We start from the raw sequence: 57,671 nt of genomic DNA on the forward strand, positions 1-57,671 counted from the left end.
ATCCTTTCTCATTAAAGTTAGAAAATTTATAAATCCATCGGTAAATACTAACACAAGGTATGTTGTGCAACATCGATAGTTGGCTAGCACTATACTTACCGGATTCAAAATCTTCGACGATCTGACGCTTAAAACTCTCAGAATAAACACGCCTCTTTTGGATGATTTGTACGTTGGATTTCATTGTTAATCACGTTTAAGTGGTCAACCTATATCAGGGACGTACATACTCTAAAATCTTACATCTAACGTCTAACCGCTCCCATCTCCAATCTTACATCATCAATCTGTGCACTTGCCCCAGCTTTTCCTTGAGCATAAATCCCTATTGTGACTTTTCCATCCCGCACGTTTACCGATTCTAGAGTCACGGGAGTCCATTCCGGGTGTTCGGTATTTAAATGGATTTCAAAAGTTTGCCCCCCGCTACTGGCGTAAAGCTTTAGCTGTTCAAATCTGGAATTGTTCTTGATTTTTGCAGAAAGACTGTAATTCCCGTCAGGTAAGTCCACAAATTCTGTGGAGCTTATTTCCTGGGTAATCCTGCGCTCAAAAGGGATATCGTCACTAATATTCAGGCTCTTTTCGCCCACAACCTGTTTGCGATCTTCGCGGGTGTTGAAGTAATTCAAAACCGGCGAAGAGGGGTCATTTGTAGCGATTTTGTTGCCTTTGATAATTTCGGTATGCCAGCCCAAAAGCTGTTCCTGCACCGGTTTGTTGTTGCTGGGAATGTGGCGACGGTCAGCTTCAAAACTGCCGTTTTTGACGTAATTGTTGGTTTTGGCGACGGTCCAGTTTCCGGTTTGCTCGTCGAGATTCCAGGCGTGCAGCGAATTGAAGTGCGGCACATCCTCTTTAAAAGACAGGGGCACCCACTGGTTATAGCCTAATCCGTTACCGGCAAACTCGGCCCAGCGGTCTCCGCAAAACAAAACGGTTTCTTCTTCGCTTCCTTTTAGGGTATAAAAAAATCCGGTCTGCGAGACGTGGGCATAATCCTGCTCGCTGCCGGGCATAATCAGCATTTCATTGGTGGGTTTATAGGGTCCGCGAACGTCATCGGCAACCAGGTAATAGACCAAAGAGCCGTCCCAGCCGTAGATATTAGACGCCGCCATATAATACTTGTCCTTGTATTTAAACATACAATTGCCCTCGCGACTGGCGCCTCTAAAGATTTCAGTAAGATCGAGCAAATCAACTTTGCCATCGCGTACGCCAATTTCTGAGACATAAATCTTGTTGCGCCCCTGCCCGTACGAGTACACCAGGTAAGATTTGTCCGTATCGGGATCGGTGAAAACGGTTTGATCCCCGGTATTGGGAGTGCCTATGCGGCCGGTCATATCGATATGCCGGTGGACTTTGAAATCGCCTAAGGGTGAATCGGCCAGGGCGATCATCACGTTCTTCCCGTGTTGAATAAACAAGGCATATTGATCGATTTCGGCTACGTATGCAACGCCCATCCGCCCCAGCCAGGTAGGGTTACTATCATAGTCTACCGCTTCCGGGGTGAGTACGTGTTTTTCGAAAGTCCAGTTTACCAGATCGGTTGAGGTATAACAGGTGACGCCTTTAAAATGGTTGCGTTCCAAAGTAACCGAAGGATCATCCCGATAGGTTTCGGCTTCGGCATAATGCACCCCATACCAGTAGTATTTTAGACTTCCGCTTTGCGAATCTCTGAACTGAAAAATCCCCCCGCCCTGAGAATAGATGGGTTGGCCCTCGACGGTTTCCCAAAAGCTGTCGTTGGTAATGGTTTGGTTTTGGGCATAGCCTGAGCTAAACAGAAAAAGACCTATAAAAAGGATTACTTTTTCTAAACGAAAGCAATAAAGTTTAAGCATAGTTGAGAATATAAAACTCAATTTACAGCCTGAACGCATAAATCTTATCCTGCACCGTCCTGATTAACCGGAAGTCTTATAGCTAAAAAATAAGCTCTAAATCGATAGCGTCCTAAACGTTTTTTGATAACTCAAGTGAACACCCGTAAATACTAATGTCTTCAATTAAATTTGAATCGAGGGGTTAATTTTCTTCTTTGGCCTTCTTTTTCTTCAGCATGGTTAAAAGTATCCGTTGTCCTCATCCCCAACCCTTCTCCCCTGGACAAGTGGGGGCTGATTTTACCTCAAATTAATGCTGAGCTCTATTCATACCCGAAGGATTAAACGAATACCCTCCCTCGGTTAAAAATAGTCCCGTAGCTCTACAAATCCGTATAGAGAGATTTGCGGGTACCGAACTGTAGAAGTGAGCTTTTTACTTCTATTCTTGTTCCTGTTCTTTTGTCTTGATACAAAAGAACCAAAAGATCAAGGCTCACAAGACTGTATCTAAATTTATCATTCGCTGCACTGCATGCGCTTAACTCGGCCGCTCTAGCGGCCTCAAACAGAACCGCCTGCTACGTTCCGCTCATTTCAAATTTTACGATACCTTCTTGTAGGCCGTTTCTAAGATCAAAACTAAGAATACTATTCTTTAGTCCTCTTTTTTCTTCAGCATAGCAATGGGTTCCCGTTATCCTATCCCCAGCCCTTCTCCTCCCGAAGCGTCGGGAGAAAAGGGAGTCAGATTTTAACTCAGATGAAAGCTTTGATATAATCGAACCCGAAGGGCTAAATAACTTACAATTTTCCAATAACCGGCAAATAATCTGATGTTCTCGGGTTATTCTTCTTTACACTTCTCTTTCTTCAGTATAGCAATGAGTTCCCGTTAAAAATTTTCGAAGCCTTGGAGAAAATTTAGGGGACTTATTGCGGTTTTGCCCCTAAGTGCAAAAATACCTAAGAAAAAGGCTCTTTTCTTTTGGTTCGTTTTCTTTGGAGAAGCAAAGAAAATGAACAGAACATGATTTAGAAGTAGAGAATTCGCAAACCGACGATAGGAGGTTCACGAGCTCCACAATCAATCATAAATAGCATGAAAAAGAAAGAACCATTTAGATAGATGAATCTTTATTTACAAAATGATTGGCTCTGAATAATGTATTTTTACACCACTTTTTAAAAGGCTATGCAAACACCTCCCGAAATACGCCATGTAAATGTCACCCGTTACATCACACCCTTGCGGGAAGGCGGTTCGTTGCCCGCTGTTGCCGATGCTGATGACGGCTTTAAATATGTGGTAAAATTCAGAGGGGCGGGTCACGGTCCCAAGGCGCTCATTGCCGAATTACTAGGTTGTGAGATTGGCCGTATTCTGGGGTTTAAAGTGCCCGAAGTGGTTTTTGCGCATCTGGATGAAGCTTTTGGCCGTACCGAAGCCGATGAGGAAATTCAGGATTTGCTGAAGTTTTCGCAGGGACTGAATATCGGTTTGCACTTTTTATCGGGAGCCATCAATTTTGATCCGGTGGTGACCACGGTTGATGCGCAACTGTCTTCGGAAATCGTATGGTTTGACGCCTTTATGACCAATATTGACCGTACGTTTCGCAATACCAATATGCTGATGTGGCATCGCGAGCTCTGGCTTATTGACCATGGCGCGACGTTGTATTTCCACCACAGTTTTACCAACTGGGAAAAAAGCGCGGCCACGCCTTTTGCTTTGATTAAAGATCATGTGTTGCTACCGCAAGCCTCTCAATTGGAGAATGCCAATACCAAACTGAAATCCCTGCTTACCGAACAGGTGCTTCAAAACGTGGTAAACCTCATCCCGGATGAATGGCTGCATTGGGAAGGCACTGAGGAAAATCCCGATGACCTACGCGACATCTACTTTCAGTTTTTAAAAACCCGACTGACCCATTCTGATGTATTCACCAAAACCGCAAACGATGCACGACAGGCACTTGTATGAGTATGCGGTGATTCGCATCGTTCCTCAGGTAGAACGTGAGGAGTTCTTCAACGTAGGCGTGGTGCTCTACTGTAAACGCCCGCGTTTTATCGGGATGGAATTTAAGCTGGATGCAAAAAAGCTGGAAGCCTTTTGCCCCGAACTCGATGTGGAACAGGTTGAAAAAAACCTTAACGCCTTTAAAGCCATCAGCAACGGTGAAAAACACGGCGGCCCTATCGCCAGGCTCGAGCCTGCAGAGCGCTTTCGGTGGTTAACCGCGACACGGAGTTCAGTCATTCAAACTTCTAAAACCCATCCGGGATTTAGTGAAAATCTGGAAGTGACTTTAAAATGTTTGTTTGAAGATTTAGTACTCTAAAATCAATCTTGTCACATCGAGCGTGTCACACTGAGCGCAGTCGAAGTGCATTGATATTGGTTTCATGATTAGCAAATTAAAGATTCCAGGTCAAAATCAACTGTACTTGTTAATCTCCTAACAGGATTATTTTAATTTCTATTTTAAATAAAATCCTATTCTTTTTTGCATCGCCCAAAAAAGAATCAAAAAAGTCTAGGCTTAAGAAAACGACTCTAAATTTATCATTCGACTTCTAAATTTCCTTAACTCCCCTGCGGGTCAAACAGAAGGAAATTTTACGAAGATCTCATTTCAAATTTTACGAGTCCTTTTCTATACGCCGTTTTCTAAAATCTAAAAAACAATTCAAGGCTATAAACCTGTTCTTTAGCTTTGGTTTTCTTTCGAGAAGTGAACAAAATAAGTTAATTCTCAAACTCCACTTTAAATAAAGCCACACCCTGTCTGGGTAGATCCAGATTTAGGATGAGTTTCCCCTCTTTCACATCCATATATTGCGGAGAAGTAAAAAGCTGTAACTGACCGGCCTGCTCCAGTAGGTCTATTTGTTCGGGAGTTGGATTCTGCGGAGATCCCATAGCTTTGTATGCTGTGTACGAATTGCTGAACTGCTCATCAACCCGATACTGGGAAACCAAAACTTTATTGGAAGGTAAAGCCTCCAGATTCAAGGTTACAGGTGTAGGTTTTACCTGAATATCATTCCGGTCATGATAATTAAAAATCATGACGGTGACGGCATCCTCCCCACGAGACGCCAAAGCATTCACATCAGGATTATCACGCACACTGGCATCGCTTATTTTCTTATAATCGTAATCCAAATCGCCTTCCACCTTAAGGCGGTTAAATTCCATCATCCCAAACATGCGGAATACATTAAGCACCGGTTTATCGACTCCGTTTGTGGCCATATCCCGAAATCCGGCATACCATGGCTGGTTTTCAAACTCAAAACCCCAGGTCACCGCACCGGCCAGATTGATATCGTAGGCTTTGGCCAAATCGTACTTTCGGGCAAAAGAAGCAGCGGTATAACTGCTGTACATGGTGCCGTTGCGATAGGCATTTTCGGGATAATCGTCCTCAGAGCAGGCGGCACAACCTTCGGGATCAGACTCGCCAATAATCACCGGCAAATACCGCAAATCGGGATAGGAAGCTACCACTTCAAAACCCTTACGGATGTCGTTAAGCTGTGCGCCCATATTCATCACGACCGTTCCGTCAACCAGTTTGGGACTTCCCTTGGCGTGAAACGTAATAAAATCAAGCGGAGCACCGGTTTCGCCGGTCGCATAGTTTTTTCCGGAAGCCACGTGATCTAAAAAGGTACGCAGAAAGGCTTCGGCTTTGTCCCAGCCCGGCCCCGTTGTTTCGGGGCCGCCTATTTTCGCCGTAGGCAAAGCACGCTTCACCGCATCAGCCGTAAAGTCATAAAGTTTGATGTATTCTTCAGTCGTACCGCGCCAGTAGCCGATGTTGGGTTCATTCCACAGTTCCCAGTACCAACTTTCGACCTCCTCTTTTCCATAGCGATCAACCGAATGTTTAACCCACTGATAAACCAGTTCTGCCCACTTGTCATAATCCTTAGGGGGGTATGCCCACCCTGTAAAAATTTCATCGTATTGAGCACCGGGTTTCCAATAGTGCCGGTAAGGTTGGGGTTTAGACGATAAAGCTTCGGGCATAAAACCAATTTGCGCCAGCGGTTTCATTCCTAAATCGATATACGTATCAAAAATTTTATCGATTATAGTCCAGTCGTAGATGGGGTTTCCGTTTTCATCTTCGGTATAGGCATTGGTTGAACCCCATTTAAGTGCTGCTTCGCCGTCACCGGTAACCAGCAGGCTGTGTGCCCTAAAAAACACAGGTACCGGACTCAGTTCAGAGATTTCCCTGATTAACTTTTTACCGTCTTTCATGTAGGTATAGTTGGGCTCATCATAGCCCCACCAGGCCCAGATGGGCTGTAACTGACCGTCTTCGTGAGTTAAATTAACCGTCATTTCAACGGGCTGCACGTTATCGTACTGCGCAAATACGCTAGCGCTTAAAAGCATCAGTCCCAAAACCGATAAAAAAGAAGCTGTAAATCGTTTCATAAGAGTAAAAGGAATTGAGCTCAATAAGTTACGTTAAAATGTTTAAAGTACACTTATCAAAAACGATTTCCCTGTCTGGTTTTCACCGGATGTGATTAACAGGGTTTGTTGACAACATCCCATCCCGGCCTTTCCTTCAAAGGGAAGGAGCTTATGCTCAATTTTAAACTGAAATGCATTTACGTTTTAAAGATTTAAGGTTCAAAACCCAACCTTGAATTTTGAACCTTAAACTTTAAATCTTATTCCTGAAACAACAGCGGTACGAAGTCTGAAAGATAAACACGCCAGTTTCTCCAGATGTGGCCGCCTTTGGTTTCTACATATTCGTAAGGCATTCCCATCTCGTCCAGCGTAGCGCGGTAGTCTTTATTGGCTTCGTAAAGAAAATCGGTTTTGCCGATTGCGATCCAGTAGCGTTCATAACCATTATCCATCTGGGTTTTTAAGGTTTCCTTGAAGTTGGAATATACACCTTCCCCGCTTTCATCGCCTCTTGCCATAATCGCCGCCGAAAACAAACCTACGTAATCAAAGGTATCGGGGTAGTAGCGCGAAATGTGCAAAGCGTGATAGCCTCCCATCGAGAGTCCGGCGATTGCCCGGTTTTCCTTATTGGCCTTCACGCGGTAGTTGTCTTCAACAAAACGGATGATTTCGTCAAAATTGGCTTCATACATCCCGTTCATCGTTTTGGGCACCATAAAATTTGGCGTGTAATACCCGGCGCTACCTGCTCCCGGTGCGGCATCCTGAATCACATTTCCATTAGGCATCACTACAAGCATAGGTTGGGCTTTGCCCTGCGCGATCAGGTTGTCCATAATTTGTGAAGTACGTCCCAAAGTCAACCAGGCTTCTTCATCACCACCCGCGCCGTGTAAAAGGTACAGCACAGGGTATTTTTTGGTTTCCTGCTCATATCCCGGCGGGGTGTAAATGCTTATTTTACGATCCATCCCCAAACCTTCTGAATCATACCAGCGGCTGGCAACGGTACCGTGCGGCACATCCTGCACGCGGTACAAATCGGCCTGCTCCCCGGGAACGATAAAAATATTCATCACCGAAGCCACATCGCGAATCAAAAACGGATTGGCGGGATCGGTGGTTTTAAAACCGTCTATGATAAAGGCGTAATTGTACAATTCAGGGGCCAGGGCTTCTGTGGTATAGGTCCAGACTCCTTTTTCATCTTTGGTTAATAGAGCTTTGCCGGGGCCGTCCATTTCGCCATACGGACTTTGAACTTTTACACTGGGCAGAAAATCGCCGGTCACATAAACTGAATCTGCCTGTGGTGCATTCAGGCGAAAAGTAACGGATTTGTCGGGGTGAATTTCAGGCGAACTCACCTGTTGCCCGTTAAACAGGGATTCCTGTGCTGATAAAATCCCGAAGCTAAGGGCGAATACGAGAACGATATAGTTTTTCATTGGAAGTATATTAATTTTTAAAAAATAAGGAGGCTTTTCGCCCGTAAGGTTAAAGATACACATTTGATAAAGCTCTTAAATTGACAATTGTCAAAAATCTTGTGGCTACAATCGGTTTAAAAGGCTTAAAAAAATCCGGCAACAACTTAATCGCTGTTGCCGGATTCCTAAACTAAAATCGCCTGATCGTTCAGCTTAAAACGTATAAGTAAGCTTCCCTCTGAGGTAAAACGGAGTTCCCGGCGTAAAATGAATTTCCTCTACCGGGGCGGGTTCGTTAAAGAGTCGGCTTTCGGTGGCAAATTGGGTTTCATTCCAGTCTACGTCAAACAGGTTTTCTACAATGATTCCTAGCGTCCAGTTTTTAATGGAATAATTCAGGTTGAAGTCGGTCACAAAATAGCCTTCGGCTACGATGGAATTGTCCTCGTTAGCAGCGCGATCGCCCAGCCATCGGTAGCCCAAAGACCCCGAAAACCCAGAAAGATTATCAACACTCAATCCACCGGCTGAGGTAAACTTTGGCGCCAGCGGAATATAATCCTGTCCTTCCGGCTCTTCGGTGCTTCGGGCGTAGGTATAATTGGCATCGCTGTAGAGGTACAACCAGTCGAGCACCTGATAGCGCGCACCCACTTCAAGGCCCATTCTGCGGGTCTTTCCGCTGGGCTCTACAATTCCGGCATCGCCTACATATACAAATTCCTGATCCAGAAAAAGCGTCCATAACGTGGCATTTAATGCTAACCTGTCTATAGGCTTTACCAGCGTTCCCAGGTCCAGATTGTAAGCCGCCGGAAGAATTTCTTCCCCGTTATTGGCTACTACCACGCGACTGTCATTAGAATGAAAACCAATTCCTGTCTTCAGAAACAGCTGCCAGTTCTTAGAAGCCGAAAAAATAGTGTTGAACTTGGGGCTGAAAGCTACTTTAGATTCGCTTTGATTGTCATAGGTTTCAGTAAGCTTATTGTAGTAATCAAACTTGAAATAATCCAGACGCACCGCAGGCTTGAAGCTGAACTTACCTGTTTTGAATTCGGTATTGATAAAACCAAAAGCATTGAGCTCGTCTACATCGCCCAGAGCAAGACGCTCCAGAATGGTCTGTCGGTTAAGCGTTCGCGATAAACTCACCTCATCTACATTGTCGTATCTAAAACCCACACCGGCATCGTAGTTAAAAGTACCTTCTCCCAACGGCAGATAATGACGCGAATACACGCTTTGCAAACCGGCCAAAAAGCGATCTTCCTGCTGTTTGATCTGATCGCCATTTACGGGATCTTCCAAAAAGAATGTGAAATTGGAATACAGTTCAAAATCGTAGTGGGACACATAGGCATTGGTTTTCAGGACCGCATCGTGTTCCAGATTTTTAAGGTGCTGAAGGCTGAGATTGGTGCGGCTGGTCTGGCCGCCTTCAGTGTAGTCAATTGCCCCGAAGCGCCCTATTAATCCCTGATCTACGGTGCGCTGTGGAATTTGACCGGAAGCATCCCACTTGCTTTGAAAATGCGAAGCCGTCAGCGTGATTTTATCGGCATTTAGATTGGTGTAGGTATACCTTCCCAATACGTTAAAACGGTTGAAATTCTGCGGACTGTCAAAAGGACCATCGGTTAGATACATTTCAGAGGCCACATAAGCGGAATGCCTGTCGTCATCTGTCAGGTTAAACATACCTGTAAGCCGCGAGGTGTTGAACTGACCTGCTTCCAGCGAAATGCTGCTGGCATCCAGGCTTTCTTTTAAACGCAGGTCTACGTAACCGGCGGTGTTGAAATTTCCTTTATCGGCATAATAGGCTCCTTTGCCAAAATCGATGTTTTCAATAGTTTCTGGAATCACAAAGTGTAAATCGGCGTAGCCCTGCCCGTGGGCGTGAGACACCATATTTACGGGCATGCCATCGACGCTGATGGCCACATCGGTACCGTGATCTACATCAAAGCCCCTTAGAAAAATCTGTTCGGCTTTACCTCCCCCGGCATGCTGACCGATAAAAAGTCCGGGGACTTTACGCAGGATTTCCTGCGAAGATTTTACAGGATTCAGCCGCAGGTCAACCGCTACCACTTGACTCAGGCTATTGACTTCTGAAGTAAGCACCACCTGGTCTAAAGAGGTACTGCTTTCAATCAGGGCGATTTGTATGGGTGCATTAAGCCAGGATGCGTCAACGCTGCGGGTAAGCGTACTAAAACCCAGTCGCGAAAAAGCAATAGAATCCCGAAGCTTTACGCCCGGCAGATTAAAGACGCCTTTTGCATTGGTGTGGGTATGCTTCCCGCTGGTATGGTTGTAAATATTGACATTTTCAAGAGGTTTTCCGGCCTCGTTGGTCACAGTTCCTGTAAGGTTTTGGGCACTTAATTGCGCGCAAACCAACAGAAACACGATTATATGATATTTCATAAGTGTGTTTAAGAATAATAAAAGAATGTACTGGCCCGGGCACGCGAAAACGTCTGGACGTTTTGCATGAAGCCGGCACAGCAGGATAGATGAGGCTGTCTAAAAAATAATCCTGAGTTGTTGAACTGCCCCGATGTTTCTCGGATCGAAGTTTTTAAAATACTGATAACCAAATAGTCTTCGACAGGCTCAGACTGACAATCCAATGCAGAACAACTTTTTAGACAAGCTCGTGAGTAAACTACCTTGGGGTAGTTTACCCTTTGGCGGGGCCATTAAAACAAACTTATACCTGAGGCGGGGGAACCGGAATACGCAATGCGAGTAACTTTTTTTCAAGAAAGAAAAAAGAATATTCCGCTTTGGAAATGATTATGTGTGGAGCAAAAGCCGGATGAGCTTTTTCAGCTTGCAGGTGCTTGTCCATCTTAAACGAGACGGTCTTTTTATCCTGCTCCTTTTGAAGGTCGTCTTCAAAAGGTTCCAAAACCTGCTTGATGTATTCTAAAGTGCGGTGGTCGTGACCGGCTTCGGCTAGGAGTTGATCTGCCGATAAAAAACCGTGCTCGTGGGAGCTAGAGGTGATGTGGTAGAACTCGTGTTCCCACTGGTGCGCCCATTCTAAAACATGCTGTTGCACCGGAGCCAGGATATAAATCAAGGAAAGCCAAGCCGCACCGGCCGCTGCTAGTAGTGATTTAAAACGAGTAAGCCCCATAGGTTTGTGCTTCGATTTCGCAAAACTACAGCGGCTGACTGAAATAGGTGACTGTTTTGGGCTATTTTTTAAAGGAGCCTATGTGCCAAAGGATTCCGGAAGGGTCGTGTACAAAAAACTCGCTTCCCCACTGCTGATGCACCAGTTCTGAGACGCGAACTCCGGCGTATTTTTCGGGAAGCTGAAGGCTTTTGATGTGATCTAAATGCTGCTGCACGTTTTCCACTTCCAAAAAAACCATGGTGTTATCTACCCAATCTTTGACGTAGGCGTCCTGCAGGTAAAAACCGAAATCTCCCTTTTTAAACAAAGCCATTTTGGGTGGAAGCACTACTTCTTCAAAACCCAAGTCCCGGTAAAAAGCGCGGGAAGTATTGAAATCTTTACAACCTAAAAATGGGCGGATGGATTTTATGTGCATAGATCATTCTTTTAAAGCTTCAATAACCCGCTCCGGATAATCGGTGATAATGCCGTCTACCTTGAGCGCAATGACTTCTTTGATCGCTTCGGGTTCGTTGACCGTCCAGGGAATTATTTTTAAGCCGTCTTTTCTGATTGCCGAAACTTCGGTTGAATCAAGCAGTTTGTAGTGCGGACTGTAAATTTCAGGCTTAAAACTCAGGATGTTTTTGTTCTCCTCATAGGTGTTTTCGCCTACTAAAAAGGCCAGCTCAATTTCAGGATACTTGGTATGTACTGCCTCCAAAATCGCCGGGTCAAAAGATTGAAGGTTTACACGCTTTTCCATCTGCTTTTCCTGAACGACTTCCATTACCAAATCTACAAAAGCTTCGGGTTGCGGTTGAAAAACGTCGTATTCCTCAGGCACCGATTTGATTTCGATATTATACTTCACAGGCTTTAAACCTTCCGCTTTGATCGTTGCTTCAACCGTATCAATAACTTCGCTGAGCAGGGGTTTGTAGGTTTTTAGCTTTTGCTGCTGCGGAAAGCGTACATTCCCTTTTGAACCACCGTCATATTGTTTAATTTCAGCATAATCCATTTGGTACAGATTGTACTCTTTTTCTTTATCCTGCGGAATCGAATCACCGTTTGGTGCGGTCATATACAAGGCCAGCATCCAGGGCTCGTGACTTACCACGACCTGACTGTCTTTTGAAATCACCACATCGAGCTCTAGCACGTCAACGCCCTTTTTGAGCGCACTTATAAATGCGGGAATGGAGTTTTCGGGCAGGTTGCCCCGCTCGCCGCGATGGCCCTGTACCTGTATTTCAGATTTTGTATTCATAGTGGGTTCCTGAGACTCTTCGGTATTCGATTTACATCCTGCCAAAACACTTATTAGCAGAATTGCCTGTATAAATTTAGTCTTCATATTCTTATTATTGGTTTTGTAAAAATAAAAAAAGCCTGCCCATCTGAATCCTCAGAAAAAGCAGGCTTAACAAACAAGCATTTACTTAACAGGTTCTTCCAGACGATAGGAGGCTGTACCCAGATGGGTTTTGCCATACCGGTCTGTTGCTTTTACTTCAATAGTATGCGTGCCCAAATCTAGCTTTGTCGGAATCTTACCCCACCACAGGTGTGTGCTTTTAACGGGGTTGCTGCCGCGCTTCCCTGCCATCAAAACCTCTGCGGTATCCCACTCATAAATGGTGGCTTCGTACGAAGGATCCTGCTCATTGATATAATCCATCGGTTTCCATTCGCCCCCATCAACGCGGTACTCAACCGTATCGCCTTCAGCTCCCATAAAAAAGTTGGTATAGATACCCGCTTTAGTACCCTTACCCTGCGCCAGAACTTTAGGTGCAAAAATTTCCATTTGATAGGCTGCGGGTTTTCCGGCAACTTTATAATCGGTTTTATAGGTATTTCCGTCGAAATGAATAAACGCATATCCCTTGGGCGTACCATCACGCATGGTCGAAACAGGTACACCCTGCTCATTAAATGTACCCGAATACCAGTCGCCTGAAGTGGTGCCTACATTATACTCGTGATGCGGTTTTTTACCCTGCCAGCCCTGTACTTTCGTAAAATAATCCTGGCGTTGAATGTGGGTGTGGGCTGAAAGCGAAAGGGTATTTTCAAAAGGCTGAAGCGCTTTAAACAAACGCTCGCGATCTGCATCCCTAAACGGATCACCTTCGGGTTCGCTAAGCGGAATATGAAAAGCTACCACAACTAAATGATCTTTAGGTACCAGAGCCAGGTCGTTTTCTATAAACCGTAACTGATCTTCACGGAAACCTCCCCAGTAACCTTTACCTTCCCTGGGATGGGGATACAAAATATCATCAAGAACCAGAAAATGCACCTTACCGTAGTTAAAAGCATAGTTGGCAGGGCCAAAATAAGACTCATACGTTTCATCGGAAAGGTCATCGCTGGGTGCGTCAAAATTCATATCGTGATTGCCCATCAGGTTAAACCAGGGGATTCCTACGCGCTGTACAGCTGTGATATAGGGGCTGAACAGATCAAGGTCATTACCCACCAGATCGCCCAGACTTAGCCCAAAGACTACATCTTGTATTCCTTCAACCTCGGCCACAATGCCTTTGGCAAAATACGCTACTTCCTGCTCGGTATACGGCTGAGGATCGCCAAAGATCAACGCGGTAAAGCGGTCTTCTTCCTGAGCAGGCAACAGCGCAAAGTCCACCGATTTTGGTAATTTCCCGGTAGGTGCGATGCCTTTAAAATCAGACTTCGGGGAACCTTCAGGCCGGTAACTGTAGTAAAACTGAGGCAGGTTTTGCGCATTAACCGGCAGACTGTAACCCGCAGGTTTTATGACCGCAAGCGATTGCCCTTCTTTTAATGAAAGCTCGTAGCTACCTTTGGCATCGGTGGCGATTACATCTTCCCCATTAGTAACCGACACCCCAGCAATACCTTTCTCGTTACGGTCTTTCTTTCCGTTTCTGTTTTCATCTTCAAAGACATAACCCGTTGCTTTTTGCTGTGCGTTTACGGCCAGCGAAATCATACAGCTCAGGACGGCCCATTTTATTGTTTTCATAATGTTGTTTTAATTCGTTTTTACAAAAATGATTGGCTTATTTATCCCACCAAACCTTGATGTTAATCTCATCTCCTCCCATACGTTCAACAGCCGCTTTATAATTTTGATTGTTGCGGTCTGCTTCATCAATAGGATAGTACAAGCGCGAAGGCATCTCCTGATTGTTTTTCATGTCTGAAGACACAGGCAATTGAGGCAATCCTGTTCTACGATGTTCAAACCACGCCTGATAATCGGTGAAAAATAAGGCGAAGTACTTCTGAAGCATGATACACTCAAGTGTGCCATCATAAGCAGTAGCAGTGTTATCAAAGTAGTTAGCAGGTGCGGAAACACTCCACATCGTTAAGGCTGCTTCCACCCCATTTTCATAGTGTTCCTGCGCACTGGTGATAAGTCCGCGCTGCGCAAGTTCTGCTTTTATAAATTCTACTTCCGCGTAGCTCATTAAGGGTACACTAAGCGGTGCGATTGCCAGCTGTTGCCGGGGACCTGAAACCGTAGCAATTGAATCTGCGACCGGATCATTTCTATAATCTATAGGCAAACCAATATACCCATAGCGCTCATTGTTGAGTCCCATCGCTTCGGTTGCAAAAACCGGAAGTCTGGGATCTTCAAATTCTTTGAGATGATCAATAAAAAAGGCGTTATACACCCTAAACGTATTGAAATCCTGAGGTCTGCTCCATGGTGAAAGCAAGGGGGCTTCCCCGGAAATTTTTAAAACTGCGTGATCGTCATTGCTCGTGAAAACAGGGTAGGTCGCCGGGTTATTTGCTATAGCAGCCAACTCAGTATAAGCTGATGCATTGCGATTTGCAGTACGCAAAAGCAAACGCATATGCAGTGAGTTGGTAAACTTTTGCCATTTGGCCACATCATTCTGAAACAGAATATCACTCACATAGGGCATTGCCTGATCGGTATCGTATAAACTGTTTGCACGTTCCAGATCTTCCAGGATTTGGGTATAAATCGTTTCCTGCTCTGTAAATTCGGGAAACCAGACTCCCTCTTCGGCACTACCGGCTTCAAGCATAGGTACATCTCCAAAACAATCTGTAAGTATCGAAAAAGCATAGGCCTTTAGTGTAAGCGCAATTGCCTCGTAATTAGGCAGCTCATCACGCACAGCTGCCTTCCCCATCTCTTTGATATTCGTGAGCTCAGAATAGTAGGTATTCCAGGTAGATCCTCCAATATTCTGTACAAAATCGTAGTAAAACACCGCGTTGGTATTATCCTCATTTGGGATAAACATCTGCATAAGCTGCGCACCTATATTGCGATGTTGCAGCGCGTTATGTGTAGTCAACTCATACAGGATGGGGTTAAGGGCACTTCCTGCCGTTATTTCTTCGAGATTGTTAGGGTCTGTGTTTATCTCTTCAAAGTTGGTTGAACAGGAAGAAAGCACACACACTAAAAATCCGGTTATTAAGAATTTTAAAGTTTTCATATCTGTATTTATTTAAAAGCCTACTTTAACATTAATACCAAATTCTGAAGGCGATGGCATCTGCCCTACTTCAGCACCGGGATGAAAATTGGTGCCACCGGCAAGCCCCGCCACTTCAGGATCATAGATGGGGAAGTCTGAAATCACTGCCAGGTTTCTACCATACAGCGACACTGCCGCTTCACTTAAAAAAGTACTGGCCAGCAATTTTTTACTGAAGTTATACTCCAGAGTAACCTCGCGCAGTTTTACAAACGAAGCATCAAATGAATTGGCTTCGGTATTGGCAAGGGGATACATCTCATTATAATAATCTGCAATTGGGATTGCTGTGGTATTGGGACTATAACTGCCATCTTCATTTAGAACCACACCTTCACCCACACGTACCCCTTCTTCACGACCGATGAGGGTATGCTTCAATTTACCCTGCTGGGTAAGTTTGTGATGCGTATGCGAGTAAATCACCCCGCCATACTTACCATCAATAACCACATTTAACCGTAAATTTTTATACTGAAACGAGTTGATAAAGCCCGCTACCCACTTGGGTTGGGTGTCGCCTATAAAAATGATATCATCAGTCATAAGCGGGAATCCGTCCGCATCAAAAATGATTTCGCCCTGTGGATTTCTTTCATATCCTCTGCCAAAAAGCGCTGCCGGTGAACCTCCTTCAACAGCCACCAGACGTGCCCCAGATGAACTCAACATCTCAAACCTGCCTTCTTCGGCATTTTCGTGAAGCGACAATACCTTCCCTTCATTTTTAGACCAGTTGAGTGTGCTATTCCAGCTGAAAGACGGTGTGTTTATCACTTTAGCATTAAGTAACAGCTCAATCCCGCGGTTACGCACAGAACCGGCGTTGATTAAAGCGCTGCTGTACCCTGAAGAGTTGGGTAATGGCGAACTAAAAATCTGGTTTTTTGAGGTGGTTTGATAAACAGCGGCATCCAGTTTCAACCTGCTCTTAAACATGCGTAAATCAAATCCCAGTTCGGTACTGGTTGTGATTTCCGGTTTAAAATCGGTATTGTAAAGCGAATGTGGTGAAACCGCCGAACCGGGGAAGTCACTACGGCTAAAGTACTTGCTGGTACTATAGCGGTTATCATACTGTCCTGCACCTCCTACCTGCGCCACAGAACCTCTAAGCTTGAGAAAATCTATAGATTTAGGCAAATCTGCAAGTTCGCTTACCACAAACGACGCACTTGCTGAAGGAAAGAAGTAAGACATATTCTGTTTAGGAAGCATACTGTTCCAGTCGTTACGCCCGGTTAAGTCTACAAATAAGAAATCTTTAAGTCCCAGAGAAACCAGACTGTACAGACTGTTTACTTTATTATAGCCTTCAAACTTGCTGGTAAAAAGCTGAGAGCCGTTTACCAGGTTATACACCCCGGGAATCTCGAGACCTTCAGTCCAGGAATCCTGTCTTAAATATTCGTAATCCAGACTGTTTCCGCCCACATTTGCAGTAAGGTCGAGATCCCCGAATTTATTGGTATAGGTTAACAGGAAATCGGTATTGATTTCATTTTTAAACACATTGGTCTTGCGGTAATAACCCCGTGCATACCGGTTGATGTCATAGGGTCTGCGCTGATCCATATTTTTGTTGTACATATTCAGCGCCCCGCGAAGCATCAGGCTCAGGTTGGTATGCAACTCGATATCTATCTGAAAATTACCGGTTATTGCGTGTTGATTGAGGCTGTTCTCAATTTCATAAGCCATCGCATAGGGGTTGTCAATAAAACTGCTATACGGGCGTATCATATCTATCTGTTCCTGCCCCTCTTTCCAGATAGGACGGTACCAGTCGAGGTCCACATTGGGGTTTTGAAAAATCATAAAATAAGCAATGGAGTGGTTGTTGTAACCCTGACCCGGCAGGTTATCACTCATTCTTTTGGAATAGTTTACGATAGACGACAGGTTTATTCTTTTAGAAATCTGATGTTTGGCATTAACAGAAAGTGACATTTGCTCAAAACCGGTGTTTGGCATAATCCACTCATTCTTGGTGTGAGTAACCGAAGCACGCATCGATCCTTTTTCGCTTCCACCCTGAAGAGCGATGTTGTTTGTGAGCGTAAGTCCTTTACGCCAAAAACCTTTGCGATTGTCTTTATAAGGTCTCCAAAGCTGGCGTTCTGCCGATTGTCCTTCAAGCTCCGGATCGTACTGAAAATAAAACTGCCCGTTAAAACGAGGTCCGAAGGCGCTGCTGCTTCCGGCAGTGCTCCTACCGTCTTCTGAAGCGCCATAGGTATAATACAACCGGTCTTCGTAAGCTACCGGGTTGCCTTCAGAATCTGTGGCAGGCTTTAAGTAACTGCCCCTGCCACTACCCTGACCGTACTCGTATTGCCAGTCTGGCCAGCGGGTAATGACATCCATCTTAGCGTTTGAAGTAATGGTAACCCCCAGACCGGTCTGTTTTTGGCCTTTTTTGGTCGTAATCAAAATAGCACCGTTTGCAGCCTGATATCCATAAAGTGCAGATGCCGCAGGACCTTTTAATACTGAAATACTCTCAATATCCTCTGGATTTAAATTGGCGATCGCATTACCAAAATCTACCGGCGTGTCTGTACTGGAAGCACCTCCCATATAGGCATTAGAAGCACCTGAACCCGGAAATTCATTTTGAACAGGGATCCCGTCAATAACGATAAGTGCCCCATTATTACCGGGATCAAGAGAGCTGTTACCTCTCAGTATTATTTGCTGGGAACCAATGGGACCTCCCAAGCCATTAATGGTAAGCCCCGGTACTTTACCGCGTAAGGCTTCAGACCAGTTATTGGGACGGGCATTTAAAAGCTCTTCGGAAGATACGGTCTGCTGGGCATAACCCAGTTTTTTCTCTTCCCGCTTAATCCCCAGAGCGGTCACTACCACCTCGTTTAAGGCATTCACATTTTCTTCCAGTGTAATGCTGAGGTCTTCTCCCGGTGATGCATTTACAGTTTTTGTGGTAAAGCCCAGATAAGAAACTTCCAGAACTACCGCACTGCCCGCATTGATGGTAAATACCCCATCAAAATCTGTGGTCACTCCGGTTGATGAACCCTGAATTTTTACCGTAGCACCGGGTAGCGGAAGACCATCCTTATCAAAAACCCGCCCTTTAATTTGCTGCTGGATTTCGTTACGTACTACCGTAATGGTGTTATTAATCTGGGTGAAAGAAAGACGGGTCTGTGCAGCGATCTTGTTGAGAACAAGGTCAAGGCTTTCGTTACGTACATTAAGATTTACCGCTTTGGTAGTCTCCAGAAGTTTGCTGTCAAAAACAAAGGTGAATTTGGTTTGTTTTTCAAGATTGGCAAAAACATCGGCCAGTTGCGTATCCTTAAAATTTGTGGTTACATGTACAGATTTCAGATTTTGATTAGGGTTGGCCGAAGCCTTTAAAGTCACTATGGAAAAAAGGACAAGCGTCAAATACCTCAATTTCCAAAGGGTAAACGTTTGTAAAATTTGTAGTTTAGTTTTCATGTTGATAATGGCTATAATTTCAGTTGTAGTCTTATTTATTCCGGCCCACTTGTGTTGCAGCAGAAGTGGGTCTCTTTTGTTTTAGGGGGCGTTTTTTCGAATCATAAAGTGGTTTTGAGAGAGGGTATCTATTTTTAAGTGATTTATAAGCGCTATACTTTGAAGGGCCGTTTCTAAAGGTTCATCGTGAAATTTCCCTGTTATGCGGAGCTCCTTTATTGAAGGATCGGCAAAATCAATTGTTACGTCATACCAGTTTTCTAAAACTGTGGCTGTTTTGAGCAGACTTGTATTTTCTAGAACAATTGTTTTTTGCATCCACAGCATGGTATCCTGAAGATTTCCGGTAGTTGTCACCGGACTATTTGCATTTTCAAAAACCAGCTCCTGATTTTTAACCAGATACACTTTCTCGCCGGTGTTTGTATGCTCTACCTTAACCTTTCCACTGCGGACGCTGACCACGGGACTGGCCGGGTCATACGAGTTGATGTTAAAGCTGGTTCCCAATACGGTGGTTCGCACCGCTCCGGTTTTAATAGTAAAGGGGTGCTGCTCGTCACGGAAGACTTCAAAAAAGGCTTCACCGGTTAATTGAAGGTTTCGGTTTTCATTAAAATTTTCAGGATAGGTAAGGCTGGAATTGGCATTTAACCAAATTTTTGAACCGTCACTCATAACCAGACTGCGCTGTTCGCCCTTGCATGTGGCAACACTTATATATTCAACTGAAAAATACTGGAAGGCAAAAAAGCTTATACAAAGCACAGCGGCTATACCCGAAACATAGGCAAGCACCTTGCTATTCACCAGACGCCGTTGAGGCGTATGCGCATCAATAGCCTGATCAATTTTTTTACGAATACGCTTTTTGTGATCATCGCCCGGATCAATACGTCTGTGCTTCTGGTTTTGCTGAAGTCTGTTTACAAATTCTTCAAGCAGGTTTTCTTCGGCTTTGTTGAGTGATCCCTGCCGTTGTTTTTCCAGTAATTTCTGAAATTCTTTCTGTGTCAAAATTGAACCCTTTTACAGGTAAGTCACAGAAAGCCGGGTTTACACGTAGCGCATTTTGCGCATTTAATGATTTGTTTAAATACGGGGAATGGTGTTTACATTACTGTAACAATAAGGTAATAATCAGGGACAATTCACCTACCGGGAGCGAAGTTCTGAGGTGTTTTAAGGCATCGCTAATGTGTTTCTCAACCGTGCGTATAGAAATATTGAGTTGCTGTGCAATTTCTGCATTGGGCACATCCTCAAAGCGGCTCAAAACAAACACCCTTTTGCATTTAGGCGGAAGTTTATCAATCTCATAATGAATTAAAGCTTCTACATCATCGCAAACCAGAAACTGATCTGCCTTTGCAGGAACACAGAGCTCATTTAAAACCTCCTGATGCTCACGGGTAAATTTTAAGTCCCGCAAGTGATTGATAACTTTAAATTTTACAGCCCTTAGTAAATAGGCCTCGAGGTTGAAGATTTTCTGCGTTTTTGATTTTTCCCAGAGACTGATAAAAACTTCCTGAACAATGTCTTCGCAAATACGGTCCTCAGCATAAATAGTATTGGCATAACGGTAGAGTCGCTTCCAGTAACGCTCAAAAATCAGATCAAAGCCCAGCTTTTGATGCTTATCTAAAAGCGCCAATAATTCCTGATCTGAATAATTCATAGGGATATTTGTTTACTCACGTACTTCGCAAATAAACCAAATAGCCTCTATTCCTGCCTTATTCCGGGTTTATGTTTTGGTTAAGAAAAGGTTTTGTAATGAACACAAAGCGCTAAAAGTCTATTCAGAAAGCCTGATTTCGACTACGGTTGCCGGTTGCCCATGGCCTTCATTAGAAATAAACAACCTGCCATCAGGGCTAAAGGTTATACCTTCAGGTTGGGGAAAGTGTTTTTCGTCCAGATCAATAACCCGCTTAATGTCACCTGTTGTGTTTAAAATAAGCAGTTTGGGATGCACGCCTTCCAAAACATAAAAAGCTCCGGTTTGCGGATGCACCGCTAAATCTGAAGGTCTGAATGTACGTTGGGTCTTCTTTTCTTTATAGTCTTTGAGCACAGGGTCAAGCATATCAATTTTAAAAAGCTGCTCAGCCTGCATTTTATGGGTATCGAGATCAAAACTGTAAATGCCTTTGACCTGGTCATCGTTGGGATCTTCGTCTTTGGGAGCAAAAAGCAGTTGGTGATTTTGTTTGTCTATCGCAAGGGTTTCTACATTGTTTTTGTGGGAAAGTGTAGACCGGTAGTTTTTTACTTTCGGGTTTTCGTCTAAATACTGCTGAATTTCAAACAGCATGCCGTCACTGCGCATCGCAAATGCGGTGCTTCCGTCCAAAGCAACACCTTCAAAATCGCCGTTTTCGCCAAAAGAAATCTCTTTTTCCAGTTTTTCAGCTTCCAAATCATAGAGGTAAAGCGTTGCGTGCTCATCTTCAACCATCAGAATCTGGTCATTTCCCGCCCAGCTTAGACCGGATACTTCATCCAAAACTCCCGGCAAATCCCAGGTTTTGACAATGGCATAGGGCTTCGGCTTTTCGGCTACAGGTTTAAATGACAGCATTATGCCCGCAAGGATTAGTATCATAAGGATTGAAGTGTCTTGTATTCGTTTCATAGCTTATTATTTTGGTCCGAATCTTTTACCGGAAATCTTGTTATAAACGGGTGATAAAAGGAGCAAAACCTATGCCCTACGAAGCACTAAACCTCTAAAGTTTCTTTAAAATAAAGTCCTAAAGCCGCTATTCGTAGAATCACACCGCATCTCTAAGGCCCCAACATGGTTAATACTCCGCGCCAAAGTGACTCAAACCGGTTCGGGTTTAGTACTTTTACGCTCCAGAAAAAGTCCGTTTTGAAGAACCTACTTCTCTTTCTCAAAAACCATTTTAAATCTGCGAGTTTTGGCTGGGTACTTACCTTTTTATCCAGTTTTGGGCAGACGTTTTTAATCTCGCTTTACGTGCCCGAAGTGCTTAAAACCTTCCGTATTTCTGAAGGTACTTTTGGCAGTATTTATGCTTTGGGAACCGTTATTGCCTCAGTAATTCTGTTAACGGTAGGCCACACCATAGATCATAAACCGCTTAAAAAAGTGGTGTTTTTCAACATTTTGGGACTTATACTTTCGTGCCTTTTACTCAGCTTTTCTCCCTACCACATCAGCCTGCTGATTTTGGCAATGATTGGGCTACGGCTTACCGGACAGGGAATGATGAGTCACATCAGCCAGACCGTGATGTCAAGGTATTTTGGAGAAAACCGGGGTAAAGCCCTGAGTATTGCGGCTCTGGGCTTCCCGATGGGTGAGGCTATTTTTCCCATAATTATTACTTCCATCATACTCGCTTACGGCTTTGAGGTTGCAGCCCAGGCCAGCGCCGGGATGTTATTGATTTATCTGGGATTCCTGTGGTTTAAAGACCTCAGTTATTTTGACCGGAAAGAACAGGTATCCAAACGACCTTCTTTTAAAGTATTGGCTAAGGATTTTGGCGGAATTCTTAAAGACAAACGCTTTATGGTCCTGATGCCTTCTACCTTTGCCCTGGCATTTACCTCAACAGCAATTTTCTTTTATCAATACGTTTTCGTCGAAGAAAAGGGCTGGTCTGTTTCACTCTACGCGGCTTTTTTTACCGGCTATGCCGCAACCCGGTTTTTGATGTCTATTGTAGGTGGAATCTGGGTCGACCGGTTTACTGCCAAACGCCTGTATCGGTATTTTCTGATCCCTCAGGCGCTGGGGCTTCTGCCCTTGGCTTTTATGGACGGCATTGCCGGCGCACTTATTTTTCTCATTCTCACCGGAGTGACTACCGGCCTCGCCGGAACGGTGAAATCTGCCGTACTCGCCGAAGTCTACGGCACCGAAAAACTGGGCGCCGTGAACAGCCTGTTCTCGATGTCTATGATCCTGAGCACCGCTTTGGCACCTTTGCTTATAGGCTATCTCATCGATCAGGGTGTGGCCTTCACGTATCTGATTTTGGTTCTTTTTGGCGTTGTGGTACTGGCAACCTTAAATGCGCAGCGGTTGGGGCAGATTTCACCTACAGCTGTAAAAGATTCAGATTAGTTCTTTAACAGCATTTAAGAACCTAAATCTACTAGACCAACTTGCTTTCCTGTAATTTTACGGTTGAAACGTGCAAAAGCATTAATTACCTTTCCATATGCTGTTAAAACATAAAATATATTGGGTATGCTGCTTTTTTTTGGCCTTAACCACAATGGGTTATGGTCAGAATTTCTTTCCACCGGTAACCAATTACAGTACCCGCGATTATAATGCCGCAAGTCAAAACTGGGGCCTTAGCGCTAATGAAGATGGTGTGTTGTTTGTCGCTAACAATGAAGGTTTACTGCGTTTTGACGGTCAGCGTTGGGAAGTCTTTACGCTGCCTAACCACACCACCATACGCTCTGTTTTTTGCCACGGCGATCGCATCTATACCGGTTCTTATGAAGAGTTTGGGTATTGGACCACCACAGAAACCGGCGATTTACACTATACGTCACTTACTCATCTTATAAACGCGACATTTCAAAATGAAGAATTCTGGCAAATAGGCTCAATTGGCGATACGGTCTACTTCAGGTCTTTTGGAAAATTCTATGTTTTTAACGGTGAAAAAATTGAAGCACACGAGCCCGGTTTTGTCATTACCGCAATGGAGCAGCACGATAATGACTTGTATTTGGGTTCTAATGGGGGTAAGTTATACCGCTTCAGAAATAACAAAATAGACACCTTAACCACAGCAAGGGTTAACCAAAGTGCGATTATAGAACTCAGCAATTTTGATGGAAAAATCCTTGCCGGTACCCGTAGAACCGGAATTTTCGTTTTTGAAAACAATGGCTTGAAGCCCTGGGGAAATGCTGCGCTCACGCAGTTTCTGGAGATCAACGAGCTCAATAAAATACAACCGGTAAATGATGAGCTTTTGATCTTAGGCACTGTAAAGGGAGGTATCGCCTATTACAACACCCGAACTGGAAATCTAAAGAATCATTTCAGACAAAATGGACTGCAAAACAATACCGTGCTCTCGTTACACAAAGCCGGTTCTAAGATCTGGATAGGCCTTGACAATGGTATAGACCTGGTTCTCCCCGATACTGCAGTGCAGTACTTTCTTGATAATACGGGTGAGCTGGGTGCTGTTTACGATCTGGTTTTCTTTAATGGGGCTACCTATGCCGGTACAAATACGGGCGTTCATAAAATTACCGATGCAGGCATCAGTTTCATTCCCGGCTCTCAGGGTCAGGTGTGGAAGTTTACGATTATAAACAACAGGCTTTTTATCAATCACAACCTGGGCTTATTTGAACTTAAAAATGACAAGCTTGATCTGGTTACGGGTAGCTCCGGAAGTTACGGCCTTGTACAAATCCCGCAATCCGGTCAATTCCTTAATTATACCTATAACGGTCTGCGACGGTTTCATTTTGAGAAAAATGAGTTTAAAATGCTTCCTCTGGATGAAAGCAAACCAGGACCGGTAGAAAAAGTATTATTTGAAAACAATCAAAACCTTTGGGCAGCACATCCCTATAAGGGTTTTTACAGGGCAGAGCTTGATTTACCCCGGCAAAAAATATCAAATGTAGAATCTTACTACGATCTGGGGGGACTTTCGGCCTATAAAACACATATTCATCAGATAGAAGGTCAAATCGCCTTTTACAACGCAGGAGAGTGGTATCGTTATAACCGTATAAACGATACACTTGAGAACTTTAAAGAACTCAAAAACTACCATTCCTATGCTTTGATCAATGACCGGGATAGCTTCTACTGGTTCAAAAACCGAAAAGGCAATGGCCTGATTTATACCGATTTTAAACAGGACAGCCTGTATATTGTAGAGCCCTTACTGGAAAGCCGTATTGTAAAAAACTATGAGACAATTATTCAACACAACGACAGTATTTTTTACATCACCCTAAATGAAGGCTTTGGCCGCATCAATCTTGCGAGTCTAAAGGCAGATCACGATCAGAGCAGCGTGCAGGCCCCACTGCTTACCGGCCTTCAAACCGCAGATGAAACTCGGAAAATCACATCAAAAACATTTGAAATCCCATACAAGGAGGCCGCAAACCTCACCGTATTTATCGCTGCGCCTTCCCTGCACGACCCTACTTTTGTTTATGATCTGTCTAACGGTATGAAAGGCCAGTTTAGCAAAGCCCTTTCTTTTCAGAATCTTACTGCAGGAGATTACACCCTCAACATCTGGTCGTTTAATAAGGGAGCAAAAAGTGACCAACCTCTTACCTTAAGTTTTACCGTATTACGACCCTGGTATTTGTCAAACCTGATGCTCTGTATCTATGTCATGTTGCTCCTGGGCGTGGTTGTTCTCATCGCGTATATAAACAGACAAAAACTCAATAAACACCGCAGGGAGTTAGAGCTTAGGCTCATAAAAGAGCAAGATCGTAAAAATCAAATCGCAGAGCGTAATAAGCTGTTGCAGGAAATTAACGCAAAGCGGAAAGAACTTGCGAATACCACCTACCTGGCTGCAAAACGTAACAGCAGCCTCATCGATATAAAAAACGAACTCGAAGAAGTAAAAGAAAAAGGCAGCAATCCCAAAAAGGTATCCAATATTCAAAATAAGATCAATCACATCATTGATGCCAAGGATAACTGGAAGGTTTTTGAAACCACATTTAAAGAAATTAACGACGAGTTCTTTCAAAAACTACTGGAAGACCATCCCGGTTTGAGTTCGAAAGATTTGAAACTTTGTGCCTATTTAAAAATGAATTTGGCTACAAAAGAGATCGCCCCTTTAATGGCAATTTCGGTGAGAGGGGTAGAAATTCAGCGCTATCGTCTGCGTAAAAAGTTGGGCTTAAAAAACGGTAAGAATCTTTCAAAATTTCTTATCAAAAATTACTAGATTCTCATACATCAATAGCTCAAAATTACATTTTCGACTTTCTCAAAACTACATCAAACGCATTTCGCAAACGTTGTAAATTTTAGTTTTAAATATATAAACGCCTTATTTTAAGGTTATTAACATCAATTAATAGTTTGATGTATTTTTTATGTAGTTCGTTTGGATTTTTAGTCTCCTATATTCACACCAGAATTTTAAAAAACCAATTCAAAAAGTAAAGTATATGAAATGTAAAATTAGCTTTTTGCTTGTCCTGAGTCTGTTTTCATTCTCCCTTTCAGCTCAGGAAACCAAGACCATTACGGGTACTATTACAGACACCCGGGATGTGCCTTTACCGGGCGCCGAATTAAAGGTAGTTGACAAAGACACCTACACCGTAACCGACTTTGACGGTAACTTTTCATTAGAAGCCAGCGTAGGTGACCAAATACGTATTACTTATTTAGGTTTCCAATCGCAAACGTTTTCTGTAACTAATGACGATGTGTATAACCTCGCGTTGCAGGATCAAACCAGTGAACTTGACGAAGTCGTTGTAGTAGGTTATGGTAATCAAAAACGATCTGATATAACCGGTGCAATTGTTTCTATCGACAGCGAAGAAATCACCAAACAACCCGCTACTACTGCGATTCAATCAGTACAGGGTAAAGTTGCCGGTGTAAACATTATTGCAAACGATGCGCCGGGTTCTACACCCACTGTTTTAATGCGTGGTCTGGGTACTGCCGAAGGTGGGCGTTCTCCACTTTATATAGTAGACGGTCAGCCACTAAGCGATATTCGCAGCATAAACCCAAACGATATTGAATCTATCGACTTCCTTAAAGGTGCTTCATATGCAAACATCTACGGTATACGAGCTGCAAACGGGGTTATTTTAATTACTACCAAACGAGGTAAAAGTGGTAAGCCCGTATTCTCGTTTGAATCTTACTACGGTGCAAAAACCATTTTAAATCAGGTTAAAATGGCAAATGCAGACCAGTATATTCAATACTTTAATGAGGAAAGCGCTGCAAATGACGGCTTTTTGCTTCAGGAAAATCAGCGTTATGACACAGACTGGTACGACGAATTGCTACAAACCGGCTTAATCAACAACAACAGCTTTTCCGTTTCAGGAGCTTCAGACAATATCGACTATTTCTTGAGCTACAACCTTTTTGAAGAAAAAGGCATTCTGGACGGTCAGAAGTTTAGACGTGGTACTATCAGAAATAACAACACCTACCATTTGTTTAATGACAACTTCAGGATTATTCAAAACCTGAATATTGCCTATACTAATGAAACTCCTAAACCTTTCGGAGCATTCAGTAGTGCTTACAGACAATCTCCTCTCGTACCTGTACGATATGATAACGGCTTATTTGGACAGTCTTTTGTTAACGAGGATACGGGAATAGTAACTTTTGAAAGTGAACCCGGTCAGCGCGTAGGACGATTAAACACACACGCTAACCCGGTATCTCAGGTATTTTTTGAAGACACGTATATCAATACTACCAGTCTTCAGGGTCAAATAGCAACAGAATTAGATATTACAGATGATTTGATGCTGACCACCCGTTTTGCAGCAACAAAATTCTACTCTACAAACCACAGCTTTTCAGACATCAGAGCACAATGGCTTAACGCAGACCCAAGAAGATCTGAAGCCACTTTTGATACGGAAAGAGGTGACCCAAATGGTGATGGCATTGTTTCAACCGAATTTGCAAACAACTCGTACAGCGTAAGCCGTACCGAATCATACCGATGGAATGTGGAAGGCTTTTTGACCTACACCAAAGAAATTGACAAGCATAACATCAGCGCTACTGTTGGATTGAGCCGTGAAAACTATCAGGGAGGTGAGTTTACCTCCTCACAGGGCTACGATGTAAGACCTGAGCGCAACCTGCGCAATTTCGACTTACGAACAGATCGCTTATTTGACGACAGCGTAGGTGGTGACACCTATCAAAGCACCAATTTGCAATCGTATTTTGGCCGTGTAGAATACAACTACGATTCCCGCTATTACCTTCGTGCCGTATTGAGAAGAGATGGAACCAGTGATTTTGTCACCGGTGATAATAACTTCTTTGGCTACTTTCCGGCCTTCAGTTTAGGTTGGACGCTTACTAATGAATCCTTTATGGAAGATAACGGGGTTCTGGATAATTTTAAACTATTTGCAGGTTGGGGTAAACTGGGAAATCAGGCGATTCCTTTCAACGTACAGTCTATCAATTCGGGTGACGGAAGCCGAAACACCAATTACGTTTTTGGTCCTGCTCAAAGCTTAATCATTGGTGCTGCATTGGGAACACCTGCTATTCCACTATCATGGGAGGTGACTGAAGAATTTGAAGTAGGTTTTGATTTTGCGATGCTTAACAGACGTCTTAGTGGTACTATCGACTACTACAACAGAGTAAACACCAATGCAATTCTTAATGTTAGACCTATTCTCAATTCAGAATTCAGTTCTAATTTCTTTGATGAAGCGGCAGAAATTTCCAACTCCGGTTTTGAATTTTTAGTAAACTGGAGAGACCAGATAGGTTCTGATTTTTCATACAATATTGGTCTGAATTTTTCTACAAACGAAAACCGCGTTCAAAATGTTAAGCCTGCTTATGATGGCGCTACAGGTGGAAGTTTAGGAAATGGTCGTATAACCAAACGTCTTGCAGACGGTCAGCCCATTTTTGCCTGGTGGATGTATGAGGCAGACGGCGTATGGCAAACTCAGGAAGAGATTGACAACAATACGTCGATAGGAAATGCCAGACCCGGACACCTGCGTTATGTTGACCAAAATGAAGACGGTGTTATTGACGACCGCGATAAAAAATACTTCGGTTCGTATATCCCAACCTACAATTACGGGGTTAATATTGGCGCAAACTACAAAAGCTTTGACCTGAGTGTTTCCGGTTTTGGTGTAGGTGGTAACAAAGTATATAACGGACTTTACAACACGCGTATAGGTGGTGAAAACATCTCTGCCGAGCAATTCAATAATAGATGGACAGGTCCCGGCTCAACAAATGTAAATCCCGGTGCAGAACGGGATGTCGAGGCTTCTTCCTACTACCTGGAAGACGGTTCGTATTTCCGAATCAATAACATAACACTGGGATATACTCTGCCCGAATTGAGCAATTTTATCAATAGCGCCCGAGTTTATGTGACCTTGCAAAACCCGTTTATGTTTACAAAGTATTCCGGTTTTACTCCAGAATTAAATCAAAGTGGAGTTCCTAACGGGACAACCGGTATTGAGCTTTCTGCATACCCCAATACACGCTCATTTATACTGGGCGCCAATTTCAAACTCTAAAAAATAAAGCGATGAATAAAACATTTAAACATATAATACTCACGCTTTTTGCAGGCATGCTGCTTGTTAACTGCGACAATTTTGTAGAAGAAGTAGAGGTTGTTGATCCCGTAGCTGATGACAGTGAAGATTTTGAACCTGTAAATTTCCTTACCGGTGTTTATGGAATGCATACTGACTTTTCCTATGCCTTTTCGTATTTAGGAATTACCGAAATGATTTCCGACAATTCAGATAAAGGGAGTTCTCCTACAGACACGGGAACAGACAAACGGGAACTGGATAACCTCAATCATACAACCTCATCTGTTTCTGTACGGGCAATGTGGACCCAATGGTACAAAACTATTGGGCGTGCACGACAGGCAATCGAGCTTACCGAACTTTATGAGGGTCCCACAAGTGCTCCTAAAGAGCGCATCATTGCCGAAGCTAAATTTTTGCGTGCGCTCAATTACTTTTGGCTGGTACGTTCGTTTGGTGACGTACCTATTCAAAGCATAGATCTGGTAGAGCGCGCTTCGGTTGAAGAGGTATATGCCTATATTGAGCAGGATCTTACTGAAGCAATTGCCGACCTGCCTTTAAAAAATGACTATGCATCTTCAGATATAGGTCGTGCAACAAAAGGTTCTGCTCAGGGTTTATTAGCTAAGGTTTACCTCTATCAGGAAAAATGGCAACAGGCAGCAGATATGGCAAATAACCTAATCACGTCCAATCAATACGATCTGGAGCCAGATTATGCTACCATCTGGAGAGAATCTACCGAAAATGGTCCTGAGTCGGTTTTTGAAATTCAGGCTCGTGGTGAAATCCCGCAACACGGGGTTCAACAGTATTCTCAAACTCAGGGAGCTCGCGGACCCAGCGGATGGGGATGGGGTTTCAACTCACCTTCAAAAAATCTGGAGGATGCCTTCAATGCCGAAGGAGATGTTATACGTCGTGATGCTACCATTATTTTTGCAGGCGAAACACTTTGGGATGGCAGAGTAGTAAGCACCAGTGTTGAAAATCCGCGTTATAGCGAAAAAGCCTATTCTTCTGCAAACGCAGGGCAAGGTGATGGAGATAAGAACATTCGCGTTTTACGTTTTGCCGAAATTCTATTAATACGCGCTGAAGCCTTAAACGAGTTGGGACAGTCTGCTGCTGCTCTTACTCCTTTAAACCGGGTACGCAGCCGTGTAAATTTACCTGCGGTAACCACCACAGATCAGGCTCAGCTTAGACGCGCCATCTGGAAAGAGCGTCGTCTGGAACTCGCTATGGAGCACGACCGCTGGTTTGATCTTATTCGCACAGGACAAGCCAAAGAAGCCATGGCTGCTGACGGAAAAACTTTTATAGAAGGTAAGCACGAAGTGTTCCCCATACCTAACGATCAACTCGTTCAAACACCATCAATGAGACAAAACCCGGGATGGTAATGATGAAAAAGCACATGCGTTTATTTTTAGTTGGATTGATTCTTCTATCCCTGCCAGGATGTAAAGAATCGCAAACAGAGAATCAGAATCAGGAGGTCGCTAAGGCGACTTCCGATTCGATTTCTGACGAAGCCCTTTTAGATTCGGTACAAAAACAAACCATCAATTATTTTTGGGATGGTGCCAACCCAGACTCTGGTCTTGCTCCTGAGCGTATTCATATGGATGGCATTTACCCGTCTAATGATAAAAACGTGGTTACCATAGGTGGTACCGGTTTTGGTTTTATGGCTATACTGGCAGGCGTGGAACGGGGATTTATCCCAAAAGATTCGGCACTAGTACGCTTTCAAAAAATGGTCAACTTTCTGGAGCAGGCAGATCGGTTTCACGGCGCCTGGCCACATTGGCTTGATGGTTCCACAGGAAAGGTTAAACCTTTCAGCAAAAACGATGACGGAGGTGACCTGGTAGAAACCGCTTTTTTGGTACAGGGAATGTTAGCTGTAGCTGAATACTATCGTGACGGTAATGAGGCCGAACAGGCTTTAGCAAACCAGATTGATACGCTTTGGCAGGAAGTAGAATGGGATTGGTACACGCAGGGCAAAGATGTATTGTACTGGCACTGGTCTCCTAATGTAGGCTGGAAGATGAACTTCCCCGTTGGGGGTTACAACGAGGCATTAATTATGTATGTACTTGCGGCCGCATCGCCCACACATTCCATTTCTAAAGATGTTTATGAAAAGGGCTGGGCATTAAATGGCAAAATCGCACAGGATACAACCGCTTATGGTATGCGTACGGTTCTCAATCACTTTGAACACAATGATGAGGCTATTGTAGGCCCATTGTTTTGGGCGCATTATTCCTATTTGGGATTAAATCCAAAAGGATTGTCTGATCAGTACGGAGATTATTGGAAATTGAACGTAAATCACGCTAAAATTCAATATGAATATGCTGTCGAAAACCCCGAAAACTACAAGGGCTACGGTCCTAATTTATGGGGTCTGACGTCCAGTTATTCTATAAATGGTTATGCAGGTCACCGCCCCGGCGAAGACCTGGGTGTTATTTCCCCGACCGCCGCTTTATCCTCGATGCCTTACACCCCTAAAGAAAGTCAGGCATTTTTGCGTCATCTCTATACCGATCTTCCGCAATACATTGGGGAGTACGGTCCTTATGATGCATTCAGCTTACAGGACGACTGGTATTTACCACGCTACCTGGCGATTGATCAGGGACCCATTCCGGTAATGATTGAAAATTACCGGAGCGGCCTGCTCTGGGAGTTGTTTATGAAAAATGAAGATGTCTTAAACGGACTCAGAAAGCTCGGATTTGAAAGTCCGTATCTAAAATCTCAAAATGATTAAATACGTATTTCTAATACTAAGCATTATACCTATTTGGAGTTGCTCCAGTGACAGCCCCGATCCTGTAGCTGAACCGCCGGAGGAAAATCCGGATGGAGGCAATGGTGGTGGTAATCCCGAGCCGGAGCCCCAACTTACTGATGCCGAATTACTAGATCTTACGCAAAGCGAAACCTTTAAATACTTTTGGGATTATGCCAATGCAGAATCTGGGGCCGCAAAAGAACGCTACATTCCTGCAAATCCTACCCGGGATCAGCAAGTAGTTGCTTCTGGGGGTACCGGTTTTGGATTGATGGGAATTCTGGTTGGGATTGAACGTAATTTCGTTTCAAGAACCGAAGGCTTCAACCGGCTTTCAAAAATTATCAATTTCCTCGAAACAGCAGACCGCTTTCACGGCGCCTGGCCACATTGGATCAATGGTGCTACCGGAGATGTTATCCCTTTCAGTACACTTGATGATGGCGCTGACCTGGTGGAAACTTCATTTGTAGCTCAGGGGCTTATCACCGTAGGCGAATATTTTAAAAACGGCTCTCCTGAAGAACAGGCTCTTGTTCAAAAAGCCTTTGACCTGGTTGACGGGATTGAATGGAACTGGTTTACCAAAGGTGAAAATGTACTGTATTGGCATTGGAGCCCGGAGAATGAATTTGCGATCAACCTGAGACTGCAAGGGTACAATGAGACCTTAATAACCTATGTGATGGCAGCGGCGTCCAAAGACTTTTCTATTGATGCGGAAATTTACAATCAGGGTTGGGCGCAAAATGGCGGTATTAAATCTTCGGCAGTGGCCTACGCTTACCCGCTTGAAGTGCGACACGCGGGCGAAGAGCAAACCGGTGGTCCCCTTTTTTGGGCGCATTACTCCTATTTAGGTCTTAATCCATTTGGCTTATCTGATGCCTATGTAAATTATGAGACCGCAACCGTTAATCACGCTTTGAGCAATTATGCATATTGTGTTGAGAACCCCAAGAACTGGCCGGGTTATGCTTCCAATCTCTGGGGTCTGACTGCCAGTTATACCATTAATGCAGATGGAAGTCTGGGATATATCGCCCACAGTCCGGGTAATGATACCGGTGTCATTACGCCAACAGCTGCGCTGAGTTCATTCCCCTACACTCCTGAAAAATCAATGGCTGCTTTGCGCAGATTTTATGAACTGAAAAATATTTTACTGGGTCCGGCAGGCTTTTATGATGCCTTCAGCCCGGTTCAAAACTATGAAGTGGCCGAAGCCTATCTGGCTATTGATCAGGGCCCCATTCTCGTTATGATTGAAAATTACCGAAGCGGTCTGCTCTGGAAACTGTTTATGCAAAATGAGCGCGTACAGGCCGGTCTTGACAAACTTAATTTTAACTACACTATTCCTAAGTAACAATGAATATGCGTTTATCACTATTTGCCCTCATACTTTTTACCTCAGCCGCAATGCTGGCACAGGAAAATTTTGAACGCGCTGTTTACCACAAAGCTGATGACAGTTTGCAGTATCGTATACAATACCCGGTCAATTACGAGGCCGGAAAAAAGTATCCTTTAGTATTGTTTCTACACGGTGCAGGTGAGCGCGGTTCAGATAATGAAAGCCAGTTGGTACACGGCTCTAAAGTATTTGCAGATTCCGGTAACCGCAATGCGTTCCCGGCAATTGTGATTTTTCCGCAGTGTCCTAAAGATTCGTACTGGGCCAATGTTGATGTAGACCGAAGCACGTATCCCATCGGGATTACCTTTCATCCGGATCAAAAGCCTACGCCTCATTTGCAAATGGCCGCAGATTTGGTCAATTCGTTTATTAAAGACGGAAAAGCAGATCCTTCACGAGTGTATATCGCAGGGCTCTCTATGGGCGGAATGGGCACTTACGAAATGGTGCAACGCAACCCCGAAACATTCGCTGCAGCCATTGCAATTTGCGGTGCCGGAAGCACCAGCGAAGTACCAAACTATGCGCTAAATACCCCTTTTTGGGTTATTCACGGTGCTGAAGATAATGTGGTAAACCCCATTCATTCGCTAGAGATGGCACAGGCCATGCTTGAAGCGGGAGCTAAACCCCGGGTTACCGTGTATGAAGACGCCAATCACAACAGTTGGGATCCGGCTTTTGCCGAGCCTGATTTTCTGTTGTGGCTTTTTAGTCACACCAAATAAAAACTGAAGTTAAAAGCCTGTAACGGGCAATTAAGTCAAAACCCACGAAACTACTAAAACACAGATTTTCGGTGGGTAACAAAATTCTAAATATGAAAAGTATTCGTTCCAGATTTCTAATTATCGGTCTGCTTTGTCTTGCCACTACTGTATTTGCCCAAAAAAGACAGGCTATTCCTGAAGTAGAAGCCCTTTTAAAAAAAATGACCCTTGAAGAAAAAATAGGTCAGCTTAACTTACTCACTCCCGGTGGTGGTGTCGCAACAGGCTCGGTGGTGAGTAAAAATGTAGAAGATAAAATAAAGTCCGGCAACGTGGGCGGTTTGTTTGGGGTTGCAGGACCTGAAAAAATCAGACAGGCGCAGGAACTGGCGGTAAAAAATACACGTCTGGGCATTCCGCTGCTTATAGGTTCTGATGTCATTCACGGGTATAAAACCACATTTCCTATTCCGTTGGGACTGTCAAGCAGCTGGGATATGGAGCTGATAAAGAAAACAGCTCAGATTGCTGCTCAGGAAGCCACTGCAGACGGGATAAACTGGAACTTTTCACCTATGGTTGACATAGCCCGAGATCCGCGCTGGGGGCGTATTGCCGAAGGTGCCGGGGAAGACCCATATCTGGGTTCTCAAATCGCAAAAGCAATGGTGCAAGGTTACCAACAGGAAGATCTTACCGCCGAAAATACGATGATCGCCACCGTAAAACATTTTGCACTCTATGGCGCTTCAGAAGGTGGCCGTGATTACAACACCACCGATATGAGCCGGGTTAAAATGTTTAACGAATACCTACCTCCTTACAAAGCCGCTATTGATGCAGGTGCCGAGAGTGTCATGAGTTCGTTTAACGACGTTGATGGTGTGCCCGCAAGTGGCAACAAATGGTTACTCACAACCCTACTTCGCGACCGCTGGGGCTTTGACGGTTTTGTAGTTTCAGATTATACTTCGGTGAACGAAATGATCGCGCATGGTATGGGTGATTTACAGGCCGTATCTGCGCTTTCCATCAATGCCGGACTGGATATGGATATGGTAGGCGAAGGTTTCTTAACGACCCTTAAAAAGTCGGTTGAAGAAGGTAAGGTTACAGAGGAAACGATTACTCAGGCCTGTCGTCGCATTCTGGAGGCTAAATATCGATTGGGTCTGTTTCAAGATCCCTATAAATATTCCGATTCTAAAAGACCGCAACGCGATATTCTAACCGATGCAAACAAGGCTATTGCCCGCGAGGCAGCACGTAAGTCTTTCGTTTTACTTAAGAATGAAAACAATACGCTTCCGCTAGCTAAAAATGCTAAAATCGCACTTGTTGGTCCGCTGGCAGACAGTAAAAACAATATGCTGGGTACCTGGGCACCTACCGGTAACCCTCAACTTTCAGTATCTATCTTAACCGGATTCAAAAATGTAGCTCCACAGGCTGAGATTACCTATGCTAAAGGTGCCAACATCTCTAATGATTCCGCATTCGCGAAAAAAGTAAACGTCTTTGGTCCGCGAATTGAAATCTCAGAAGAAAGTCCAGAAGGTCTTTTAGCGGAAGCACTTCTTGCTGCAAAAAATGCTGATGTAGTTGTTGCTGTGGTCGGTGAAGCCACCGAAATGAGTGGTGAAGCCGGGAGCCGTACAGACATCAGCATCCCTGACAGTCAGAAGCATTTAATTCGTCAACTCGTAAAAACCGGAAAACCGTTAGTGCTTGTTTTGATGAGTGGCCGCCCGCTGGTCATCACCGAAGAAATGGACCTTCCCGTAAGCATTTTACAGGTTTGGCATCCCGGTATTGAGGCCGGTAATGCCGTTGCAGATGTGGTTTTTGGAGATTACAATCCTTCCGGAAAACTTACAGCAAGCTGGCCGCGTAACGTAGGACAAATCCCTGTATATCACAGTATGAAAAACACCGGTCGCCCTGCTCCTTCTGCTGAATTTGAGAAGTTTAAATCACAATATCTGGATTCGCCCAATGCGCCTTTGCTTCCGTTTGGTTATGGCTTAAGCTATACTTCTTTTGAGTATGGAAAACTTTCATTAGCTAAAAAAGAAATCAATTCCGGTGAATCTTTGGAGGTACAGGTTGATGTGACCAATACCGGTGATCACGACGGTGAGGAAGTAGTGCAATTATACCTGCACGATGTAGTACGTAGCCTTACGCCACCGGTACGAACACTTAAAGGCTTTGAAAAGGTATTTTTAAAGAAGGGAGAAACCAAAACGGTTACGCTAACTTTAGAACCCGACGATCTCAAATTTTACGACGGGGCGCTTGATTTTGTAGCTGAGCCGGGAGAATTTGAAATCTTTGTGGGTGGAAACAGCAATGCTACCTTAAAAGAAGCCTTTACGCTTAACTAAAATTAGCCAAGATGATACGCCAAATCTGCATATTCGCAACACTCATTTTTTCAGTCTTTACTCTGGGAGCCCAACAAAAATACGTAGGTCAGGTCTATGCAGATTTGGTAAAATCTACACACACCTATGCCGATACCTTAAAGCTTGATTTTTATACAGCAACGCAAAATCGAAATGACAACTCACGCCCTTTGATTGTGCTGGTTCACGGTGGTGGTTTTTCGGGAGGGAAACGCGATAACGCTCAGGAAACCGAATTTTCACAAACTATGGCCGCTAAGGGATACGCAGTAGCTTCTATAAGCTATCACCTAACCCGCAAGGGCAAAGGGACGGGTTTTGGTTGTGATTGCCCGGCTTCCGAAAAACTGGAAACTTTTAAACAAACCACAACCGATATTTTAGACGCAGTAGGTTATCTTAAATCAAATCCGAATTTTAGTTTTGATCCTGAAAAAATCATTCTTGCCGGGAGCAGCGCCGGTGCAGAAGGTATTTTAAACACCGCGTATATGGCGCAACATCCCGATTTTAAGGATTTGGGCAATTACCCCAAAATAGCTGCAGTGGTATCTTTTGCAGGAGCTGTGGTAGATGCCCGGTACATTACTTCAGAAAATGCAGTTCCGGGTTTCTTTATTCACGGCGATGCAGATAATTTGGTTCCTTATTCCAGTGACCCGCATCATTTTTGTAAGTACGGAAGTCCCGGCTTTTTGCCTTTAGATGGTGATGCGTTTATCGCAGCAAAGCTGAAAGAGCTCAATGCATCCTACACTTTGCTTAGCGCACCGGGAGGCAATCACGACTGGGCCGGCTTAGGCTATACCTACACCACTCAAATTGCTGTATTTCTAAATGCAGTAATTCACGAACAACAGCTTATTCAGCACGAGGAATCTGTTGAAAAACAATAACCAATGAAAACCGCTTTTCCCATTTTACTCCTGCTACTCGCATTTCTATCCTGCAAGGAAGAAAACAAAAAAACAGAGGTCGCTGAGGCACAGCCCAAAAAGCCCAATATTATTTTCATTATGTCTGACGATCACGCGTTTCAGGCAATAAGTGCATACGGGCATCCCGTGAGTGAGTTGGCTCCTACTCCTAACATTGACCGTATTGCCACTAACGGCATGCGTATGGACCGGGCTTATGTGACCAACTCTATTTGCGGCCCAAGCCGGGCGGTGATTTTGACCGGTAAACACAGCCACATCAATGGTTTTCGGCAAAACGGGGATCGCTTTGATGGCGACCAGCCTACCTTGCCCAAAAAATTACAGGAACTGGGATACACCACCGCGATTCTGGGCAAATGGCATTTGCACGGCTATCCGCAGGGATTTGACTACTGGAATATTATTAAAGACCAGGGCAATTACTACAATCCGGACTTTATAAAAGAAGGGGACACGAGCCGCGTAATGGGTTATGCTACAGACCTCATTACGCAAGATGCATTAAACTGGCTCGATACCCAGCGTGACACTACAAAGCCGTTCTTTATGATGGTGCATCACAAGGCCCCGCACCGCAACTGGATGCCGGCATTAAGACACACAACAAAGTACGACTCGGTCACTTTCCCCTTGCCAGACACCTATTTTACAGATCACGCCGGTTCGCAGGCTTCTCAGGAGCAATTGCAAACGGTTTATAAAGATATGTATGAAGGTCACGATCTGAAAATGACCAAAGAATTAGGCAGCCCTGAATTGGCTCACAATCCCTGGACTACCGATTTTGAACGGATGACACCTCAACAGCGCGAAGCATGGGATACTGCTTACCAACCCAAAAACGATGCTTTTCATAAGGCCGATCTGCACGGCAAAGCACTTGACGAGTGGAAAGGTCAGCGCTATTTACGCGATTATATGGCGACTATTGCTGCTGTAGATGAAGGCGTAGGCCAGATTCTTGATTACCTCGAAGCTCATAATCTGGATGAAAACACTATTATGGTTTATACTTCAGATCAGGGATTTTATCTGGGTGAAAAGGGATTTTTTGACAAGCGGTTTATGTATGAAGAGTCGTATCGCACTCCGCTTCTGGTACAATACCCCAAAGCAATCAAAGCAGGAAGCCACAGTGAAGCTCTGGTACAAAACCTGGATTTTGCGCAAACCTTTTTAGATTACGCTCAGGGTGATTCTCTGGCTGTGGACATGCAGGGGCAATCACTTCGGCCGGTGCTTGAGCAGCAACTAGCGGATACCGATTTTAAAGAGGTATTGTACTATCATTATTACGACTTTCCGGCGTTTCATATGGTCAAAAAGCATTATGGCGTAAGTACCAGGCGCTATAAACTGATGCATATTTACGATGACATAGACACCTGGGAATTTTACGATCTGGAAAGTGATCCGCAGGAAATTCAGAATAAAATTGATGACCCTGCGTATTCTGAAATCATTGCAGGTTTACACAAAAAGCTAGACTCAATTCAGGAAGCCTACGGTGTTACGTCAAAAGAATTTGAGCAGGCTCCACAAAAACAGGTGGAGCAAGCCTATAAAAACTTTGAACGTCTTCGCGGTACGCCAATGCAATAGCTTAATACAGGCTTAACCCCAAATCGTGATGCCATTTTCCAGCTTTGACTTATTTTTCGATTTTAAAAACACCTTAATATGAAGTTTCCCGCTTTCCTCCTTTTTGCATTTTTTGGTCTAAATCTTTTACCGGCTCAGGAACTCAGTCTGATGACCTACAACATCAGGATGGCTACAGAGTCTGACGGAGACAACGCCTGGAGTAAGCGCAAGGAATTTCTTACCGCGCAGGTACTTTTTTATGCTCCCGATGTAATGGGCGTACAGGAAGCTCTACCCGAACAAATGCAGTATTTGGGCGAAAACCTTACCGGTTACAAACACGTGGGAGTAGGTCGTGAAGGCGAAAACAAAGGCGAATTTTCCGCGATTTTTTACAATGCGGAAAAACTGGAACTCATAGCAAGTAATACCTTTTGGCTCTCAACTACACCGGAAGAAATCTCTACCGGCTGGGACGCCGCGCTACCTCGAATTTGCACTTATGCCTTGTTTGAAATCAAAGAAACCGCTGCCCGCTTTTATGTCTTCAATACGCATTTCGATCACGTAGGAGTTGAAGCCCGTAAATACAGCGCCCAATTAATACTTGACCAGATACGCGAAATCAACAGCCTGAATTATCCGGTTTTTGTCACCGGCGACTTTAATCTGGAACCCGATTCTGAACCTATTGCTGTTTTAGAAACACAATTAAAAGACACCTTTAAAGCGAGTTTAAGCGGTTCTTTTGGCCCCGAAGGCACTTTTAACGGTTTTGATTTTGACCAACCCGTAACCCGCCGCATCGACTATATTTTTGTGGGTAAAACGAGTCCGGTTAAAGTATTGAAACACGCCACACTAAGCGATTCTAAAAATCTCAACTACGCTTCAGACCATTTGCCGGTTTATACTTTAGTAGAAATTCAGCCCTAAAAATGGAGATTACAGCATAAAAATTAAAAAAGTAATGCTATTTTTGTCCTTCATTCAGAAAACAATCCGGTGCTGCCGGTCCTTATAAAGAAGTTGTGTTGTCTTCCGGCAACGGAAGACTGGTTTTGTAGTGAAACCTTTGAGAAGCTTTTCCACCTTAGGCGGAGAGGCTTTTTTGTTTCAGGAACCTAAAATTTCTTCTATGTGTTTCAATTCGCCTTCTGAAAATGCCAGGTTATGCAGCGCATTCAGATTATTGTGCAATTGTTCTACTTTACTCACTCCCACCAGTACTGAAGTCACACGCATATCTTTTAGCAGCCAGCTAATCGCCATTTGAGCAAGACTCTGAACGCGATCCCGGGCAATGCTGTTCAGTTTTTCAACTTTATACAAGAGCTCTGGTGTAATGCGATCTTCAGAAAGGTATACCGAATTTGCCGCACGCGAATCTTTTGGAATTCCGTTGAGATACTTATCGGTAAGCAGACCCTGTTGCAAAGGTGAAAAGACCACACTGCCCAGACCGGTATCTTCTAACGCATCAAGCAAACCATCTTCAACCCAGCGATCAAACATATTGTACCGTGGTTGATGCACCAGAAACGGAGTACCCATTTGCTTCAATAAGGCTGCGGCTTTCCGCGTACGCGCTGCGTCATAATTGGAAACTCCTACATAGAGTGCCTTCCCCGAACGTACAAGCTGATCCAGCGCACTCACGGTTTCTTCTAAGGGTGTTTCAGGATCAGGACGATGATGGTAAAAAACATCTACGTAGTCAAGACCCATTCGCTTTAAAGACTGGTCACAGCTCGAAATCAAATATTTCCGGGAGCCCCAATTCCCATAAGGTCCGGGCCACATGTCGTAACCGGCTTTTGAAGAAATAATCAACTCATCCCGATAGGGCTTAAAATCTTCCCGATATAAACGTCCAAAATTGGTTTCTGCCGCACCATAAGGAGGTCCGTAATTATTAGCCAGATCAAAAGGGTTATGCCTTTATCAAATGCGGTTCTAAGTAGTAATCTTCCGTTAGTTAAATCTGCTGTATCTCCGAAGTTATGCCACAGCCCCAGCGAAATCATTGGGAGTTTGATTCCACTTACTCCACAGCGACGGTACTGCATGGTTTCGTAGCGCTCTTCTGCCGCAGTATATTTTTTAACGGTGTTCATAGGTATTAGATCAATTGGATTAATGACTAAAAATAAACATTTCAGCCCGGTTCTAATTTAATTTAAATCTTCGCGGCTTATTTTGATTTGAAACTTTGAATATTTGGTAACTTCAAAGCTTTAAATTTTAGTTTCAGTTCTTATGATCCGAGTACACCGCCTTCAGATTTTCTTAGTTGCATTTATGGGTATGTATACAGTCCTTTCTGCGCAAACCTCAAGCCTTTCCGTAGAAAAAATAATGCAGGACCCCAAGTGGATGGGTACGTTCCCCGAAAATGTAAACTGGGATACGCAAAGCAAAACCATCTATTTTGACTATAATCCCGAAGGAAACCCTGCAGACAGTCTTTATAAGATCAGTATCAATAATCCGGATAAGATTGAAAAAGTAAATCTGGCGGAGCGCAAGGCGATGCCGGGCCGTTATGGTACCTGGAATACCGCTCACACCAAAAAATTATACACCGAAGATGGCGCGCTTTGGGTTTACGACCTTAAGAACGACCGCCCCAAAGAACTTATTGATCTGGGAGGTCGCATTGGCAATTACACGTTTCTGGCAGACGAAAGTCAAATTGCTTTTGAATACGATAACAATGCCTATGTTTTGGATACCAAAACGGGAACGCTAAGCAAAATCACCAACATCAGGGAAGGCAAGGCTCCTGAAGACAGAGCCAAAAAACTATCGGAAAAAGACCAGTGGCTCAAGGATGAGAATTTAAGCCTGCTTCAAATTGTACGCGAACGGGAAGAGCAGGATTCGATCTCTAAAGCCTACCGCGAAATGACGGCAGATCCTGATCCCTATACCTTTTACGCCGGGGATGAGTCGGTTAGCGGCCTACAGGTGAGTCCTAAAGCGGATTTTGTGACGATTATGCTGATGCAGCGTGATCGGGGCGAAAGCACCAACGTACCCAATTATGTAGATGCCAGCGGCTATACACAGGATTTGCGGGCGCGCAGCAAAGTAGGTGACGATAACACCGAAAATTCCCTTGCCATTTACAACATCAAAAAAGACACGGTTTATAAGGTAGATACCTCAAAACTCCCCGGAATCACAGACCTTCCCGATTATACAAGCGATTATCCTGACCGCGAGTGGGAAGAAAAAGAACGCGATGTCATCATCTCACAGGCTGTATTTTCAGACGACGGCAGCAAGGCTATTGTGAACATTCGATCTAAAGACAACAAAGACCGGTGGATTGCTTTCCTCAACCTCGAAGACGGAAGCCTCCAAACCCTCGATCGCCAGCGTGACGAAGCCTGGATTGCCGGACCCGGAATCGGCTGGTCTTTTGGCGGCGGAACTCTGGGCTGGGTACCGGATAACAAGCATATTTACTTTCAGTCTGAGGCCAGCGGCTATTCACACCTCTACCTGCTTGACGTTACTACCGGAACCAAAAAAGCCCTGACCGAAGGGGAATACGAGGTTTTTGATCCGTTTTTGTCTAAGGATAAAAAATCCTGGTTTTTAACTACTTCAGAAGTAGATCCCGGCGAGCGCCATTTCTACACCATGCCGGTTATGGGCGGAAAAATGGAAAAACTCACATCGATGCCCGGCAATAACGAAGTGAGCCTGTCACCTGACGAAAAATATATGGCGATTCGTCATTCGTATAGCAACAAGCCCTGGGAATTATACCTGAAGAAAACCGGTTCAAAAGCCGAAGCCAAACAGCTTACCTCAGGCCAGTCTGAAGCTTTTAAAAGTTACACCTGGCGCGTACCGCAAAACATCAGATTTAAAGCTGAAGACGGAGCGATGGTTCCGGCAAGACTGTATGTTCCGGATGCTTCGGTAAAAAACAACGCTGCTATAGTATTTGTACACGGAGCCGGCTATCTCCAAAACGCCCACAAATGGTGGTCCAGCTATTTTAGAGAATATATGTTCAACAATATGCTCACCGATCTGGGATACACCGTAATTGATATTGATTACCGCGCCAGCTCAGGTTATGGCCGCGACTGGAGGACAGGTATTTACCGTCATATGGGCGGAAAAGATTTGTCTGATCAGGTTGATGGGGTGAAATACCTTATTGAGAACTACGATATTGATCCTGATAAAGTAGGGATTTATGGCGGAAGCTATGGCGGTTTTATTACCCTTATGGCCTTATTCACCGAAGCTGATACGTTTAAGGCCGGTGCTGCTTTGCGTTCGGTGACAGACTGGGCGCATTACAACCACGGCTATACGGCAAATATTCTTAACGAACCCACCCAGGACCCCATCGCGTACAAACGCTCCTCGCCTATTTATTTCGCCGAAGGCTTAAAAGGTGATTTACTCATAGAGCACGGAATGGTAGATACCAACGTGCATTTTCAGGATGTGGTAAGGCTTACTCAACGCCTGATCGAGTTAGGAAAAGACAACTGGGAACTTGCAGTTTACCCGGTAGAGGATCACAGTTTTATAGAAGCCAGCAGCTGGACCGATGAGTACAAGCGTATTCTGAAGCTTTTTAATGAGAGTCTTTTAGGTATAAAATAACAATCTACAACCCCGGGCTAGTGTCTGGGGTTTTTTCTAAAGGTCTGGAGATTTCGATAGCGTACTTCAACAAAAACGTAGCAAGCATAAATAATAAAACCCAGGGCAATTACACCAAGTGTCCAGTTGCCAAATAAATATTCCATAACCGAGAAGGCAGCTTCTTTATTGGTATCCTCCAGATCCCGATTGGTAAAAGCCGAGTCCCACAATAAAAACGAAGCGATACCCAGGGTAATGCCACGGGAAGCATAGCCTGTCATTCCGCAGATTAAAATGAGGTTTTTGTAAAGCGGATTTAGGTTTTCAATCCTTATGGTTTTGGCAAACTTTCGGGAAATGGCGATGTAAAACTCATTTAATGTGGCGCCGAGCATACCTACTGCGATAGCCATGATCGTGTATTTACCCAGATCAGATTGAATAAGTTGTTGCATATCGGTCTCCTTCAGCCAGGATGATGTTTCCGGATTTAAAGCAACAAACAGGGCACTCACAGCCAGAAAAGCGTAAACCAGTCCGCCAAAACCAAAACCAATTCGTTCTGCGATTCCGGTTAAATCATTTCCGAACTCACGGCGATCTGCGATACTTTCAAAAACACGCCAAAACACATAACCCGATAAGGCTATAGCCCATAAAATGAGCAGGGCTCTGCCTAAAGTGTTCCCGGCTAAGAAATTCATCAGCGTAAAACTTCCGGCCTTAAACCCACCCAGATTGAATGCAGCCATTGAAGTAAAAACGCCAATAGCCAAAAAAAGCACAGCCTTTGCAAAAAGACCTGCACGGGCAAAAAAAAGAAATTTCGTATTCAAGCGGTCGTTGGGTGTGATGCGATTAAAAAGCTAAACTACTCAACCCTAACCTAAAAGATTGATAAAGAAGTGTTATTTAGGAAAAGGAAAATTGAAAAACCTCAATAAGCCGGTTTTAGTAATTAAATCCAAAAAAACCATCGGTAATCTGAACGGTAGCCGCACCCTGAGCTGTAAACTGAAAGGTTCCGCCAACAGATTTTTGAGCAATGTTGTTAGAAATTATAGTAACCGTGCCCGACTGCACCTGAGGATTGAATGCTCCCGAAATGTAAGAAGCCTGATAGGGGCTGTTCACATTAAAATCGGTTAGGTCATAAATCCCGGGCTCTATATTTCGCGGAAAGCGCAAACGAACGATCACCGAGTTTGTGCTACCCACCCCGATGATGATCCCGTTAGCTTCAGAAGAATAGCTCACTTCAGGCGTAAAGGGATTCCCCTGAATTTTACAGCCAAAAGCGCTCTCCACAACCGGAAGAATTACAGGTGGTGGTGGTTCTTTAAGAAAAGGTACCTCGTAAAAATAACCCCGTGTAAAATAGACTTCAGTATCATCTGCAGGTGCTACAGCCCTAAACCGAAACGAACCGGTATACAAACTATCATCAATGCGCTCAACCACAACCTCACCTTCGCCGTCAAAACGGGTACTGTATTGCTTGCCATCTGCCTCGTAAAAATCGGCTATGGCGGCAGAGCCTGCACTAAGATCAAATACTCCGGTCCCGTAAGCCGGCAACTTAAGATCTACACGCTCGCCGTTGAGACTTCCTGAGATGATTACCTCATTTGCATCGGTTAGTTGAGCGCGGGTACCCACAGCCTTAAAAAAAAGGGTGTCTTTAATACCTTGAAATGCAGGGGTATTGAAGGTGACGTCATCTGCACAGGATACCAACAACAGACTCAAAATAGCAAAAAGAAAAGGCCTGATCATCAACAATGTAATTAAGGGACTGCAAATTACTAATTTTACGGGCTTTAAACGCATTGACAAACAGAAAATTGTAGTATATTTGCGCCCTCAATAAAGAGAGCAATCTGCTTAACGTTAGGCAGAGGGCTTATTTTTAAATTATAACCGGGGTCGGGTACCCCAAAAATTAATTTTTATGCCAGTAAAAATCAGATTACAAAGACACGGTAAAAAAGGAAAACCTTTTTACTGGGTAGTAGCCGCAGACACGCGTGCTAAACGTGATGGTAAATTCTTAGAAAAACTAGGAACTTACAATCCAAACACCAATCCTGCGACTATTGACCTGGACGTAGATTCATCTGTAAAATGGTTGCAAAACGGGGCTCAGCCTACCGAAACTGCAAAACGTTTACTTTCTTACACTGGGGTATTGCTTAAAAATCACCTTGCCGGTGGTGTGCGTAAAGGCGCATTAACCGAAGAGCAGGCTGAAGAAAAGTTCAACGCCTGGGTTGAAGAAAAAGCATCTAAAATTGATGCAAAAAAAGAAAACCTTTCTAAAGAACAGCAAAAGGTACGTAAAGAGGCTTTAGCTGCTGAAAAAGCTGCTAATGAAGCTCGTATCGCCGCTGCTCAACCTCAAGAGGAAGAAGCCGTAGAAGCTCCTGAAGCTGCTACTGAAGAAGCTCCTGCTTCTGAAGAGAACAACGAAGAAGAAGCTAAGTAATACTCGTTCACGATGCGCAAAGAAGAATGTTTCTATCTGGGCAAAATCGTGCGAAAATTCAGCTTTAAGGGTGAGTTACTGGCTAAGCTAGATACAGACGAACCCGAGGTTTACGAAGAATTGGAATCAGTTTTTGTCGATTTTAACGGCAATCTGGTTCCTTTTTTTATTCGTAGTGCACAACTGCACAAATCTACACTGCTCCGCATCGATTTTGAAGACGTAAATACCGAAGAAGATGCAGATGACCTGGTCAATGCAGAACTCTACCTGCCGCTTTCTATGTTACCCCAACTGGACGGTACTAAATTTTACTATCACGAGGTTATCGGTTTTACCGTAAAAGACGTTTACTATGGGGAAGTAGGTATTATCACCGGGATCAACGACAATACCGCACAGGCTTTATTTGAAATTGATCACAACGGCAAAGAAGTCCTTATCCCCGTCAACGACGACTTTATCAAAAAAGTAGACCGCAGCACCAAAACCATTACGCTCGATACGCCCGAAGGATTGATTGCTATTTATCTTTAATACAAATGCGAAAGCTTATTTATCTTCTAAAATTACTTTCATTTGTTCTAAGCATTTTATCTCTAATATTATTAATATCTGCATTATCAACTGATCTTACTTTCGATTCAAAAACTGAGTTGAATGTAAGCTTAAATAACATCTATAATTCTGCTCTAAAATACTCCGAGTTATACAGATTATGCTTGATAGTCTCTGCATTTTGGATTACCCTAAGACAACTAAGAATTTCTCAAGAAAATCAGGCTAGAAATTTTAACCAGATTGAGTTTATTCAAAATGACATTCTTGACAAGCGAAATAAAGAAATAAGAGTAGAAACTTTAAACCAAGTTAAATACTTTCAAAATGAAATTCAAGAAAGTATTGAAGCCTTAATAAACGATCATTTACCAAACTCATTTCCAATTATCTGGAGGAATCTTCAAGAAAATCCTATTTCTGAAAATCTCTATCAACATCATCGCAGCTTTTATGATAAGATGACTGCACTAGATAGTCGAAATAAGAATAAAGTAAATCTGATTTTAAGAAAAATTGACTCATTTTCTGCTTTTTTTCTTCACAGTAGTCTTGATAGTAATTTAGCATTTCAAATTATTGGAAATGACTTCCTTAAACAAACTGATCTCCTACTTGGTCCCCTTGCCTTTTTCCGAAAAGATGAGAATTCAACGTATTGTGCTCATTTGTTAGAACTTAAAACTAAATGGAGTAATCTCCATTAGATAAATACAGCTCTGTGTCAAAACCCTTCAAATTCAAACAATTTACGGTTAATCAGGACCGCTGCGCGATGAAGATTGGCACAGACGGGGTATTGCTTGGAGCCTGGGCGCCTGTACATCAAAATCCTTTTTCGATACTCGACATCGGTACCGGCACGGGAGTCATCGCACTGATGCTTGCGCAGTGCTCAGATGCCGAAGTGATTGACGCCCTCGAACTGGATGAAGACGCCTACGAGCAGGCGGTTGACAATTTTGAAGCCTCATCCTGGGGTGATCGCCTCTTTTGTTATCACGCCCATCTCTATGAATTTGCTACCGAAATTGAAGACACCTACGATCTTATTGTGTGCAATCCGCCCTATTTTGAGGGTAGTACCCACCTTGAGGAGCAGCAGGGCTCTGCCCGGGAGCAGGCCCGTTTTGAAGACGCGATGCCTTTTGAACTTTTGGTTGCTTCGGTAAACCAGCTTCTGGAGGAAACAGGTGTTTTTTGCGTGATTATTCCGCAAATGCGGGAAGAGGAGTTCATAAGCCTGGCGGCGAAAGCAAACCTGTATCCTTTTAAGATCACCCGCGTTCAGGGAAATCCTGAAGTGCCTGCAAAGCGTACGCTTCTTGCCTTTTCGCGCAATGCTAAAGCCTCATTACAGGAAGATAATCTGATTATCGAAACTGCACGGCATCAGTACACCGAAGCCTACCAAAATCTGGTCAGGGATTTTTACCTTAAAATGTAGCCCGTTATCCTTCTTAAATTTCCGTTTGGAGTAGCATAGGTTTTAGCATTTTTCTAAATTTAGCAGAAATACAACAGCATTCATTACATCATCTTTAGTGAAAGCTTATAAAACTTTAGAGTTTAACAACAGCGCCTATGAAACCTGATCTTTTTGAATCACCCGATTACTACAACATTGACGACCTGCTAACCGACGAACATAAACTGGTGCGCAGCGCAGCACGCGACTGGGTTAAGCGGGAAGTTTCGCCTATTATTGAAGAAGCGGCTCAAAAAGCAGAATTCCCCAAACAAATCATAGGCGGTTTAGCTGAAATAGGCGCTTTTGGTCCCTACATTCCTGAAGAATACGGCGGTGCCGGCCTGGACCAAATCGCGTATGGCCTCATTATGCAGGAGATTGAACGCGGAGACAGTGGCGTACGCTCTACAGCTTCGGTACAATCGTCGCTGGTGATGTACCCCATTTACAAATTTGGTTCTGAAGAGCAGCGTAAAAAATACTTACCCAAACTCGCCAGCGGGGAGTTTATGGGATGTTTTGGCCTCACCGAACCCGATCACGGCTCCAATCCCGGCGGGATGGTGACCAACTTTAAAGATGCCGGTGACCATTATATCCTGAACGGTGCAAAAATGTGGATTTCCAATTCGCCGTTTGCCGATATCGCTGTGGTCTGGGCAAAAAGTGAAGAAGGCCGCATTCATGGGCTCATCGTCGAGCGTGGTATGGAAGGGTTCTCAACGCCCGAAACGCATAACAAATGGTCGTTGCGGGCAAGCGCCACCGGCGAACTCATTTTCGACAATGTAAAGGTTCCCAAAGAAAACCTGTTGCCCAATAAATCGGGACTCGGAGCTCCTTTATTGTGTTTAGATTCTGCCCGCTTCGGTATAGCCTGGGGTGCGATAGGTGCTGCTATGGACTGCTACGATACCGCTTTGCGCTACGCGAAAGAACGCCAGCAATTTGGCAAACCCATTGGTGCCTTTCAGCTTCAGCAGAAAAAATTGGCCGAAATGATTACCGAAATCACCAAAGCCCAGCTCCTTGCCTGGCGTCTGGGAACTTTACGCAATGAAGGCAAAGCTACTTCAGCGCAAATTTCAATGGCCAAACGCAACAATGTAGATATGGCCTTAAAAGTCGCACGCGATGCCCGTCAAATCCTTGGCGGAATGGGCATTACCGGCGAGTACAGCATTATGCGCCATATGATGAATCTGGAAAGCGTGGTAACCTATGAAGGCACACACGACATCCACCTGCTTATTACAGGGCTTGACATTACCGGCCTAAATGCTTTTAAGTAATCGCATGATAGATATTATCTAACCAAAATGTACAGGTGTATTGCTGACGTTTATTAATTTTGCCAAAAATTAATTGCGATGATACAGGATATAGAAAAAGCGATTGCCCCTTTTCAGGAAGAGCTTCTTAATCACAGTCTCTACAAAAAGCTGAAAACTCCTGAGGATTTAAAAACGTTTATGCAGCATCATGTTTTTGCTGTGTGGGATTTTATGTCACTGCTTAAAGCATTGCAATACGACCTGACTAAAGTTTCAACGCCCTGGTACCCCCTTGGAAATCCTGAGGTGCGCTACCTAATCAACGAGATTGTTCTGGCAGAAGAGACAGACATCAATAAGGATGGAAAACGCCAGAGCCACTTTGAGATGTATCTGGATGCTATGAAAAAATCGGAAGCGTCTTTAGATCAGATCAACACCTTCCTAAACCACATCACGCACGGTACCGACATATTTCTGGTTATTGCCGTAAGCGACATTCCCGAAAGTGTTAAGGAATTTTTACGCTTTACCTTTGAAACCATTTCAGAAGGAAAATCGCATAAAATCGCTGCCGCTTTTACCTTTGGCCGGGAAGACCTCATCCCCGATATGTTTACCCAAATCATTGGGAATATCATCAAAAACTTCCCTCAGGAAGATCTTACCCTGTTTAAATACTACTTTGACCGTCATATAGAACTTGATGGTGACGAGCACGGTCCTATGGCTCTTAAAATGATTGAAGAGCTTTGTGGTACAGATTTGATGAAGTGGGAAGAAGCCCGTCAAACCGCTGTTACCGCACTTAAAAAGCGTATCATTTTGTGGAATGGTATCGAGAAGGAAATCAACCCGAAAGTAACCGCGTAAACACACATATCGTATATTTAAGGTATTGTATACGATAGCAGATGTCTTCAAGAAGCCGTTTTGACCGGGCATTTAAAGATGCAAGTGTAATTCCGTTTAACGATACGGATAAGTTTATACTTTTTAGCGATTGCCATCGCGGGGACAACAGTGGTGCAGATGATTTTGCAAACAACCGCAACACCTACTTTCATGCCCTCCAGCAGTATTATAAAAACGGATTTACCTATTGTGAACTGGGAGATGGCGATGAGCTTTGGGAAAATCTGCATTTTTCTACCCTGTACGAGTCCCATCAAAATGTCTACGAACTGATGCGTAAATTTTATCTGGAAAACAGATTGCATCTGGTTTGGGGCAACCACGATATGATTTACAAAAACCCGTCGCAGGTCAAAAAAAATCTGCATTCGCATTTTGACCGAAGAACAGGTGAGGAACGACCGCTTTTCCCGGGGATTCAAGTACACGAAGCCTTAATACTGAAGCACGAGCAAACCGGGCAGGAGCTCTTTTTATGCCACGGCCATCAGGCCGACTGGATGAATTATATAGGCTGGCGTTTTAACCGGTTTATGGTTCGGGTGTTGTGGCGACCCTTGCAAGGCGCCGGAATATCTGACCCCACGAGTCCCGCTAAAAACTATCTGGAACTCATAAAGGTAGAACGCCGCACCAAAAAGTGGATTTTAGAGCGCAACAATCAGTTTACCATAACCGGCCATACGCACCGGCCCCGCTTTCCCGAACCGGGCGATATCGCCTATTTTAATGACGGAAGCTGCGTGCACCCCCGAAGCATCACAGGTCTGGAGATTGAAAACGGCTTTATTTCACTCATCAAATGGCAAATAGCCACTACAGACGACGGGGTTCTTAAGATTGTTCGCGTGTTGCTGGAAGGTCCACAAAAACTCATCGATTATAAAACCGAACCGGCCCGAATCCCGTAAATTGAAGTATGAAAACTTGGGTACAAATACTGTTTGCAGCATTTTTATGTGTGGGTTGTGCCGCAGGCGATGATGTTTCGGGCTTTGAACCTCAAACCGAAACCCCGGCCGAAACTCCGGCGTCTCCAAATCCTGATACAGAGCTAAGCGGAACGTATAACTATCTGGCTCTGGGAGATAGCTATACCATAGGTGAAAGCGTATGCGAGACCTGTAATTACCCGATGCAGCTCAAAACCGCTTTTAAAAACGAAACACAAGCTGATTTGTCTGTCAAAATCATTGCCCGAACGGGCTGGCGTACCGAAAGTCTCATACAGGCCATTAAAGGGGAAAACCCTGCTCAAAATCAGGATTTGGTAACCCTGCTTATCGGAGTAAATAATCAATATCAGGGCGGAAGCCTGGAAACCTATAAAATTCAGTTTAAAGAATTGCTGGAAACCGCAGTAAAGCTGGCCAAAGGTGACCGGGATCGGGTTGTGGTACTTTCCATTCCCGATTATGCGTTTACGCCTTTCGGTCAAAGCACTACAAACCCGGAAGAAATAACAGCCGAAATCAACGCGTTTAACGAAGCTGCCGAAAACATCGCAACTTCGTCTGACGTGAGCTTTCTCAATATCACAGATATCACCCGAAAAGGCATTGAAGATCCCGAACTTGTAGCGCTAGATGCCCTGCATCCTTCCGAAAAGGCCTATGCAAAGTTTGTAGAACGCTTACTTCCTATAGCGCTGGAAATTCTTAAAACGAATTAGACCGATACCCTTAAAGTTTCGGCTTAACTCTCGGGCGCCAGTTTTACTTCGAGTCCGTTAAGATCTGGAGTAATGGGAATCTGGCAGCCGAGGCGGCTGTTGTCTTCTACGTGAAAAGCTTCCGAAAGCATAGCTTCCTCATCGTAACCCATTTCATTCAGCTTATGATCTGAAAGTACATAGCACTGGCAGGAAGCGCACATCGCCATACCACCACAGGTACCTTCAACCGGAAGTTCGTACATCTTGCACACTTCCATAAGGTTTAAATTCATATCTGTTGGAGCTTCAAGCGCGTGAGCAACTCCTTCCCGGTCAATTACGGTGATTGTGATGTCTTGCATGACAAATACGATTATGCCCTTAGGCGATTAAGAGACTCCCCGTAAGGTAAGCCATTTCAGAGCGCAAAATTAAGAAAAACTACGGATTAAGCCCTTCTAAAGTCTAGTGATTTAATAGGATTAGTACTATACATCACAAATACGCACACCTTCCCGTAAAGCGGCGAGCTTATCGTCGTATGTAGGTATAAATTCCTGCGCAACATAACCGGTATAGCCGGTATCCAGAATGGCCTTCATAATGGCAGGATAATTCAATTCCTGACTGTCATTGATCTCGTTTCTGCCGGGTACACCTCCGGTATGATAATGCGCGATATACTGGTTGTAATCCTGTATGGTACGTATCACATCCCCTTCCATAATTTGCATATGGTAAATGTCGTAAAGCAATTTAAAATGCTCTGAACCAATGCGTTCACACAATTGGGCTCCCCAGGCGGTATGATCGCATTGGTAATCTTTATGATCAACCTTGCTGTTAAGCAATTCCATTATCAAAATGACGCCTTTTTCTTCGGCTTGCTTTACAAGTGGCTGAAGACCTTCAGCACAATTGGCGATACCTTCTTCGTCAGACAACTCCCTTCGGTTTCCTGAAAAAACAATAACGTTTTTAATTCCTTTGGCTGCTGCCTTATCAATAAGCTCCGCATATTTAGCCTGAAGATCTGTGTGATTGCCGGGATCATTAAAGCCATTTTCGATATTCGCAAAGGTATCTGTAGCTACCGAGCATTTGAGTCCATACTGGTCAACGGTATCCCACTCTTCGGGTTTGAGTAAGTCGATGCCTTTAAGCCCAATCGCTGCCGCTCCCTGTGCAAAACTGTCAAGCGGCATACTGCCATAGCACCAGTAGCAGGCCGCGTGGTTGATATTCCCTTTCAATGCTGTTGCTTCCTCGCTCACAAGCTCCTCTGGCTCTTCTTTAGTTTCGGTCTTACAGCTAAGTGCGGTAAGCCCAAGGCTTGCTCCTGATGTTGCCAATGCGATATTTTTTAAGGCAGTACGCCTTCCGTTAGAGTGACCCATAATCCTAATTTTAAAGATCTAAATATATATTAAATGTTCAAATTACGCTTAATATAAGACATAAAAAAACTGCCCGGAAAAATACCGGACAGTTGTATAGATTATTGAATATGCGTCTTAAGCGGTAATATTGATCACCTCTTCAATTTGTGGCGCGTGTTTTTTAATGGTCATTTCAACGCCGCTTTTTAAAGTCATTTGATTAACGCTGCATCCTACGCAGGCTCCTTCAAGCTGTACTTTAACGGTGCGCCCGTCTTCGATGGCCAGCAAAGCGATATCCCCGCCGTCACTTTGTAAAAAAGGACGTATTTCTTCGAGAGCTGCCTCTACCTTACCTTTTAATTCTAAATCTGTCATAGCACTATTTTTTAACTGCGGCACAACCCGCCATTGTCGTGATTTTAACCGCCTCGGTAGGTGGCAAATCGGTATTGCGTTTAACAAGCTGTTCTACGCTGTTGCGAGTCATTTCTTCAAAAGCTTTGGCTAATATAGTATTTTCCTGCAATGCAGCAGGTCTTCCCACATCACCGGCTTCACGAATGCTTTGTACCAAAGGAATCTGCGCCAGAAGCGGCACGTTTAAGTCTTCGGCCAGATTACGGGCACCTTCCTTTCCGAAGATGTAATACTTGTTATCCGGTAATTCTTCGGGAGTAAACCAGGCCATATTTTCTACAATTCCAAGAACCGGAACGTTTATACTTTCCTGCTGAAACATCGCAACACCTTTTTTGGCATCTGCCAAAGCTACATTTTGCGGCGTACTCACCACAACAGCACCGGTAATAGGCATCGCCTGTACAATACTCAGGTGAATGTCGCCGGTACCCGGAGGCAGGTCAACCAGAAGAAAATCAAGTTCACCCCAGGCTGCGTCAAAAATCATTTGATTTAAAGCTTTTGAAGCCATCGGCCCGCGCCATACCACCGCCTGATCAGGACGGGTAAAAAAGCCTATTGAAAGCACTTTTACGCCGTAACTCTCCACAGGTTTCATCTTTTGTTTCCCGTCTACTTTTACAGAAAGGGGTTTCTCTTCCTGCACATCAAACATCATCGGGATAGATGGCCCGTAGATATCAGCATCAAGGATACCTACTTTAAAGCCCATTTTTTGCAGGCTTACGGCCAGGTTTGCAGTGATGGTAGATTTACCAACCCCACCTTTACCGGAAGCTACTGCAATAATATTTTGTATACCGGGAATGGGTTTCCCTTTGATTTCGTTTTTCTGCTGCTTTTCAGGAGCGTCAACCCGTACGTTTACCTTTACTTTAGCCTTCTGATGCACTTCGGCATGAATGGCTTTCATAATCTCCACTTCGGTTTTCTTCTTGGCCTGCAGACTTGGGTTTTTTATGGTTACATCTACGATAACCTCATCGCCAAAAGTAACCACATTAGTCACGGCACCACTACTCACCATATCCTCACCTTCACCGGGTACGCTGATGGTTTTTAAAGCTTCTAAAAGGGCTTGTTTTTCTAATTTCACAACTTCTTAATTAGATTAATTCTAAAATGCAAATATAGGCCGAAAACTTCAGAAACTAAAAGACTTCCTGGTCTTTACTGAAGGGATAAAATAAGGCCGGAAATGTGTGAAATTCTAGGAAAATCCCAATTCGGTCACTGGGTCCCAAAACTTCTCGTCAAAGTTTTGCAGTTTATCCCCTTCAACCTCGTGGCCTTCACTCTCGAGCAACTGCTGCATCAGATTGGTCCCCGGAAAATGATGCTTGCCGGTAAGCAGGCCATTGCGGTTAAGCACCCGGTGCGCAGGTACATCTTCACGGTTTACCGAACCATTTAGCGCATAACCCACCATTCGGGCACTGCCTGCAGCACCCAGATACCGGGCAATCGCTCCGTAAGAAGTCACCCTGCCATACGGAATACGCTTTGCCACCTCATAAACCCGGTTAAAAAAGTTAAGTGTTTCGGGCTTTGGCATATTACATTCTGAATAAGGTGATGAGCACCAGGATAATCATAAGCCCCGCCATAAAATAATTGGAATATTTGGCAAAGTTGCGCGGCTCATGCTGAATACGGTTAAATCCTACCACGTAGACATACAGGGAGGTAAAAGTGCCTGCCGCTGCGGCCAGTACAAACAGGCCCACTTCGAGAATACCGGCCTGGCCTTTGCTCGTGATGTTTAAAGCAGCGCTAATGGCACAAAAATACGGTAGCGGCAATACATTTATTGTTGCCACAAACACACCCTTCCAGAAACTGCGTCTTCCGCTGTGTTTCGGAATTTTTACGTCTTTCACTTTATTCTTTTTGGCCTTGATAAAGAAATAGACCGCAAGAATACCAAAAATCACAATCCCGGTTCGAAACAGTGTATTGCGCACGGCCTCATTACTAAAAATATAACGGGCCAACAGTACTGCAAAAAAAGCCTGAAGCATCACCACTACCGAAGCGCCAATTGCCACCAATACGCCATTGCGCATACCCCGGTGCACGCAGGTTTTAGCCACAGACATATTGACCAGCCCCGGTGGCAATACACCCAGCAAGGCAGCAAAATAGGTGATAAAGAAAAGCTTGGTTATTTCCAAAGGCGGTTAATTGATCTTAAACTTGATATAGGTAATCGCTTTATCCTGTTCAAGATACTGTTTTTCGTAAAAAGTCTGAATGTCAACCACTTCTTTTGGTGCCATATGATTGCTGTAGATGTCATGATGCGCATAAAGCACCTCGTGACCCAAACCGTGGAGCAATCCCAGCGTGTAGCCATGCATAAACTCAGAGTCGGTTTTAAGATGCATGAGTCCGTCTGGCTTAAGAATAGTTTTGTAGCGCTCCAGAAATTCGAAGTTGGTCATTCGGTGCTTGGTGCGCTTGTATTTGATTTGAGGATCGGGAAAGGTAATCCAGATCTCAGAAACCTCGTTTGCTGCAAAAGCCTGATCTACCAATTCAATCTGAGTACGCAGAAAACCGGCATTATCAATATGCTCTTCCAAAGCGGTTTTGGCCCCGCGCCAGAAACGGGCACCTTTGATGTCAATGCCTAAAAAGTTTTTATCGGGAAAACGCTGCGCCAGGCCCACCGTATACTCTCCTTTGCCGCAACCCAGCTCAAGAACCAGGGGTTTGTCGCTTTTAAAAAAATCGCGGTTCCAGTTACCCTTAAGTTTGAAGTTCCCATCGGTGATTTCCTCACGGGTGGGCTGAACCACGTTGCTAAACGTCTCATTTTCCCTGAAACGCTTCAGTTTATTTTTGCTTCCCAAAGCCTTAGTATTAAAATTAAAAACGGCCTCAAATATACGGGTACTCCTGCAAATGCCGTTATCTAGCTAAAGCTATTCTCCGGGATATTCAATTTGCAGCTTTTTTTAGACTGAAATATTTTCGATTATACAACTCTCAGATTAAGCGAAAGTGATAATTCGGTTAAAAACGCTCTATATTTTAATAGTTTGATAATCTAACGGAAACATTTAAGTATCAGTGAAGTTCCATTTTTGTAGCTGTGAATACTCAAAAAAACATACTCGTTGCACCGCTTAACTGGGGACTGGGTCACGCCACGCGCTGTATCCCGCTTATCTATGCCCTGCTGGAGGATGGTTTTACTGTAATTCTGGGCAGCGATGGCTCGGCGTTACAGTTGCTTCAGAAAGAATTTCCACAGCTTAAAAGCATCGTTTTACCTTCTTACGATATCAAGTACGCCAAAAACGGGAAAAGCTTTAAATGGAAAATGCTTTTGCGAAGTCCGAAAGTTTTAAAAGCGGTGCGCAAGGAACGCGAGCAACTCAAATTGCTGGTCAAAAATGGCGAGGTAGACGGCGTCCTGTCAGACAATCGTCTGGGACTGTATCATGCTGACATCCCCACGGTTTTTATGACGCATCAGCTTCAGGTATTAAGCGGAAAAACCACCCGTCTTACTTCGGCATTACACCGCAATTACATTCGGAAATTTAATGAATGCTGGGTGCCTGATTTTGGCGGCGAACTCAATCTAACAGGCAAACTGGGTCATCCCAAGAATTTTGATATTCCTGTAAATTACATCGGGCCGCTTTCCCGTCTTGAAAAAGTGGAGACCGAAACCTATTACGACATTATGGTGCTGTTAAGCGGGCCCGAACCCCAACGTACTGAGCTCGAGGAAATTTTATTCCACGAACTGAAGCATTACAACGGGCAGGTACTTTTTGTTCGCGGGGTGGTTGAAGCGGAACAACAAATTACCCGAAAGGGCCAGGTCAA

General features: G+C 44.1%; 45 protein-coding genes and 2 pseudogenes (1 of these 47 running past the window's edge). 23 read left to right on the forward strand and 24 right to left on the reverse strand.

Going from position 1 to position 57,671, the window contains the following annotated elements; genetic code table 11:
• Both LLW17_RS02665 and LLW17_RS02670 read right to left on the reverse strand, forming a co-directional pair.
• Positions 1 to 184: transposase (locus LLW17_RS02665; RefSeq protein ID WP_228228726.1), on the reverse strand; the 184-nt coding region annotated here is incomplete at its 3' end.
• Between the two features lie 61 nt (positions 185 to 245).
• Positions 246 to 1,856 carry a family 43 glycosylhydrolase gene (locus tag LLW17_RS02670; RefSeq protein WP_228228727.1) on the reverse strand — a complete coding sequence of 537 codons (1,611 nt, stop codon included), beginning with the start codon at positions 1,854 to 1,856 and terminating at the stop codon, positions 246 to 248.
• A 1,177-nt stretch (positions 1,857 to 3,033) separates the two neighbouring features.
• Here LLW17_RS02670 and LLW17_RS02675 point away from each other — a divergent pair.
• Together LLW17_RS02675 and LLW17_RS02680 are read left to right on the forward strand one after the other, a co-directional pair.
• On the forward strand, positions 3,034 to 3,828 hold the full coding sequence (locus tag LLW17_RS02675; protein WP_228228728.1) for a HipA family kinase: 795 nt from the start codon (positions 3,034 to 3,036) through the stop codon (positions 3,826 to 3,828).
• Entirely contained in the window at positions 3,806 to 4,189 is a 384-nt protein-coding gene (locus LLW17_RS02680; protein WP_228228729.1) for a DUF3037 domain-containing protein, read from the forward strand. Before LLW17_RS02675 ends, LLW17_RS02680 begins: the two co-directional genes overlap by 23 nt.
• 407 nt (positions 4,190 to 4,596) lie before the next feature.
• On the opposite strand, the gene LLW17_RS02685 is transcribed toward LLW17_RS02680, so the two are convergent.
• The 12 genes from LLW17_RS02685 to LLW17_RS02740 form a co-directional block, all read right to left on the reverse strand.
• Positions 4,597 to 6,303, reverse strand: coding sequence for a GH39 family glycosyl hydrolase (locus LLW17_RS02685; protein WP_228228730.1), 1,707 nt, complete (start codon positions 6,301 to 6,303; stop codon positions 4,597 to 4,599).
• Positions 6,304 to 6,545: 242 nt separating this feature from the next.
• Complete coding sequence (locus LLW17_RS02690; RefSeq protein WP_228228731.1) at positions 6,546 to 7,739, reverse strand: esterase; 1,194 nt, start codon at positions 7,737 to 7,739, stop codon at positions 6,546 to 6,548.
• Positions 7,740 to 7,934: 195 nt separating this feature from the next.
• A complete protein-coding gene (locus LLW17_RS02695; protein WP_228228732.1) occupies positions 7,935 to 10,157 on the reverse strand; it encodes a TonB-dependent receptor in 2,223 nt (740 codons plus the stop codon).
• A 286-nt stretch (positions 10,158 to 10,443) separates the two neighbouring features.
• Complete coding sequence (locus LLW17_RS02700) at positions 10,444 to 10,875, reverse strand: hypothetical protein (protein WP_228228733.1); 432 nt, start codon at positions 10,873 to 10,875, stop codon at positions 10,444 to 10,446.
• 61 nt (positions 10,876 to 10,936) lie between these two features.
• Complete coding sequence (locus tag LLW17_RS02705; RefSeq protein WP_228228734.1) at positions 10,937 to 11,296, reverse strand: VOC family protein; 360 nt, start codon at positions 11,294 to 11,296, stop codon at positions 10,937 to 10,939.
• A gap of 3 nt (positions 11,297 to 11,299) precedes the next feature.
• Positions 11,300 to 12,220, reverse strand: coding sequence for a glycerophosphodiester phosphodiesterase family protein (locus tag LLW17_RS02710; RefSeq protein WP_228228735.1), 921 nt, complete (start codon positions 12,218 to 12,220; stop codon positions 11,300 to 11,302).
• 81 nt (positions 12,221 to 12,301) lie between these two features.
• Complete coding sequence (locus LLW17_RS02715) at positions 12,302 to 13,876, reverse strand: calcineurin-like phosphoesterase C-terminal domain-containing protein (RefSeq protein ID WP_228228736.1); 1,575 nt, start codon at positions 13,874 to 13,876, stop codon at positions 12,302 to 12,304.
• Between the two features lie 37 nt (positions 13,877 to 13,913).
• Complete coding sequence (locus tag LLW17_RS02720) at positions 13,914 to 15,341, reverse strand: SusD/RagB family nutrient-binding outer membrane lipoprotein (RefSeq protein WP_228228737.1); 1,428 nt, start codon at positions 15,339 to 15,341, stop codon at positions 13,914 to 13,916.
• A 12-nt stretch (positions 15,342 to 15,353) separates the two neighbouring features.
• Entirely contained in the window at positions 15,354 to 18,854 is a 3,501-nt protein-coding gene (locus tag LLW17_RS02725) for a SusC/RagA family TonB-linked outer membrane protein (RefSeq protein WP_228228738.1), read from the reverse strand.
• A gap of 81 nt (positions 18,855 to 18,935) precedes the next feature.
• Positions 18,936 to 19,871, reverse strand: a complete 936-nt coding sequence (locus tag LLW17_RS02730) for a FecR family protein (protein WP_228228739.1) — start codon at positions 19,869 to 19,871, stop codon at positions 18,936 to 18,938.
• A gap of 100 nt (positions 19,872 to 19,971) precedes the next feature.
• A complete protein-coding gene (locus tag LLW17_RS02735; protein ID WP_228228740.1) occupies positions 19,972 to 20,535 on the reverse strand; it encodes an RNA polymerase sigma-70 factor in 564 nt (187 codons plus the stop codon).
• 120 nt (positions 20,536 to 20,655) lie between these two features.
• Complete coding sequence (locus tag LLW17_RS02740; RefSeq protein ID WP_228228741.1) at positions 20,656 to 21,495, reverse strand: SdiA-regulated domain-containing protein; 840 nt, start codon at positions 21,493 to 21,495, stop codon at positions 20,656 to 20,658.
• Between the two features lie 240 nt (positions 21,496 to 21,735).
• Here LLW17_RS02740 and LLW17_RS02745 point away from each other — a divergent pair, with 240 nt between their 5' ends.
• From LLW17_RS02745 to LLW17_RS02795, 11 genes are all read left to right on the forward strand, one after another.
• Complete coding sequence (locus LLW17_RS02745) at positions 21,736 to 22,959, forward strand: MFS transporter (protein ID WP_228228742.1); 1,224 nt, start codon at positions 21,736 to 21,738, stop codon at positions 22,957 to 22,959.
• A 139-nt stretch (positions 22,960 to 23,098) separates the two neighbouring features.
• Positions 23,099 to 25,804 carry a helix-turn-helix and ligand-binding sensor domain-containing protein gene (locus LLW17_RS02750; protein ID WP_228228743.1) on the forward strand — a complete coding sequence of 902 codons (2,706 nt, stop codon included), beginning with the start codon at positions 23,099 to 23,101 and terminating at the stop codon, positions 25,802 to 25,804.
• Between the two features lie 226 nt (positions 25,805 to 26,030).
• Positions 26,031 to 29,144: a SusC/RagA family TonB-linked outer membrane protein gene (locus LLW17_RS02755; RefSeq protein WP_228228744.1), complete on the forward strand. Its 3,114-nt coding sequence runs from the start codon at positions 26,031 to 26,033 to the stop codon at positions 29,142 to 29,144.
• Positions 29,145 to 29,155: 11 nt separating this feature from the next.
• Positions 29,156 to 30,577, forward strand: a complete 1,422-nt coding sequence (locus LLW17_RS02760; RefSeq protein WP_228228745.1) for a RagB/SusD family nutrient uptake outer membrane protein — start codon at positions 29,156 to 29,158, stop codon at positions 30,575 to 30,577.
• Positions 30,578 to 30,591: 14 nt separating this feature from the next.
• Positions 30,592 to 31,962, forward strand: coding sequence for a glucoamylase family protein (locus LLW17_RS02765; protein WP_228228984.1), 1,371 nt, complete (start codon positions 30,592 to 30,594; stop codon positions 31,960 to 31,962).
• On the forward strand, positions 31,955 to 33,355 hold the full coding sequence (locus tag LLW17_RS02770; protein WP_228228746.1) for a glucoamylase family protein: 1,401 nt from the start codon (positions 31,955 to 31,957) through the stop codon (positions 33,353 to 33,355). The genes LLW17_RS02765 and LLW17_RS02770 overlap by 8 nt, the downstream gene beginning before the upstream one ends.
• 8 nt (positions 33,356 to 33,363) lie before the next feature.
• Positions 33,364 to 34,134, forward strand: coding sequence for a carboxylesterase family protein (locus LLW17_RS02775; protein ID WP_228228747.1), 771 nt, complete (start codon positions 33,364 to 33,366; stop codon positions 34,132 to 34,134).
• A gap of 92 nt (positions 34,135 to 34,226) precedes the next feature.
• Positions 34,227 to 36,503 carry a beta-glucosidase BglX gene (bglX, locus tag LLW17_RS02780; protein WP_228228748.1) on the forward strand — a complete coding sequence of 759 codons (2,277 nt, stop codon included), beginning with the start codon at positions 34,227 to 34,229 and terminating at the stop codon, positions 36,501 to 36,503.
• An 11-nt stretch (positions 36,504 to 36,514) separates the two neighbouring features.
• Positions 36,515 to 37,420, forward strand: a complete 906-nt coding sequence (locus LLW17_RS02785; protein WP_228228749.1) for an alpha/beta hydrolase — start codon at positions 36,515 to 36,517, stop codon at positions 37,418 to 37,420.
• Positions 37,421 to 37,423: 3 nt separating this feature from the next.
• Complete coding sequence (locus tag LLW17_RS02790; RefSeq protein WP_228228750.1) at positions 37,424 to 39,067, forward strand: sulfatase family protein; 1,644 nt, start codon at positions 37,424 to 37,426, stop codon at positions 39,065 to 39,067.
• Positions 39,068 to 39,145: 78 nt separating this feature from the next.
• Entirely contained in the window at positions 39,146 to 39,985 is an 840-nt protein-coding gene (locus tag LLW17_RS02795; protein ID WP_228228751.1) for an endonuclease/exonuclease/phosphatase family protein, read from the forward strand.
• Positions 39,986 to 40,165: 180 nt separating this feature from the next.
• Here LLW17_RS02795 and mgrA read toward each other — a convergent pair.
• Positions 40,166 to 41,118, reverse strand: a pseudogene (gene mgrA / locus LLW17_RS02800) (L-glyceraldehyde 3-phosphate reductase).
• 190 nt (positions 41,119 to 41,308) lie between these two features.
• On the opposite strand from mgrA, the gene LLW17_RS02805 reads away from it, so the two are divergent.
• Positions 41,309 to 43,687 carry a S9 family peptidase gene (locus LLW17_RS02805; RefSeq protein ID WP_228228752.1) on the forward strand — a complete coding sequence of 793 codons (2,379 nt, stop codon included), beginning with the start codon at positions 41,309 to 41,311 and terminating at the stop codon, positions 43,685 to 43,687.
• Between the two features lie 17 nt (positions 43,688 to 43,704).
• Here the strand turns inward: LLW17_RS02805 and LLW17_RS02810 are convergent, their stop codons facing one another.
• Both LLW17_RS02810 and LLW17_RS02815 read right to left on the reverse strand, forming a co-directional pair.
• Positions 43,705 to 44,505 carry a DUF1206 domain-containing protein gene (locus LLW17_RS02810; RefSeq protein WP_228228753.1) on the reverse strand — a complete coding sequence of 267 codons (801 nt, stop codon included), beginning with the start codon at positions 44,503 to 44,505 and terminating at the stop codon, positions 43,705 to 43,707.
• 115 nt (positions 44,506 to 44,620) lie between these two features.
• Positions 44,621 to 45,445, reverse strand: a complete 825-nt coding sequence (locus tag LLW17_RS02815; protein WP_228228754.1) for a DUF6252 domain-containing protein — start codon at positions 45,443 to 45,445, stop codon at positions 44,621 to 44,623.
• Between the two features lie 175 nt (positions 45,446 to 45,620).
• Here LLW17_RS02815 and LLW17_RS02820 point away from each other — a divergent pair, with 175 nt between their 5' ends.
• From LLW17_RS02820 to LLW17_RS02855, 8 genes are all read left to right on the forward strand, one after another.
• Positions 45,621 to 46,154: a 30S ribosomal protein S16 gene (locus LLW17_RS02820; protein ID WP_228228755.1), complete on the forward strand. Its 534-nt coding sequence runs from the start codon at positions 45,621 to 45,623 to the stop codon at positions 46,152 to 46,154.
• Positions 46,155 to 46,166: 12 nt separating this feature from the next.
• Positions 46,167 to 46,691: a ribosome maturation factor RimM gene (gene rimM, locus LLW17_RS02825; RefSeq protein WP_228228756.1), complete on the forward strand. Its 525-nt coding sequence runs from the start codon at positions 46,167 to 46,169 to the stop codon at positions 46,689 to 46,691.
• A gap of 185 nt (positions 46,692 to 46,876) precedes the next feature.
• Positions 46,877 to 47,419, forward strand: a complete 543-nt coding sequence (locus LLW17_RS02830) for a hypothetical protein (RefSeq protein WP_228228757.1) — start codon at positions 46,877 to 46,879, stop codon at positions 47,417 to 47,419.
• A 68-nt stretch (positions 47,420 to 47,487) separates the two neighbouring features.
• A complete protein-coding gene (locus LLW17_RS02835; RefSeq protein WP_228228985.1) occupies positions 47,488 to 48,159 on the forward strand; it encodes a tRNA1(Val) (adenine(37)-N6)-methyltransferase in 672 nt (223 codons plus the stop codon).
• Positions 48,160 to 48,296: 137 nt separating this feature from the next.
• Positions 48,297 to 49,475: an acyl-CoA dehydrogenase family protein gene (locus tag LLW17_RS02840; protein ID WP_228228758.1), complete on the forward strand. Its 1,179-nt coding sequence runs from the start codon at positions 48,297 to 48,299 to the stop codon at positions 49,473 to 49,475.
• A gap of 78 nt (positions 49,476 to 49,553) precedes the next feature.
• Complete coding sequence (locus LLW17_RS02845) at positions 49,554 to 50,330, forward strand: DUF3050 domain-containing protein (RefSeq protein WP_228228759.1); 777 nt, start codon at positions 49,554 to 49,556, stop codon at positions 50,328 to 50,330.
• Positions 50,331 to 50,371: 41 nt separating this feature from the next.
• Positions 50,372 to 51,283, forward strand: coding sequence for a metallophosphoesterase (locus tag LLW17_RS02850; protein WP_228228760.1), 912 nt, complete (start codon positions 50,372 to 50,374; stop codon positions 51,281 to 51,283).
• 8 nt (positions 51,284 to 51,291) lie between these two features.
• On the forward strand, positions 51,292 to 52,044 hold the full coding sequence (locus tag LLW17_RS02855; RefSeq protein WP_228228761.1) for an SGNH/GDSL hydrolase family protein: 753 nt from the start codon (positions 51,292 to 51,294) through the stop codon (positions 52,042 to 52,044).
• A 23-nt stretch (positions 52,045 to 52,067) separates the two neighbouring features.
• Here LLW17_RS02855 and LLW17_RS02860 read toward each other — a convergent pair whose 3' ends face one another.
• The 7 genes from LLW17_RS02860 to trmB form a co-directional block, all read right to left on the reverse strand.
• On the reverse strand, positions 52,068 to 52,388 hold the full coding sequence (locus LLW17_RS02860; RefSeq protein WP_099645657.1) for a 2Fe-2S iron-sulfur cluster-binding protein: 321 nt from the start codon (positions 52,386 to 52,388) through the stop codon (positions 52,068 to 52,070).
• Positions 52,389 to 52,514: 126 nt separating this feature from the next.
• Entirely contained in the window at positions 52,515 to 53,423 is a 909-nt protein-coding gene (locus LLW17_RS02865) for a hydroxypyruvate isomerase family protein (RefSeq protein ID WP_228228762.1), read from the reverse strand.
• 117 nt (positions 53,424 to 53,540) lie between these two features.
• Positions 53,541 to 53,783: a NifU family protein gene (locus tag LLW17_RS02870; protein WP_099645655.1), complete on the reverse strand. Its 243-nt coding sequence runs from the start codon at positions 53,781 to 53,783 to the stop codon at positions 53,541 to 53,543.
• A 4-nt stretch (positions 53,784 to 53,787) separates the two neighbouring features.
• Positions 53,788 to 54,924: an Mrp/NBP35 family ATP-binding protein gene (locus tag LLW17_RS02875; RefSeq protein WP_228228763.1), complete on the reverse strand. Its 1,137-nt coding sequence runs from the start codon at positions 54,922 to 54,924 to the stop codon at positions 53,788 to 53,790.
• Positions 54,925 to 55,038: 114 nt separating this feature from the next.
• Positions 55,039 to 55,383 carry an MGMT family protein gene (locus LLW17_RS02880; RefSeq protein ID WP_228228764.1) on the reverse strand — a complete coding sequence of 115 codons (345 nt, stop codon included), beginning with the start codon at positions 55,381 to 55,383 and terminating at the stop codon, positions 55,039 to 55,041.
• 1 nt (position 55,384) lies between these two features.
• The gene (locus LLW17_RS02885; protein ID WP_228228765.1) at positions 55,385 to 56,002 is read right to left on the reverse strand and encodes a LysE family translocator; all 618 of its coding nucleotides are present in this window, start codon (positions 56,000 to 56,002) and stop codon (positions 55,385 to 55,387) included.
• A 6-nt stretch (positions 56,003 to 56,008) separates the two neighbouring features.
• Positions 56,009 to 56,683, reverse strand: coding sequence for a tRNA (guanosine(46)-N7)-methyltransferase TrmB (trmB, locus tag LLW17_RS02890; RefSeq protein ID WP_228228766.1), 675 nt, complete (start codon positions 56,681 to 56,683; stop codon positions 56,009 to 56,011).
• Between the two features lie 842 nt (positions 56,684 to 57,525).
• On the opposite strand from trmB, the pseudogene LLW17_RS02895 reads away from it, so the two are divergent.
• A pseudogene (locus LLW17_RS02895) lies at positions 57,526 to 57,671 on the forward strand (glycosyltransferase); its annotated part runs 175 nt beyond the window's last position; the annotation flags it as partial.

This window comes from Leeuwenhoekiella parthenopeia, assembly GCF_020782115.1.
Classification (GTDB): Bacteria; Bacteroidota; Bacteroidia; order Flavobacteriales; family Flavobacteriaceae; genus Leeuwenhoekiella; species Leeuwenhoekiella parthenopeia.

Excerpts from the sequence above, each read along its gene's own strand:
- LLW17_RS02670 (WP_228228727.1), bottom strand. The coding sequence starts at position 1,856 with ATGCTTAAACTTTATTGCTTTCGTTTAGAAAAAGTAATCCTTTTTATA.
- LLW17_RS02675 (WP_228228728.1), top strand. The coding sequence starts at position 3,034 with ATGCAAACACCTCCCGAAATACGCCATGTAAATGTCACCCGTTACATC.
- LLW17_RS02680 (WP_228228729.1), top strand. The coding sequence starts at position 3,806 with ATGCACGACAGGCACTTGTATGAGTATGCGGTGATTCGCATCGTTCCT.
- LLW17_RS02685 (WP_228228730.1), bottom strand. The coding sequence starts at position 6,303 with ATGAAACGATTTACAGCTTCTTTTTTATCGGTTTTGGGACTGATGCTT.
- LLW17_RS02690 (WP_228228731.1), bottom strand. The coding sequence starts at position 7,739 with ATGAAAAACTATATCGTTCTCGTATTCGCCCTTAGCTTCGGGATTTTA.
- LLW17_RS02695 (WP_228228732.1), bottom strand. The coding sequence starts at position 10,157 with ATGAAATATCATATAATCGTGTTTCTGTTGGTTTGCGCGCAATTAAGT.
- LLW17_RS02700 (WP_228228733.1), bottom strand. The coding sequence starts at position 10,875 with ATGGGGCTTACTCGTTTTAAATCACTACTAGCAGCGGCCGGTGCGGCT.
- LLW17_RS02705 (WP_228228734.1), bottom strand. The coding sequence starts at position 11,296 with ATGCACATAAAATCCATCCGCCCATTTTTAGGTTGTAAAGATTTCAAT.
- LLW17_RS02710 (WP_228228735.1), bottom strand. The coding sequence starts at position 12,220 with ATGAAGACTAAATTTATACAGGCAATTCTGCTAATAAGTGTTTTGGCA.
- LLW17_RS02715 (WP_228228736.1), bottom strand. The coding sequence starts at position 13,876 with ATGAAAACAATAAAATGGGCCGTCCTGAGCTGTATGATTTCGCTGGCC.
- LLW17_RS02720 (WP_228228737.1), bottom strand. The coding sequence starts at position 15,341 with ATGAAAACTTTAAAATTCTTAATAACCGGATTTTTAGTGTGTGTGCTT.
- LLW17_RS02725 (WP_228228738.1), bottom strand. The coding sequence starts at position 18,854 with ATGAAAACTAAACTACAAATTTTACAAACGTTTACCCTTTGGAAATTG.
- LLW17_RS02735 (WP_228228740.1), bottom strand. The coding sequence starts at position 20,535 with ATGAATTATTCAGATCAGGAATTATTGGCGCTTTTAGATAAGCATCAA.
- LLW17_RS02740 (WP_228228741.1), bottom strand. The coding sequence starts at position 21,495 with ATGAAACGAATACAAGACACTTCAATCCTTATGATACTAATCCTTGCG.
- LLW17_RS02755 (WP_228228744.1), top strand. The coding sequence starts at position 26,031 with ATGAAATGTAAAATTAGCTTTTTGCTTGTCCTGAGTCTGTTTTCATTC.
- LLW17_RS02760 (WP_228228745.1), top strand. The coding sequence starts at position 29,156 with ATGAATAAAACATTTAAACATATAATACTCACGCTTTTTGCAGGCATG.
- LLW17_RS02765 (WP_228228984.1), top strand. The coding sequence starts at position 30,592 with ATGCGTTTATTTTTAGTTGGATTGATTCTTCTATCCCTGCCAGGATGT.
- LLW17_RS02770 (WP_228228746.1), top strand. The coding sequence starts at position 31,955 with ATGATTAAATACGTATTTCTAATACTAAGCATTATACCTATTTGGAGT.
- LLW17_RS02775 (WP_228228747.1), top strand. The coding sequence starts at position 33,364 with ATGCGTTTATCACTATTTGCCCTCATACTTTTTACCTCAGCCGCAATG.
- bglX (WP_228228748.1), top strand. The coding sequence starts at position 34,227 with ATGAAAAGTATTCGTTCCAGATTTCTAATTATCGGTCTGCTTTGTCTT.
- LLW17_RS02785 (WP_228228749.1), top strand. The coding sequence starts at position 36,515 with ATGATACGCCAAATCTGCATATTCGCAACACTCATTTTTTCAGTCTTT.
- LLW17_RS02790 (WP_228228750.1), top strand. The coding sequence starts at position 37,424 with ATGAAAACCGCTTTTCCCATTTTACTCCTGCTACTCGCATTTCTATCC.
- LLW17_RS02795 (WP_228228751.1), top strand. The coding sequence starts at position 39,146 with ATGAAGTTTCCCGCTTTCCTCCTTTTTGCATTTTTTGGTCTAAATCTT.
- LLW17_RS02805 (WP_228228752.1), top strand. The coding sequence starts at position 41,309 with ATGATCCGAGTACACCGCCTTCAGATTTTCTTAGTTGCATTTATGGGT.
- LLW17_RS02815 (WP_228228754.1), bottom strand. The coding sequence starts at position 45,445 with ATGATCAGGCCTTTTCTTTTTGCTATTTTGAGTCTGTTGTTGGTATCC.
- LLW17_RS02820 (WP_228228755.1), top strand. The coding sequence starts at position 45,621 with ATGCCAGTAAAAATCAGATTACAAAGACACGGTAAAAAAGGAAAACCT.
- rimM (WP_228228756.1), top strand. The coding sequence starts at position 46,167 with ATGCGCAAAGAAGAATGTTTCTATCTGGGCAAAATCGTGCGAAAATTC.
- LLW17_RS02835 (WP_228228985.1), top strand. The coding sequence starts at position 47,488 with ATGAAGATTGGCACAGACGGGGTATTGCTTGGAGCCTGGGCGCCTGTA.
- LLW17_RS02840 (WP_228228758.1), top strand. The coding sequence starts at position 48,297 with ATGAAACCTGATCTTTTTGAATCACCCGATTACTACAACATTGACGAC.
- LLW17_RS02845 (WP_228228759.1), top strand. The coding sequence starts at position 49,554 with ATGATACAGGATATAGAAAAAGCGATTGCCCCTTTTCAGGAAGAGCTT.
- LLW17_RS02850 (WP_228228760.1), top strand. The coding sequence starts at position 50,372 with ATGTCTTCAAGAAGCCGTTTTGACCGGGCATTTAAAGATGCAAGTGTA.
- LLW17_RS02855 (WP_228228761.1), top strand. The coding sequence starts at position 51,292 with ATGAAAACTTGGGTACAAATACTGTTTGCAGCATTTTTATGTGTGGGT.
- LLW17_RS02860 (WP_099645657.1), bottom strand. The coding sequence starts at position 52,388 with ATGCAAGACATCACAATCACCGTAATTGACCGGGAAGGAGTTGCTCAC.
- LLW17_RS02865 (WP_228228762.1), bottom strand. The coding sequence starts at position 53,423 with ATGGGTCACTCTAACGGAAGGCGTACTGCCTTAAAAAATATCGCATTG.
- LLW17_RS02870 (WP_099645655.1), bottom strand. The coding sequence starts at position 53,783 with ATGACAGATTTAGAATTAAAAGGTAAGGTAGAGGCAGCTCTCGAAGAA.
- LLW17_RS02880 (WP_228228764.1), bottom strand. The coding sequence starts at position 55,383 with ATGCCAAAGCCCGAAACACTTAACTTTTTTAACCGGGTTTATGAGGTG.